49 protein-coding genes and 1 tRNA gene (1 of these 50 running past the window's edge) are annotated in these 57,671 nt (G+C 39.3%); 37 read left to right on the plus strand and 13 right to left on the minus strand.

The window, feature by feature from the left end:
• The 12 genes from C8P64_RS15300 to C8P64_RS15355 all read left to right on the plus strand — a co-directional run.
• The coding region (locus tag C8P64_RS15300; protein ID WP_146167230.1) for an Ig-like domain-containing protein at positions 1-2,952 on the plus strand (2,952 nt) is incomplete at its 5' end.
• A gap of 229 nt (positions 2,953-3,181) precedes the next feature.
• Positions 3,182-4,045: a glycosyltransferase family 2 protein gene (locus C8P64_RS15305; RefSeq protein WP_108172977.1), complete on the plus strand. Its 864-nt coding sequence runs from the start codon at positions 3,182-3,184 to the stop codon at positions 4,043-4,045.
• A gap of 50 nt (positions 4,046-4,095) precedes the next feature.
• Entirely contained in the window at positions 4,096-5,457 is a 1,362-nt protein-coding gene (locus tag C8P64_RS15310; protein WP_245889715.1) for an exopolysaccharide biosynthesis polyprenyl glycosylphosphotransferase, read from the plus strand.
• Positions 5,458-5,490: 33 nt separating this feature from the next.
• Positions 5,491-6,261, plus strand: coding sequence for a polysaccharide biosynthesis/export family protein (locus C8P64_RS15315; protein WP_108172978.1), 771 nt, complete (start codon positions 5,491-5,493; stop codon positions 6,259-6,261).
• 4 nt (positions 6,262-6,265) lie between these two features.
• On the plus strand, positions 6,266-8,653 hold the full coding sequence (locus tag C8P64_RS15320) for a GumC family protein (RefSeq protein WP_108172979.1): 2,388 nt from the start codon (positions 6,266-6,268) through the stop codon (positions 8,651-8,653).
• Positions 8,654-9,252: 599 nt separating this feature from the next.
• Positions 9,253-12,252, plus strand: a complete 3,000-nt coding sequence (locus C8P64_RS15325) for a SusC/RagA family TonB-linked outer membrane protein (protein ID WP_108172980.1) — start codon at positions 9,253-9,255, stop codon at positions 12,250-12,252.
• Between the two features lie 9 nt (positions 12,253-12,261).
• The gene (locus C8P64_RS15330) at positions 12,262-13,602 is read left to right on the plus strand and encodes a RagB/SusD family nutrient uptake outer membrane protein (RefSeq protein ID WP_108172981.1); all 1,341 of its coding nucleotides are present in this window, start codon (positions 12,262-12,264) and stop codon (positions 13,600-13,602) included.
• Between the two features lie 142 nt (positions 13,603-13,744).
• On the plus strand, positions 13,745-14,692 hold the full coding sequence (locus tag C8P64_RS15335) for an isoaspartyl peptidase/L-asparaginase family protein (RefSeq protein ID WP_108172982.1): 948 nt from the start codon (positions 13,745-13,747) through the stop codon (positions 14,690-14,692).
• Between the two features lie 32 nt (positions 14,693-14,724).
• Positions 14,725-15,618 (plus strand): cyanophycinase, encoded by an 894-nt coding sequence (locus C8P64_RS15340; protein WP_245889716.1) that lies wholly within the window; start codon positions 14,725-14,727, stop codon positions 15,616-15,618.
• 18 nt (positions 15,619-15,636) lie between these two features.
• Positions 15,637-17,025: a YfcC family protein gene (locus C8P64_RS15345; protein WP_108172983.1), complete on the plus strand. Its 1,389-nt coding sequence runs from the start codon at positions 15,637-15,639 to the stop codon at positions 17,023-17,025.
• A 160-nt stretch (positions 17,026-17,185) separates the two neighbouring features.
• On the plus strand, positions 17,186-18,382 hold the full coding sequence (locus C8P64_RS15350; RefSeq protein ID WP_108172984.1) for a GAF domain-containing sensor histidine kinase: 1,197 nt from the start codon (positions 17,186-17,188) through the stop codon (positions 18,380-18,382).
• Positions 18,383-18,520: 138 nt separating this feature from the next.
• Entirely contained in the window at positions 18,521-20,509 is a 1,989-nt protein-coding gene (locus C8P64_RS15355; RefSeq protein WP_245889717.1) for a protein-disulfide reductase DsbD family protein, read from the plus strand.
• On the opposite strand, the gene C8P64_RS15360 is transcribed toward C8P64_RS15355, so the two are convergent.
• From C8P64_RS15360 to C8P64_RS15370, 3 genes are all read right to left on the minus strand, one after another.
• Positions 20,506-21,015: a hypothetical protein gene (locus tag C8P64_RS15360; protein WP_108172986.1), complete on the minus strand. Its 510-nt coding sequence runs from the start codon at positions 21,013-21,015 to the stop codon at positions 20,506-20,508. The genes C8P64_RS15355 and C8P64_RS15360 overlap by 4 nt on opposite strands.
• 106 nt (positions 21,016-21,121) lie before the next feature.
• Entirely contained in the window at positions 21,122-21,355 is a 234-nt protein-coding gene (locus tag C8P64_RS15365) for a hypothetical protein (protein ID WP_108172987.1), read from the minus strand.
• A gap of 33 nt (positions 21,356-21,388) precedes the next feature.
• Positions 21,389-22,120, minus strand: coding sequence for an SDR family oxidoreductase (locus C8P64_RS15370; RefSeq protein ID WP_108172988.1), 732 nt, complete (start codon positions 22,118-22,120; stop codon positions 21,389-21,391).
• 134 nt (positions 22,121-22,254) lie between these two features.
• On the opposite strand from C8P64_RS15370, the gene C8P64_RS15375 reads away from it, so the two are divergent.
• The 8 genes from C8P64_RS15375 (at position 22,255) to C8P64_RS15410 (ending at position 32,969) form a co-directional block, all read left to right on the plus strand.
• Positions 22,255-23,274: a hypothetical protein gene (locus C8P64_RS15375; protein WP_245889718.1), complete on the plus strand. Its 1,020-nt coding sequence runs from the start codon at positions 22,255-22,257 to the stop codon at positions 23,272-23,274.
• Positions 23,275-23,436: 162 nt separating this feature from the next.
• A complete protein-coding gene (gene topA, locus C8P64_RS15380; RefSeq protein ID WP_108172990.1) occupies positions 23,437-25,962 on the plus strand; it encodes a type I DNA topoisomerase in 2,526 nt (841 codons plus the stop codon).
• Between the two features lie 3 nt (positions 25,963-25,965).
• Positions 25,966-27,126, plus strand: coding sequence for a formimidoylglutamase (locus tag C8P64_RS15385; protein WP_108172991.1), 1,161 nt, complete (start codon positions 25,966-25,968; stop codon positions 27,124-27,126).
• 117 nt (positions 27,127-27,243) lie between these two features.
• Positions 27,244-28,608 (plus strand): T9SS ring complex lipoprotein PorK/GldK, encoded by a 1,365-nt coding sequence (porK, locus tag C8P64_RS15390; protein WP_108172992.1) that lies wholly within the window; start codon positions 27,244-27,246, stop codon positions 28,606-28,608.
• Between the two features lie 60 nt (positions 28,609-28,668).
• Positions 28,669-29,316 carry a type IX secretion system motor protein PorL/GldL gene (gene porL, locus C8P64_RS15395; protein WP_108172993.1) on the plus strand — a complete coding sequence of 216 codons (648 nt, stop codon included), beginning with the start codon at positions 28,669-28,671 and terminating at the stop codon, positions 29,314-29,316.
• A 53-nt stretch (positions 29,317-29,369) separates the two neighbouring features.
• Complete coding sequence (gene porM, locus C8P64_RS15400) at positions 29,370-30,911, plus strand: type IX secretion system motor protein PorM/GldM (protein WP_108172994.1); 1,542 nt, start codon at positions 29,370-29,372, stop codon at positions 30,909-30,911.
• Positions 30,912-30,924: 13 nt separating this feature from the next.
• Positions 30,925-31,818, plus strand: coding sequence for a type IX secretion system ring subunit PorN/GldN (gene porN / locus C8P64_RS15405; protein ID WP_108172995.1), 894 nt, complete (start codon positions 30,925-30,927; stop codon positions 31,816-31,818).
• Positions 31,819-31,910: 92 nt separating this feature from the next.
• Complete coding sequence (locus tag C8P64_RS15410) at positions 31,911-32,969, plus strand: NAD(P)/FAD-dependent oxidoreductase (protein ID WP_108172996.1); 1,059 nt, start codon at positions 31,911-31,913, stop codon at positions 32,967-32,969.
• On the opposite strand, the gene C8P64_RS15415 is transcribed toward C8P64_RS15410, so the two are convergent.
• Positions 32,966-33,352 (minus strand): DUF983 domain-containing protein, encoded by a 387-nt coding sequence (locus C8P64_RS15415; RefSeq protein ID WP_108172997.1) that lies wholly within the window; start codon positions 33,350-33,352, stop codon positions 32,966-32,968. The two genes, C8P64_RS15410 and C8P64_RS15415, sit on opposite strands and share 4 nt — an antisense overlap.
• A 52-nt stretch (positions 33,353-33,404) precedes the next feature.
• Between C8P64_RS15415 and C8P64_RS15420 the strand changes: the two genes are divergently transcribed.
• From C8P64_RS15420 to C8P64_RS15450, 7 genes are all read left to right on the plus strand, one after another.
• Entirely contained in the window at positions 33,405-35,321 is a 1,917-nt protein-coding gene (locus C8P64_RS15420) for an ABC-F family ATP-binding cassette domain-containing protein (protein ID WP_108172998.1), read from the plus strand.
• Positions 35,322-35,376: 55 nt separating this feature from the next.
• Complete coding sequence (locus C8P64_RS15425; protein WP_108172999.1) at positions 35,377-36,519, plus strand: efflux RND transporter periplasmic adaptor subunit; 1,143 nt, start codon at positions 35,377-35,379, stop codon at positions 36,517-36,519.
• Positions 36,516-39,719: an efflux RND transporter permease subunit gene (locus tag C8P64_RS15430; protein WP_108173000.1), complete on the plus strand. Its 3,204-nt coding sequence runs from the start codon at positions 36,516-36,518 to the stop codon at positions 39,717-39,719. The genes C8P64_RS15425 and C8P64_RS15430 overlap by 4 nt, the downstream gene beginning before the upstream one ends.
• Positions 39,703-41,034 carry a TolC family protein gene (locus tag C8P64_RS15435; RefSeq protein WP_108173001.1) on the plus strand — a complete coding sequence of 444 codons (1,332 nt, stop codon included), beginning with the start codon at positions 39,703-39,705 and terminating at the stop codon, positions 41,032-41,034. The genes C8P64_RS15430 and C8P64_RS15435 overlap by 17 nt, the downstream gene beginning before the upstream one ends.
• 3 nt (positions 41,035-41,037) lie before the next feature.
• Entirely contained in the window at positions 41,038-41,220 is a 183-nt protein-coding gene (locus C8P64_RS15440; RefSeq protein ID WP_108173002.1) for a CPXCG motif-containing cysteine-rich protein, read from the plus strand.
• Positions 41,221-41,281: 61 nt separating this feature from the next.
• Complete coding sequence (locus tag C8P64_RS15445) at positions 41,282-41,635, plus strand: SpoIIAA family protein (protein WP_108173003.1); 354 nt, start codon at positions 41,282-41,284, stop codon at positions 41,633-41,635.
• Between the two features lie 61 nt (positions 41,636-41,696).
• Positions 41,697-41,769: transfer RNA gene (locus tag C8P64_RS15450), tRNA-Met, on the plus strand.
• A gap of 365 nt (positions 41,770-42,134) precedes the next feature.
• Here the strand turns inward: C8P64_RS15450 and C8P64_RS15455 are convergent.
• Positions 42,135-42,371, minus strand: coding sequence for a hypothetical protein (locus C8P64_RS15455; protein WP_108173004.1), 237 nt, complete (start codon positions 42,369-42,371; stop codon positions 42,135-42,137).
• Positions 42,372-42,633: 262 nt separating this feature from the next.
• Between C8P64_RS15455 and C8P64_RS15460 the strand changes: the two genes are divergently transcribed.
• Positions 42,634-43,587, plus strand: a complete 954-nt coding sequence (locus tag C8P64_RS15460; protein ID WP_108173005.1) for a calcium/sodium antiporter — start codon at positions 42,634-42,636, stop codon at positions 43,585-43,587.
• Between the two features lie 256 nt (positions 43,588-43,843).
• Here the strand turns inward: C8P64_RS15460 and C8P64_RS15465 are convergent, their stop codons facing one another.
• Together C8P64_RS15465 and C8P64_RS15470 are read right to left on the minus strand one after the other, a co-directional pair.
• The gene (locus C8P64_RS15465; protein ID WP_108173006.1) at positions 43,844-44,035 is read right to left on the minus strand and encodes a helix-turn-helix transcriptional regulator; all 192 of its coding nucleotides are present in this window, start codon (positions 44,033-44,035) and stop codon (positions 43,844-43,846) included.
• Positions 44,032-44,445 carry a hypothetical protein gene (locus tag C8P64_RS15470; protein WP_108173007.1) on the minus strand — a complete coding sequence of 138 codons (414 nt, stop codon included), beginning with the start codon at positions 44,443-44,445 and terminating at the stop codon, positions 44,032-44,034. Before C8P64_RS15470 ends, C8P64_RS15465 begins: the two co-directional genes overlap by 4 nt.
• A gap of 469 nt (positions 44,446-44,914) precedes the next feature.
• Between C8P64_RS15470 and C8P64_RS15475 the strand changes: the two genes are divergently transcribed.
• The 3 genes from C8P64_RS15475 to hemN all read left to right on the plus strand — a co-directional run bounded on the left by C8P64_RS15475 (position 44,915) and on the right by hemN (position 47,459).
• Positions 44,915-45,358 carry an MgtC/SapB family protein gene (locus C8P64_RS15475; protein ID WP_108173008.1) on the plus strand — a complete coding sequence of 148 codons (444 nt, stop codon included), beginning with the start codon at positions 44,915-44,917 and terminating at the stop codon, positions 45,356-45,358.
• A gap of 25 nt (positions 45,359-45,383) precedes the next feature.
• Complete coding sequence (locus tag C8P64_RS15480; RefSeq protein ID WP_108173009.1) at positions 45,384-46,010, plus strand: DUF4403 family protein; 627 nt, start codon at positions 45,384-45,386, stop codon at positions 46,008-46,010.
• A gap of 81 nt (positions 46,011-46,091) precedes the next feature.
• Positions 46,092-47,459, plus strand: coding sequence for an oxygen-independent coproporphyrinogen III oxidase (gene hemN / locus C8P64_RS15485; protein WP_108173010.1), 1,368 nt, complete (start codon positions 46,092-46,094; stop codon positions 47,457-47,459).
• A gap of 41 nt (positions 47,460-47,500) precedes the next feature.
• On the opposite strand, the gene C8P64_RS15490 is transcribed toward hemN, so the two are convergent.
• Positions 47,501-48,160, minus strand: a complete 660-nt coding sequence (locus C8P64_RS15490; RefSeq protein ID WP_170106674.1) for a LuxR C-terminal-related transcriptional regulator — start codon at positions 48,158-48,160, stop codon at positions 47,501-47,503.
• Between the two features lie 383 nt (positions 48,161-48,543).
• Here C8P64_RS15490 and deoC point away from each other — a divergent pair, with 383 nt between their 5' ends.
• Together deoC and deoD are read left to right on the plus strand one after the other, a co-directional pair.
• Positions 48,544-49,191, plus strand: a complete 648-nt coding sequence (gene deoC / locus C8P64_RS15495; protein ID WP_108173012.1) for a deoxyribose-phosphate aldolase — start codon at positions 48,544-48,546, stop codon at positions 49,189-49,191.
• A 9-nt stretch (positions 49,192-49,200) separates the two neighbouring features.
• A complete protein-coding gene (gene deoD / locus C8P64_RS15500; protein ID WP_108173013.1) occupies positions 49,201-49,899 on the plus strand; it encodes a purine-nucleoside phosphorylase in 699 nt (232 codons plus the stop codon).
• A 2-nt stretch (positions 49,900-49,901) separates the two neighbouring features.
• Here deoD and C8P64_RS15505 read toward each other — a convergent pair whose 3' ends face one another.
• Together C8P64_RS15505 and C8P64_RS15510 are read right to left on the minus strand one after the other, a co-directional pair.
• Positions 49,902-50,984: a DUF6544 family protein gene (locus C8P64_RS15505; protein ID WP_108173014.1), complete on the minus strand. Its 1,083-nt coding sequence runs from the start codon at positions 50,982-50,984 to the stop codon at positions 49,902-49,904.
• A 50-nt stretch (positions 50,985-51,034) separates the two neighbouring features.
• Entirely contained in the window at positions 51,035-51,868 is an 834-nt protein-coding gene (locus C8P64_RS15510) for a universal stress protein (RefSeq protein ID WP_108173106.1), read from the minus strand.
• Between the two features lie 149 nt (positions 51,869-52,017).
• On the opposite strand from C8P64_RS15510, the gene C8P64_RS15515 reads away from it, so the two are divergent.
• From C8P64_RS15515 to C8P64_RS15530, 4 genes are all read left to right on the plus strand, one after another.
• Complete coding sequence (locus C8P64_RS15515) at positions 52,018-52,242, plus strand: hypothetical protein (RefSeq protein WP_108173015.1); 225 nt, start codon at positions 52,018-52,020, stop codon at positions 52,240-52,242.
• A gap of 67 nt (positions 52,243-52,309) precedes the next feature.
• Entirely contained in the window at positions 52,310-53,560 is a 1,251-nt protein-coding gene (locus C8P64_RS15520; RefSeq protein ID WP_108173016.1) for a PAS domain-containing sensor histidine kinase, read from the plus strand.
• Between the two features lie 28 nt (positions 53,561-53,588).
• A complete protein-coding gene (locus tag C8P64_RS15525; RefSeq protein WP_108173017.1) occupies positions 53,589-54,632 on the plus strand; it encodes a response regulator in 1,044 nt (347 codons plus the stop codon).
• Positions 54,633-54,722: 90 nt separating this feature from the next.
• The gene (locus C8P64_RS15530) at positions 54,723-55,490 is read left to right on the plus strand and encodes a universal stress protein (RefSeq protein ID WP_108173018.1); all 768 of its coding nucleotides are present in this window, start codon (positions 54,723-54,725) and stop codon (positions 55,488-55,490) included.
• Positions 55,491-55,684: 194 nt separating this feature from the next.
• On the opposite strand, the gene C8P64_RS15535 is transcribed toward C8P64_RS15530, so the two are convergent.
• From C8P64_RS15535 to C8P64_RS15545, 3 genes are all read right to left on the minus strand, one after another.
• Positions 55,685-56,074 carry a group III truncated hemoglobin gene (locus tag C8P64_RS15535; protein ID WP_108173019.1) on the minus strand — a complete coding sequence of 130 codons (390 nt, stop codon included), beginning with the start codon at positions 56,072-56,074 and terminating at the stop codon, positions 55,685-55,687.
• Between the two features lie 6 nt (positions 56,075-56,080).
• Positions 56,081-56,362, minus strand: coding sequence for a hypothetical protein (locus tag C8P64_RS15540; protein WP_108173020.1), 282 nt, complete (start codon positions 56,360-56,362; stop codon positions 56,081-56,083).
• Positions 56,363-56,565: 203 nt separating this feature from the next.
• Positions 56,566-57,671, minus strand: partial view of an acetyl-CoA hydrolase/transferase family protein gene (locus tag C8P64_RS15545; protein WP_108173021.1) — the 3' portion only. The gene runs 172 nt beyond the window's last position; 1,106 of the gene's 1,278 nt are visible here — the last part of the coding sequence; the start codon falls outside the window, past its right edge; the stop codon is at positions 56,566-56,568.

The following is a 57,671-nucleotide window of genomic DNA, read 5'->3' on the forward strand; positions in this document are numbered from 1 at the left end:
TTAACTGCGATAGCTACAGACAATGATGGAGAGAGTACTACTTCCGGAATCATTAATATCACGATAGAAGCTCCGAACCAATTACCAGCGGTAGCGATTACTTCACCACTGAATAACGAGGTCTTTACTTCCCCGGCAAATATAGTTATCACTGCGGAAGCGAGTGACCCTAATGGAAGTGTTAGCAGCGTTGAATTCTTTGAAGGCACTAATTCTTTGGGTATTGATAATGATGGTACCGATGGCTGGAGCGTGACCTGGAACGGGTTGACTACCGGCAGTTATGCGCTGACAGCGGTAGCTACGGATAATGACCTTGAAACAACCACTTCCGAAATCATTAATATCACGGTAGAAGCTCCCAACCAATTACCAGCGGTAGCCATTACTACGCCACTGAATAACGAGGTATTTACTTCCCCGGCAGATATAGTTATCACCGCGGATGTAACAGATACTGATGGTACGGTGACCAGTGTGGAATTTTTTGAAGGCACTAATTCTCTGGGCATAGATACCGATGGTACCGATGGCTGGAGTGTGACCTGGAACGGAGTGACTACGGGCAGTTATACGCTGACAGCGGTAGCTACGGATAATGACCTTGAAACAACCACTTCCGAAATCATTAATATCACGGTAGAAGCTCCGAACCAATTACCTACGGTAGCCATTACTACGCCACTGAATAACGAGGTATTTACCTCCCCGGCAGATATAGCTATCACCGCGGATGCTACAGATCCTGATGGAAATGTTAACAGCGTGGAATTCTTTGAAGGCACTAATTCTTTGGGTATTGATAGCGATGGCACCGATGGCTGGAGCGTGACCTGGAATGGGGTAACTACCGGCAGTTATGCTCTGACAGCGGTAGCTACGGACAATGACCTTGAAACAACCACTTCTGAAAGTATCAATATCACGGTAGAAGCTCCAAACCAATTACCAGCGGTAGCCATTACTTCGCCACTGAATAACGAGGTATTTACTTCCCCTACAGATATAGTTATCACCGCGGATGCTACAGATCCTGATGGTACGGTGACCAGCGTAGAATTCTTTGAAGGCACTAATTCTCTGGGCATAGATACCGATGGCACTGATGGCTGGAATGTGACCTGGAATGGGGTAACTACCGGCAGTTATGCTCTGACAGCGGTAGCTACGGATAATGACCTGGAAACAATCACTTCCGAAATCATTAATATCACGGTAGAAGCTCCCAACCAATTACCTACGGTAGCCATTACTTCGCCACTGAATAGCGAGGTCTTCACGTCCCCGGCAGATATTACGATCACTGCGGATGCCACAGATCCTGATGGTACGGTGACCAGCGTGGAATTCTTTGAAGGCACTAATTCTTTGGGCATTGATACCGATGGTACCGATGGCTGGAGTGTGACCTGGAACGGAGTGACCACGGGCAGTTATGCCCTGACAGCGGTAGCTAGAGATAATGAAGCTGGAACTGGTACTTCAAATATTATTACTATAAATGTACAGCAGCCACTTCCTTCTATCACTAATTTCATTCCGTCATCAGGTCCTGTGGGAAGTATTGTTCTTTTGAATGGTTTCAATCTTAGCGGAGTCTCTGAGGTTTCTTTTGGACCTTCCATTGCTGAAATAATATCAGTTTCGAATACTCAATTGGAGGTAAGAGTGCCTCCGCAAAATGGTAAACTTCCTAAATCGGTCAAAATTTCTGTAACCTCCCCGGCAGGTCAATTTACTTCGACAAACAAATTTACTGTTACAGCCGGAAGTGTTCCTGTAAATAATAGTCCGGTAGTAAGTTTTATTACTCCAGCAGAAAATACCGGATTCGACGCTCCTGCAACAATAGATATGTTGGTGAATGCTTCAGATTCAGATGGTTTTGTAACTAAAGTTGAATTTTTTAATGGTAATTCTAAATTGGGAGAAGATGTATCGAGTCCATATGAATTCAGTTGGACAAATGTTCCTTCCGGAAGTTATTCACTACGGGCAATAGCTACAGATGATAAAGGTTCAACTGGAAATTCTGGACCTGTTAATATTCAGGTCTCAGAACCTGGAGGCAATCAATCTCCTGTGGTTTCAATTACATCGCCTTCTAATAATGCCAGTTTTACCGCTTTAGCAAATATTAATATTACCGCTAATGCCTCAGATCCTGATGGTAGTATTACCCAGGTAGAATTTTTTAACGGTTCAAGCAGTTTAGGGATAGATTCAACCAGCCCATATTCTGTCTCTTGGAATAATGTTACAGCTGGTACCTATTTATTAACGGCCATTGCGACAGATAATCTTGGACTGGTTACAACCTCAAATGTTGTTACGGTGAATGTCTCGCCTACCCAAAACCTAAACGCTCCCTCTAGCTTATCAGCTCAATGGATGACTAACAGTGAGGTTTACCTGATCTGGAAAGATAATGATCTTACAGAAGATGGATTTATCCTGGAAAGATCAACAAAACCAGACTTTTCTGGCCGAATTGATTTTATAAGCCTTCCAGCCAATACAAATTCTTATACAGATAGAAATCTTAATAGTAAAAAAGGAGGAGGGATTCTATATTATCGTATCAAGGCAGTAAAAGGTAATATATCCTCAGGTTATTCCAATACCGTCCAGGCAGCACCTTTATCTGGGGCAATTGTCGCTTCATCAAAAGAAATGCAGGGATCAGCAATTAATGAGGAGTTTATAGCATATCCCAATCCAACTTCCGGTGATGTTACCGTAAAGTTCACTCTTAATAATAATAGAGATTATACGCTCAATTTATTAAACTCAATGGGTGCTTACCTAATGCTTGTAGGAGAAGGTAAGGCTATTGGAGGTTTGGAATATACTTATGAATTGTCTGTAAATCAATATCCGGACGGTCTGTATTTTATAATTCTAAAAACAAAAGATAGTTCTCAAAGTTTTAGTTTAATCATTAAAAGATAAGATTGAAAGGTATCTAAACCTTTATGGTTGAATTCCTTCACACCTCAAATCAAATTTCTGATTTCCTTGAAAATGCAGCATTTTTTCATTGCTGTTAACTTCAAAATTAATTCCCTACCAGGCCCCTCACAAGAAAGACGGCAGATACCTAGGGTATCTAAACATATTCAACCAATTAATCATGGCTTGGATACTTGGATTTATAAATTTTTAAAAAAGGGAAAAAATCATGAAAGTTTCAATTATTACAGTAGTATTTAATAACGCCGAAACGATTACGGAATGTATCAGATCTGTTTTAGATCAAATATATAAAAATATCGAATTAATTATCATTGATGGAGGAAGTACGGATGGTACTCAACTCAAAATTGAATCCTTTAAGGAAGAAATAGCATATTATATTTCTGAAAAAGATTCAGGGATATTTGATGCTTATAATAAAGGAATAAAGAAAGCAACCGGTGATGTTATCGGTATTCTTAATTCCGATGACTTTCTATATGAGCAAGAAACGATAAGTAAGATCGTAAAGGCTTTTGAAGATTCAAAAGCAGACCTGGTGTATGGCAATGGAATGTTTGTTAGTCAGAATGATACCAGTAAAATAAAAAGGATCTATTCCTCGAAAACCTTTAAAAGGAATTACCTCAATTTCGGATGGATACCCTTGCATCCTACAATATATGTTAAAAAAGAAGTATATGATAAATATGGTCTTTACAGCTTAAATTATTCAATTGCCAGTGATTATGATATCTCCCTGCGATGGTTCCAGAATGAAAAGATCAGCAAATATTTTTTAAAAGACTGGATCGTAAAAATGAGGCTTGGAGGCAAGAGTACTTGTATTAAACTTCAACGAAGAAAATCAACTGAAGATATGAAAGTCATCCGGGAGCATAAATTGATGGGCCCGTTGACCCTGGTTTTTAAAATCGGGCGAAAAATCCCCCAATATATTTATCCTCAGTTGATTCGTCCACATATTAATTCCAGTAAAAATTTAAAAAAGGTTAGAAAAACTGAACCCTACCGAAGCCTTTCATTTCTTAGAAATCTGTTTACATCTAAAGAATCTGTAAGTAATTAGATGTATAGTTAACCATAGTTCAAATTTCAAAAGTTTTTAAAAGCGGGAAAATGTCAGTGTCAAAAGGTATTAAGGGGGCAGATCTTATCATTCCTATTTCATTCGGGATACATTTATTGATCCTGAATGTGACCTTGTATTTTCTAACTCCAGAAACTTATTTAAATATATTTTCTATTTTCTTTTATAACGTGTCATGGTTAATAATAGCTACAATTTTAAGTTTTTATTCGCTGGAAAGGAAGGAGCGGTTTATTACGCGCTTCCATAAATTCGTAATGCACTATTTTATATTCATCCTGGCATATTTTGCCGCATTCTCATTCACAAAGACAGATTTCAATATAACTCAGCAAATTTTAGTTCTAAGCGTGATTTTTTTCTTGCTTGCGGCTTACCGCTGGATATTTTTTTCCATTAGAAAATGGTATCGTATCAAAGGAGGGAACTATGTTAATGTAGTTATTGTTGGTTACGGTAATAATATTATTAAGATAAGGAAGATATTTAATCGTCCCGATTATGGATACCGTTATCTGGGGTATTTTAATGAAGAATGTGTAGCTGAAAAAGACTATCTCGGTAAGCTGGATGAATGTTATAATTATATACTGGACAACAGAGTTGATGAGATTTATTGCATGGTCTCTGAACTATCAAGGGAAGAACTGAAACAGCTTATACTCTTCGCAGATAATAATTTTAAAAGATTAAAATTAGTACCGGATAATAAAGGAATTTTTACCCGGGCCATGAATGCGGAATTGTTTGAAACCATTCCGATCCTCAATTTAAGAAATTCCCCTTTGGAACTTAATTATGCTAAACACGGTAAAAGGGCATTCGATATTTTATTTTCCTTATTTGTTATCGTTTTTATCCTATCATGGTTAACACCAATCCTTTATTTGATCATGAGAATCGAATCTAAAGGTCCGGTTTTCTTTAAGCAATTAAGGCATGGATATAATAAGCAGTCTTTCTGGTGTTATAAATACAGGTCCATGTATGTAAACAAGGAGGCCAATAGTAAAATGTGCGTTAAAAATGATTGTAGAGTAACCAGGATTGGCAAATTCTTGCGCAAAACAAGTCTGGACGAACTGCCACAGTTCATCAATGTGTTTAAAGGTGAAATGAGTGTTGTAGGTCCCAGACCTCATATGGAAGCCCATACTTTAGAATATTCCAGGTCTGTAAATCAATACCTGGTAAGGCATTATGCAAAACCAGGAATTACAGGTTTGGCTCAAATCAAAGGTTATAGAGGAGAAGTCGTAAAAAAGTCGGATATTATAAATCGAACCAGACTGGATATTTTTTATCTGGAGAAGTGGTGCCCCATTTTAGACTTTAAAATAATTTATTACACCATATACAACTGTCTTAAAGGAGAAGAAAAGGCTTTTTAAGGTAAATATTATAAATAATTAAAGAATAAAATTATGGCAACCTCCCGATTTCTAAGTATTCTAGTATTAGCTTCTTTATGCACTGTCTTATTTTCTTCCTGCGTCTCAAGGGAAGAAATAGTTTATTTTCAGAATCAAGAGAATTCTATAAACTATGAGATAGATAATAACCTAAGAATAAGACCTAATGATCAGCTAACAATCAGGGTCTCTACTCCAGAGGCAGAGGCTTCTCTTCCCTTTAATCTCACTAAGGCCGGTATCTCCCAGGAAAATAATTCTGGTAATGTAGAATTGGAGACCTATATGGTAGATGCAGATGGGACTATTGAATTTCCCGTTTTGGGAACTGTAGAGGTTGAGGGGCTTACTACATTTGAATTGGCTCGGAAAATTAAGAAGGAAATTTCTATTTATGTGAAGGATGCTATTGTAAATGTTCGAGTTCTTAATTTTAAGATCAGCGTTCTGGGAGAGGTTAAAAATCCAGGAACATTTACAATCCAGGATGATAATATTAGTTTGACCCAAGCCCTGGGCCTCGCCGGTGATCTAACGATTTTTGGGAAAAGAGAAAATGTGATGATCATAAGGGAAGTAGATGGGGTTAAAACCAAAACATACCTTGATATTACGGATTTTAATTCTGTAAACTCTCCTTATTTTAATCTTAGGCAAAATGATGTTGTTTACGTAGAGCCTAAAGGAACCAAGAGGCAATCTGCAAGTGTCTTGAATAATGCCGGTAGTTATATCGCCATTATGTCTTTCCTTATCTCTACCATCATTTTGGTAACCCCTTGAAAAAATGACTCATTCTAATAATTCATATAAACCCCAGGGGAGTAAATTTCACATTAGAAAGGAGCTTCAGAAGTACCTGAAATACTGGTATTGGTTCGTGCTTGGGATTGGTGCAGCAATAATAGGGGGTGTTTTTTATTTACGCTATACCACTCCTATTTATAGTGCAGCGGCAAGTATTATAATTAATCAGGAAACCAGTAATAATGGTGGCTCTGAAATGCCAGACCTTGGTTTTGCAACAGGATTAAAAACGAATAATCTGGAGAAAGAATTAGCAATTCTAAGATCCAGACGCATTATGCACGATGTTGTTAAAGCATTGAATCTAAACCTTACATTCTTTGTAGATGGTCAGGTGAGGGATGTAGAATTATATAAAAATGTTCCTTTCAGTTTAAAGGTTTTGAAGTTGAAGGAAGAAAATGATGAAGGAATTGGTGGAGAAAGCTTTAAAATTTCTCTGGACAAAAATAATAAGCTTAAGATTACTAATCTGAAAACTTTCGAAACCATCTCGGCCAAACCCGGCACATCCATCGACCTGGGATTCGGTAATGTGGTAATTCAACCGAAAGAAGGAGTTGAAAGCTTTTCAAATATCACCATGAGAATATCTGAGGTAGATGAAGTCGCAGCGAAATATCGCGGGGGGCTTAAACTTATTCAGGAAAGAGAAAATTCTAATGTGATTCAGTTGGTGTTGGAAGATCCGGTAGTTGAAAAAGCCAAGGATGTTATAGATCAGTTGATTTTCGAGTTTAATCGTGATGCCATTGAGGATAAGAATTTAATAGCGGGTAATACAGCAAATTTTATTAATGAACGTCTGGATATTATAAATGATGAACTGGAATATGTGGAGTCTGGGAAAGAAGAGTTTAAGGAGAGTAATCGATTAACAGATATAAAAGCCGAATCTCAGTTGTTTGTTCAAACTGCAAGTGATTATAATAAGCAAAGACAGGAAATTGGAACTCAAATCGAACTGGTTAATGCTATGTTGGATTACTTATCAGATAGCGAAAGAGCCGAACTCCTGCCAGCAAATCTAGGAATCGAAGAAGGAGCAATTAATCAAAAAATAGCGGAATATAACGACCTGGTTTTGGAGCGAAACAGGATCATGAAGAGTTCAACAGAGTTGAATCCCATGGTAATTCGTATCAATAATAATATAGATCAGATTAAAGCTAATATTTTTCAAAGTTTGCAGAGGTTAAGCAAAAATCTCCAGATTTCTCAAAATGAAGTTTCCAGGCAAATGAGAAGTATTGGTTCAAAAATTCTGGCAGTACCTTCCCAGGAAAGGGAGTATAGAGGTATTGAAAGGCAGCAAAGCATCAAGGAAGCACTTTATCTTTACTTGCTGCAAAAAAGAGAGGAGAACTCTCTTGCTTTGGCAGTTACTGCCCCAAAAGCTAAAATAGTAGATAGTGCATATAGTTCGGGTTATATAGTATCTCCCAAATCCAAAAGTGTATTGCTGGGTACAGTCGTTCTCGGGTTTTTTATCCCCTTTTCAATAATATATATTAGAAACCTAATGGACAACAAGATCCGGAAGCGTGGAGATCTTGAAGAGATAACCAGAGAGATTTCAATAGTAGGTGAATTACCCAGAGTTAAAGATAAAAGTGAACTGGTAATAACCGAGAATGATAGGTCTATGTTAGCTGAAGCATTCAGGTTTCTTATTACAAACCTGCAATTTCTTTTATTGAAATCACGGAATACTCAAAAAAGCGCTAAAATTTTGGTCACTTCTACTATTAAAGGTGAAGGAAAGACTTTTACCGCTCTGAACTTGGCTATTACTCTTGCAAATACAGAAAAGAAAGTATTACTGGTTGGAGCAGATCTTCGTAATCCGAAATTGCATCAATATCTTAGTAAGGCAACAAAAAATATCGGATTAAGCGATTACCTGGCTAATAAAGACCTTAACCTGGAAAGTCTAATAGGAAAATCAAAGTTTCATAAAAACTTGAGTATTCTTCCTTCAGGAAGTATTCCTCCTAATCCCTCAGAATTATTAAGGCAGCCCAAGCTTGATGGCATGTTCAAAAAACTGGAAGAAAATTATGATTATATAGTAATAGATTCTGCGCCTTCCATGCTTGTAACCGATACTTTCCTGATTAATAAATATGCCGATCTAACATTGTACATTATAAAAGCTGGATATACAGATAAAGACTTGATAGCATATCCTGTTGAAGCAAAAAGAGGTGGTTCCATACCTAAAATTAATTTCATTCTGAACAATGTTCAACAGGTAGACTTAGGCTTTGGTAATAAGTATGGCTATGGCTATGGGATAGGAAAGAAATCTGTTTTTAACTGGAGAAATCATGCTGCCCTTCAAAGAATATTGAAAATTCTCTCCTGATCGTATTATAACAAGATCCAAAGAATTATGTTATAGCCAGGTTTTTAGATATGGAAATTGAAATTTGAAAAAAGTTTTCAGTAGAACCATAAAAAAAGCATCCTTACCGGATGCTTTTTTTATGGTCTAAATTCCCATTCCCGGGGAGTATCTTGATTTAGTGTTGGTTAAATTTTTAATTTTTTTTCGTTCTTTAAGAATTTTTTATACTTTTAACTAAGTTTTTATTCAAAGCCTAATTTGAAAAACAATCCAAAAATATCGCAATTTTACTGTAAGCCACTAACCTTGATGGGGCTTCAGCCGATATTTGATTGCTAGACTATCCCATTTTTCTTTTCCGAATCTTTTACCGTGAATGATCTTTTCACGGGTATTTCAATAATTATCTATTCTTTAATTGCATAACTATGTTTTCAATACGGTTATATAATTTAAATATTTCCTGCAAGTCCCTTACGCTACAAGGACTTCAGCCCATCTTCGATTGCTAGAGAGCATCTTTTAATGATTTTCTATCAGCAGTATGTCATGGAATTTAATTTCCCTGGATACCTGAGAGTATTGACTATTTCAAGTATTAATCAATAATTATTAAAATGAATTTCTCTAAACAATTATTAGTATATCTAATCATGTTTATGTGCGGCGCATCCGGATTCGCACAAAGAACAATTACCGGTACAGTTACCGCTGAAGATACCGGGGATCCTTTACTAGGTGCCAATATTCTGGTTCCTGATTCAAGCATCGGGGTTGTTTCCGATTTTGACGGTAATTTCTCTATCGAGGTACCTGAGGGAACTCAGGCGCTGGAGGTTTCTTTTGTGGGTTACCAATCTAAAATGGTGCCTTTAACCGATTCTAACTCCTATAATATAAGTCTGGCTGCAGACCAGACCCTGGATGAAATCGTGATCGTAGGTTACGGTACCCAGGAGCAAAAAGATATTAGTAGTAGTATCCAGACCATAAATACTGAAGAGATCGGGAAGAACCCGGCCGCGAGTTTTGAATCTGCTTTGCAAGGGCAGACGCCAGGGGTGAATATTTCTACTTCTTCGGCTACACCGGGAGCAGCGATAAATGTAAATATCAGGGGTGTCTCTTCTATTTCGGCAAGTAGCCAGCCTCTATTTATTGTAGATGGTGTGCCTCTGGTTTCCAGGAATAATTCAGCATTGAACAGTAATATTCAGCCAACGAATCCATTGGCTGATATTAACCCGAACGATATTAAATCTATCACAATTCTAAAAGATGCTGCAGCGGCTTCAATCTATGGTTCGCGAGGTGCAAATGGGGTAGTGCTTATTACCACAAAAAGAGGAAAGACCGGTAAAACCCTGGTAAACGTGGGTTACTATACTGGCTTCTCTGAAATTACCAATACTCCGGATCTTGTAGGTCCTAATCGATTCAAAGAATTCTTCAATACCGCTGCCGAATTTGACGGTTTGGGAGAGGATTATTTCGACTGGATCGATACCTCTAATGGAGTTAGCACTAATATTTATGATGAGATCTTCAGAACAGGGATCACTCAGAACCTTGATATAAGTGCCCGAGGGGGTTCAGAAAAAACAAGATTCTATTTAAGTGGGAATTACTTCAAGCAGGAGGGTATTCAAATAGGTCAGGAATTCGACAGGTTGAGTACCCGTTTGAATCTTGATCATAGTATCAATGATAAAGTAAAGATAGGAACCACAATTTTTGTCAACCGCAGTAACCATGACCGTACGATTAACGAAAATGACGAATACGGGGTGATCATCAACGCACAGGGCTGGGATCCAACGGCGCCTATTAGAGATGAAAACGGTGAATTTACCAATCCTTTTAGTTACAACACCTGGTGGCCATTAGAAAACCCGGTACTGATCGCTGAAGAATATATCAACGATTCTCAAAGTACCCGTTTCCAGGCTTCCGCTTTTGCTGAATGGGATATCATTCCAGATTTGACTTTTAGATCTGCATTCTCTTCTGAATATTCAAATTTCGTAGAAGAGTCTTTTGTTCCGGCAGGAACTAATAAATCAGACGATGGGGAGGCAATTTTCGCCACTTACGAAGAAACCACCTGGCAGCTGGAGAACACGCTGAATTATAACAAGACTTTTGGGGATAAACATGACCTTGACCTCCTTGCAGGTTGGACCTTGCAGGAAACCAAGGCTCAATTTTCAGACCAGGCGGGAGTAGGGTTTGCTACCAATAATACTACCAGTATTTCTGCTGCTAGCACAATCATAAACAGTACTACTGGTAAAAATCAATTTGGTTTGCAGTCATTTTTTGGACGTGCCAACTATTCTTTTGATAATAGATATGTGTTTGCCTTCACTTTAAGAGCCGATGGTTCTTCTCGTTTTGGTGAAGACAATCAGTACGGGTATTTCCCTTCCGGGTCTGTTGCCTGGAGACTGAACGAAGAAGACTTTTTCGATGTTGAATCTGTTTCTAACCTTAAATTAAGAGGTAGCTATGGTCTAACCGGAAACCAGGAAATTTCTTCCAATTGGGTAGGAACTTATTCTCTGAATGCCAATTATAACGGTAGACCTGGAATTGCCCCGAACCGGCTTGAAAACTCAGATCTTGGCTGGGAAAAGACCAAGCAGCTTAACATTGGTTTAGATCTGGGATTATTTGACCAGAGAATTAATGTGACGGCAGATTATTTCAAAAAGCAAACCGAAGATCTTTTGCTTAGCGCTGGTGTTTCCGGGCTAACAGGTTTCAGTTCTGTTTTTCAGAATATCGGGGAGATCGAGAACAGTGGTTTCGAATTCAGTCTGAATGCAGATGTCATCCAGGGCGATGGCTTTAACTGGACGACCGGAGTGAACTTTTCATTCCTGAATAATGAGATCATTAAGCTGCAAAACGATGGCGAGATCATAGGTAGAAATCACATCCTGAAAGAAGGCGAGGCGGTAAGCACGCTTTACTTGATAAAATATGAAGGGGTAGATCCTCAAACCGGTGATGCCATGTTCGAAGACGTAAATAATGATGGGGTAATAGATTTCGATGATCGCCAGATCGTAGGCAGTGCTCTCCCAGATTATTTTGGTGGATGGCAGAACAACTTCTCTTACAAAGGTTTCAGCTTAACTGCGAATATTCAGTTTTCCGGCGGGAATAAGATCTTTAACCAGAGTAGACACGCTTACGAAAACTTTGGATTTACCCGAAGCGGCATTCCTTACGGAAATATCAGTGAGAGAGTGTATGATAATTACTGGAGAGAACCGGGACAGCAAACCGATGTGCCGAGACCTTCTACCGAAGCCGGGCAATTACAAAGATTCAGTACTCAATTCCTTGAGGATGGTGATTTTATAAGGCTTAAAACGCTTAGACTGGATTATAACCTTCCTTCAGATATTGTAGATTCTATAGGTCTGTCAGGCTTGAATTTATATGTACAGGGGCAGAACCTTGTTACTATAACAGATTATTTAGGATTCGATCCAGAGGTTTCCACGAATACTTCAAATCAAACCGACCTTAACATCCTTCAGGGGGAAGATTTCGGAACCCTTGGGCAGGCGCGTACGATCACCATTGGATTAAATGCTTCATTTTAAAAAACGATCATGAAAAGAATAAATAAATTTTTAATCATAACATTACTTCTCGGTTCACTAACCGGTTGTAGCGATATTTTAGAGGTAGAACTGGATGATGAAATTCGTTCTACAGAAGCGATCACAGACGGAATCTCCCTGAGATCTGCCGTTACCGGACTTTATAGTCTTGCCCAAAGCGGGACATATTATGGAGGAGAATTTGTAATGGCTCAGGCCTTAACCGGTGGAATTGCAGATGCAACGGGTTTCCGTGAGAGATTTACGCAACTGGACAATGCCATTATTCCTGCTTCCAGTATTTATGTGGAAAGCAGCTGGGTAGATGCATACGCCCTGGTAAATTCCAGCAACCTAATCCTTGAAAAAGTAGACGAACTTCAGTTGGACGATCCCGAGTCTGAGGGAGCAGCTCATTTTTTCAGAGCACTTGGTCTATTTGATGCTCTAAGGCAATTCGGGCAGTTTACTGATATGAATTCAGAATTTGGAGTTCCTGTTTTTACTCAGTATGTAGATAAAGAGACTGCCAGAACAATTGGCAGATCTACTGTATCAGCTTCGTATGATCAGATCATTTCAGATCTGGAGGCTGCGGTTTCTTTAATGGAATATGACAGTGAAAAATTCCTTGTTTCAAAAGGAACTGCGGAAGCTCTTCTGGCAAGGGTTCATCTATACGCAGGGAATTATGAGGAAGCCGAGCAATATGCTAGCCTGGCTATAGAAAACCCTGATTATGAACTGAATGATAACTACAATGATATCTACGAAAGTGAAGGTTCTGCTGAAGCTATCTTCGAACTTGAATTCACCGAAACTGATGGGAATTCTCTAACTGAATATTTCTCTGTTTCGCCACCTGAAGTTTCCGCTAATTATGAAGATTTCTATGCCGTTATGAGTGATGACGACGATCCAAGAGGTGACCTTTATTATGATGACGGGCGTGTGGTCTTTGTAGATAAATACGGGATTAATGACGCTACGGTAGATGGGAATGCGATCATTATGAAACTTTCTGAAGTTTATTTGATAAGAGCTGAAGCAAGGGCCAGAATGGGAGAATTTGAACTTGCCCTGGAAGACCTAAATACGGTTAGAACAAGATCGCTGCCTTCTATGGCAATTGCCTTGGAGGAAGCTTCAGATTTTGATTCTTTCACAGATATACTGTTAGAAGAAAGAGCAAGAGAGCTTGCTTTTGAAGGACATCGTTGGTTCGATATCGTTAGACTTGAAAGAGCGGAATCTATCCTGGGAATAGAATCTTTCAGAACCGTATATCCTATCCCGCAGCGTGAAATAGCAATTTCCGGAGGTGTTCTGGTTCAGAATCCAGGATATTAGAAAATAAGTGTTTGGTTTTGTGGTCTTAGCTGGGAGTAAGTGTTTGAATTAATGCCATACTTCCAGCCTGGGACTGCATACTTAAAAACAGGCTAGATTTGCAGCTCAAATTTGCTACAGATATATTCAATCGATAAAGTAAATGACAAAAAAATATAAATATTCCCTCTGTATCCATGGAGGAGCAGGGGTTATAGAAAAGGAGAACCTGTCTTCAAGCGATAAGGATCTCATTCTAAAAGATCTTAATGCCAGCCTTGAAGCCGGAGAAAAGATCCTGGCAGCAGGCGGTTCAGCTATAGACGCTGTTTGTGCAGCGGTTGTTGTCCTGGAGAACAGCAGGCATTTTAACGCCGGGAAGGGTGCGGTTTATTCAAGGAACGGGAAGCATCTGCTTGAAGCTTCAATTATGGATGGATCTAACCTAAAAGCCGGGGCACTGGCAAATTGCAGCAGGGTGAAAAATCCGGTTAATTTCGCTAGAACCTTGATGGAGAGAGACGATATAATCATGATCTCGGGAGATGATGCAGATAAGCTTGCCGCAGAACATGGGCACGACCTTGTGGACAACTCCTGGTTCGATACGCCTTTTAGAGAGGAACAGTGGAAACAGGCTAAAGCCATGAACACAGATGAGACTTTCTTGGATCATTCTAATTTCAAGAAAGGTACCGTTGGAGCTGTAGCAATGGATTCTCAGGGAAATCTGGCTGCGGCCACTTCTACCGGGGGAATGACCAATAAGATGGAAGGACGAATAGGGGATTCTGCCATTATTGGCAGCGGAACTTATGCTCAGAATAAAACCTGTGCCGTGTCCTGTACGGGAATTGGAGAATTTTTCATGAGGGCTACCGTAGCTTCTTATGTGTCCAATTTAATGGAGTTTGCCGGTATGTCCCTTGAGGAAGCTGCTGAAAAGGCTATCCACGAACATCATGGTAATCTTGGTGGTGATGGAGGCCTGGTAGCCGTAGATTCTGAAGGAAACACTATTATGTCTTATAATTCTGCCGGAATGTACCGAGGATATGTCAACTCAAGTGAAAAAAAATTATATGTATGGGATGAAGAGGAAAAAGTTTAATTTTCCTCTTCTTTCTTTTGAAAACAAAGATTATGAAATTAGGTAAAATCGCCGGGCTGTTTCTAATGAGCTTGTTCTGGATCTCCTGTAATTCTGGAGATAGTTCTGGAAATACATCGGGTGAAAATCAGAAAGTTTCCCAGGTAAGAAATCAGGCAAAAGGGAAGTTATTCATTATAGGAGGAGGTAAACGTCCCCCGGAACTGGTAAAGGAGCTTATCAAGGTAAGTGATCTCGAAAATGATACATATGCGGTGATCCTTCCTATGGCTAGTAGTGAGCCAGATTCAGCTATTTTTTACGCGGCAAAACAATTTACCGAATTGGGGATTAAGCCTGAAAAGATAAAAGGATTTAACTTTCAAAAGAACAGGCAGAACGTAGAGCATTTGGATTCGCTGGCTAATGCAGGTCTTATCTATATTTCTGGAGGTGACCAGAACAGGTTCATGGATATCGTACTTGATTCCCCGGTATCTGATGCTATAAAAAGAGCCTATCAAAATGGCGCCACTATAGCAGGAACAAGTGCGGGAGCTGCGGTGATGAGTAAAAAGATGATCACAGGGGATGAATTTAAACATCCAGAATATACCGGAGATTTCAGAACTATCGAGGCAGAAAATATCGAATTAAAAGAAGGTCTGGGGCTTTTAGAAAATGCCATCATCGATCAGCATTTTATTCAGCGAATGAGAATGAACCGGTTAATTAGTACGGCTATAGAAAACCCGGAAGAAATTTCCATAGGGATCGATGAATCTACAGCCATTCTTGTTCAGCAGGATAGTGCAAGTGTACTTGGTGCATCACAGGTTATTGTGATTAGAAACAATAAGAAAAGCAAAATTTCAAAAAAGGGTTTACTCGGAGCCAGAGATCTTCAGCTTAGTGTTGTTTTACCGGGAGAAAAATTTGCCCTTTAATTAAAAGCGAAATCAATAATGAGTTTGCCAAGAAAGTTTCCCGATACCATTGCCATTATTCTGGGTATTTCCATTGTGTTCATTCTGCTCACCTGGATTATCCCAGCTGGTCAGTTCGATCGGGAAACTATCGATGGTACCGACATGATCGTTGCGGGATCTTATGAAAGGGTAGAGGCAAATCCGCAGGGTGTAGGCGCTTTTTTAACCGCTCCCATTAAGGGCTTTATTTCGGCAGCATTTGTAATTGGGTTTGTGTTTCTTGTAGGAGGAGCTTTTTCGGTATTAAATGCGACCGGAGCAATAAATGCCGGACTATTCAGCATTATAAAATTCGCTGAGAGAAATCCAAAATATAAACGCCTTATAGTTCCTTTTCTAACCGCCTTATTTTCCCTGGCGGGAGCCACATTTGGGATGAGCGAGGAAATACTGGTATTTGTTCTCATTACCATTCCGCTGGCGAATGCGCTGGGATATGATGCCATAATTGGTGCAGCTATTCCTGTGATTGGTACAGGAGTAGGTTTTGCTGGAGCAATCACGAACCCGTTTACCATCGGGATCGCGCAAAGTATAGCGCAGGTGCCTGTTTTTGGAGGTATAGAATATAGGCTCGTGGTTTGGATAATTCTTACTCTTATAGCTGGAATTGCCTTATTTCGTTATGCTTTAAAAATCGAAAAAGATCCCGGGAAAAGTATTTTATCGGGTCTAAATATCAAAAGCGGGGAAGAACTAGCTGTTGGCGATATGCCTGAACTTAATTTAAGGAGAAAAATGATCCTTCTGACCCTGCTTTTTGCCCTGGTGTTGCTTATCTACGGGGTGAATGAGTTTGGCTGGTACATCAATGAGATCGCGGCACTTTTCATAGGTCTGGGAATGCTTTCCGCCGTTATTTACCGAATGTCTGCAACTAAAGCCATTGAAGCCTTTGTAGAAGGAGCACAGGGAATGATGAAGGCTGCCCTGGTGATAGGTTTAGCCAAAGGTTTACTGATCATTGCCGAAGAAGGACTCATCATAGATACAATCTTGAATTCGGTTGCTCAATTGGCCGGGGATACTCCTAAATATATTTCCGCAGAGTTGATGTTTCTTTTCCAATGCTGTCTTAATTTCTTTATTCCTTCAGGTTCGGGTCAGGCTGCTTTAACCATGCCTATAATGGCTCCGTTAAGTGATGTGCTGGGCATAGGTAGAGAAATTGCTGTGCTCGCCTTTCAAATGGGCGATGGGCTTACTAACATGATCGTCCCTACCAGTGGTGTAACTATGGGAGTACTTTCGATCGCAAACATTCCTTACGATAAGTGGTTGAAATGGGCCTTTCCCAAAGTACTTATCCTTATTCTAGTTTCCATGCTGTTATTGCTTCCGCCTCTTTATTTATTTGAATGGTAATTTTCAAACTAATTGAGGTTATATAATGCTTAAGGAGTATAACGCCATTAGTATTATTGCTCAATTCATCACGGCCAGAGATTTACAGACCTAATCATATATGTTACTCATCAATATTGGTGGTTTAAATTAATATATTTGCGAACCCCAAAACCTACCTATGTTAAATGAGATTATTGAAAATGACGAGGCTGAATATCAGAGGATAAAAAGCCTGAGTAAATTTGACCTTGATTACAACGAATTGCAGGAAGAGTTCAAGTCTCTTGTGCAATTGTCTGCTATGATCGCCGGTACCGAAATGTCTGTGATCAATCTAATAGATAATTATTATCAATGGACCGTCACCGCTTTCTCTTCCAAACTATTGCAAATGCCGCGAGAGGAATCTATTTGTGACAGGACCATACGTACGCATGAGCCTCTTGAGATAAGTGATCTTGAAAAAGATGAACGTTTTAAGGACAGAGGTTTTTCAAAAGGCGATTCCGGTTTTAATTATTACCTGGGAATTCCTCTAACGCTGGAATCTGGAGATAATATTGGTGCCTTGTGTGTACTAGATAAGAATTCTAAAGAGATCAGTGACCGGGATAAGTCTATGTTAAGGCTTGTTGCTTCTGAGATCGTGAATAAACTGGAGCATAAAAGGAAGATGGATGAAACCATATTTTCTTTAAATAAGGCCATAAAGACCAGGAACCAGGTGGCGCATGACGTTAGAGGGCCTATTACTGGCATTACAGGTCTTGCTGAGGTTGCGGCATCTGAAGATTCCAGCAAAGAGGAAATGGTTCAGTATTTTAGGCTGATAAAAGATTCCGGAAATAGCGTTCTCGAACTAACCAACGATATTCTTAAAAGCGGACTGTCTAATGATCCATTTCAGGAGAAAAATATCAATCTGAAGCAATTAAAAGAGAAATTACTGAAATTATATAGGCTACCGTCAAAATCCAAGAACATTGATTTCCAGATCAAAATAAATCCGGAAAAGTCTAATATCATCTTTTCTAGAAGGAAACTTCTTTCTGTTTTTGGAAATCTTATCTCCAATGCTATAAAGTTCACTCCTGCTAACGGTAAGATCACGGTAGATCTTGATGTACTCCATCTGGATAAGGGGAAATACCTGAAGTTTAAGATCACAGATAATGGCGTTGGAATTTCTAAAGAGGCTTTGGCTGAATTCAAACAAGATAAATTGAATTCCACCAGGGGCACTTCTGGGGAGGAAGGTTTTGGCTTAGGGTTAAAGTTAGTCCGGGATATGGTAACTGAATTTCGTGGTGAAATGGATATATCTTCCAAAGAAAATGCAGGTACAGAAATTGAGGTAAAACTTCTTTTGAATTAAAGGAAGCGGGAGAATTTTCACCAGGAAGCATTTCTCTTTAATTTCCTTAAATTTGAACGATTTTCAGAATAGAATTATCATCAGGATTTCAATAATATGTTAGACAATTTCCTTAAAAAATGCCTTTTAATTCTGGTAATGTTAACCGGATTTTTTGCCCAGGCTCAAATTCATAATCCGGTTGAGTGGGATACTGAAGTGAAAAAGATCGCTGAAGATGAATACCAGCTGGTGATCAATGCCAGTATTGAAGATAAATGGCACTTATACTCTCAGGAATTGCCCGAAGGAGGTGCCTTGCCCACGGTATTTATTTATGAAAATGCCGGTGAAAAGTACGAGCTTGTTGGAAATACCGAAGAGAGCGATGCGATTACTGAATTTGATAAGGTCTTCGAAATGGATCTTAGCTATTTCGCTTATAATGCCACCTTCACCCAGAATATTAAGCTGCTGGATACTTCACTGGCAAGGATAAATGCTAAAGTTGAATATCAGGCCTGCGATGATAAAGCCTGTATTTTTGATTCTAAAGATCTTGATTTCATCCTTAAGGAAAATGCGATTGCTTCTGATGTTCCAGATACCGCTATAGAAGAGGCTGGTGAGCAAGAGGAAACCATTGTTCTTAATAATCCTAAGGAAAAAAGGTCTTTCTGGGGAATCTTCATTGTTGCTTTTCTTTCAGGTTTTGCGGCATTGTTAACCCCCTGTGTTTTTCCAATGATCCCAATGACGGTTAGCTTTTTTACCAAGCAAAGTAAATCTAGAGCTGCCGGGATAAGGAACGCGATATTTTATGGGATCTCGATTATTGTGATCTATGTTCTTCTAGGATCACTGGTAACTCTTATTTTCGGGGCAGATTCTTTAAACGCCTTATCAACGAACGTCTGGTTTAACCTGGCTTTCTTTATTCTGCTGGTAGTATTTGCCTTCTCCTTTATGGGAGCTTTTGAGATCGTTTTACCAAGCAGTTGGGGAACTAAGATCGATTCAAAGGCCGATAAAGGCGGGTTAATTGGTATCTTTTTTATGGCGCTTGCCCTGGCCATTGTCTCTTTTTCCTGTACCGGTCCTATTGTAGGTACTTTATTAGTCGAAGCGGCCTCTAAAGGAGGTATCGCTCCTATTGTTGGTATGTTAGGATTTTCCCTGGCCATCGCCCTTCCTTTTGGATTGTTTGCGGCGTTCCCGGGTTGGTTAAATACCTTGCCAAAATCTGGTGGCTGGCTTAATACGGTTAAGGTGACCTTAGGTTTCCTTGAGCTTGCCCTGGCTTTCAAATTCCTTTCTAATGCAGACCTGGTATTGCAATTACACATCCTGGAACGTGAAATTTTCCTTGCGATCTGGATCGCTATCTTCGGAATGCTGGCGCTTTATTTATTCGGAAAGATCAGGTTGCCGCATGATTCTAAAGAAGAACATATTTCGGTAGGCCGTTTAATTACCGGTCTGGTTGCTTTGATATTTACTATTTACTTGATCCCTGGCCTTTGGGGAGCACCTTTGAAACTGATCAGTGGATTTCCGCCGCCATTACAATACAGCGAATCACCTGATGGGATCGGCACCTCTAATGCGGGCCTAACATCGAATAAACAAGGATTGCCGGAAGGTGCCGAATATGGACCGCATGATATCGTGTCTTTTCACGATTATGAGGACGGTCTTGCATATGCCAGAGAAAATGACCTCCCGGTGCTGATCGACTTTACTGGGCATGCCTGCGTGAATTGCCGAAAGATGGAGGAAAGGGTATGGAGTGAGCCTCAGGTATTGGATATCCTGAAAAATGATGTCGTTCTGGTTTCACTATATGTGGATGATAAAAGAAAATTACCTGAATCTGAACAGTATGTTTCAGAAACTACCGGTAAGGAAATTAAAAGTATTGGGAATAAATGGAGCGATTTCCAGATTAGCCGATATAAAGCAAACGCCCAGCCTTATTATGTATTAATAGATCATCAGGAAGAACCGCTTATTTCGCCTTCAGCATATGAACCCGATGCCGATGAATACTATAACTGGCTTAAAAAAGGAGTTTCAAATTTCAATAAAAATGATTCTTCCGCGGTTGAAAGCTTAAGTGCAGATTCAGATAGTATTTTCAGTAATTAGTTATCCTGCTTTTTTCTGTAAACTCCCTTAAAAGCATCGCTTAAAAAATTCTCCTGCGCATCCAGGATCTGCCAGTGCTGGGTTATACTGCCATCTTGATTTTTGGTCCAGGTGATCTGATTGTAATATTCTCCTTTTTTGCCTTTCTGGACTTCACTTTTCAGGATCATTTTGTTGTTTTCAGCTTTGCCTTTCAATTTTAAAATATTCCCGAAGTTGCTTATCCATAGCTGATTCCAGGTTTTATCTGATGGATCGTAATAATTATAACTTTTACCGCTGCTGCCGTTTTCTGCTTTCCAGTTTTCGTTCAGGATGCAATTATCTTCCAGCTTTATTACAAGGTTCTCTCCAACCTTATCACCATTTTCGTTGAAAACCTCCCAGTCACCAATCCAGAAGTCGAATTGAGAGTGTTGTTCTGTACAGCAAGCACATTCAGTTTCCTGGGCGAAGGTTGTTATGGGTAAAAAAAATAACAGGCCGTAAAGTATAATATGCTTCATCTTGAAAGTTTTCCTGTCAAGATAAAGAATTAAACTCTTTGGCCTGCTAAATAGATCTGAATGGCCAAATCTAAGGATTAGCCCGTTACTATTTTAGCTTGAATTGCTATACAACAATTCTATGTTTGTTCGCTTTTTTAGCTTTGCTGATTCGTTTTATGGATTTCATCTTCTCCTCACGTTTTTGCAAGAGGGTATAAGCCATATAGCCGCCGGCGAGCAGAGAAGCTGCTCCAATCCCGACTTTTCCGCCTTTCAAAGCTGCTTTTTTCCCGGCTTTAAATAGAAATCCCCGGGCTACAAATTTTCCTGCTAATTTTAATACGTGTCCTAAATTCATAATTCTCTTTTCTAATTTTTTCTATCTGCCAATTCAGGATTTTCCTGTTGGCTTCACTAATAATTCATTTACGTTCACAGAGGCTGGTTGGGAGAGGGCATAGAAGACGGCATCTGCAATATTCTCCGGTTTCAGTTTTGGTTCGTCTCCACCATAATCCTTATCGTTTAATAATTCTTCATCTGTAATATCATTTCGAAGCTTGGTTTCAACTGTACCAGGTTCAATGGCAGTAACCCTGATATTGTACTCTGGTGAAAGTTCCATGCGCATGGCCTTGGATAATTCTATGATCGCAGCTTTTGATGCTCCATATACCGCTCCACCGGCAAAGATCTCTTTCCCGTCTACCGATGCGATATTTACAATATTTCCGCCATTCTGGTTTTCCATATAGGGAAGCGCGGAATAAATACAGCGCAACACTCCCTTTACGTTCACTTCAATGGTATTTAGCCATTCGTCGAGATGTCTATTCTTAAGATAGGTAAGGGGCATAATTCCTGCTGAATTCACCAGCACATCAATAACCTCATATTCGTCAACTACCTCATTAAAAGCCTTGCTTACGCTTTCGGTACTGGAAACATCCAGTTCCACTACCATGCTTTCTCCTGGAAGGTCTTTCTGGATCTTCTGCAGTTTGTTGACGCTTCTGCTGGCGAGAACTACTGTATAATTCTCCTCGGATAGTTTTTTGGCGATCGCTTCACCAATTCCGCTACTTGCTCCTGTGATAACAGCTACTTTGTTATTATTGCTCATATTGATCGCTTTTGAGTTAATATGAACAATACGCGAGGATTTTTGCGTTAAGATAATTTCAAATAACAGATATTTAACGCTCCTAGACCATATTGAAAATATCTGCGTTATATATTCGCTAAAAATTTAAGGTTTTGAAAAGATCAGAATTAATTCTCCCTGTCCTTATCATGATGTTAATGATCACTTCGTGCAGTAACGATGATGATGGTAACGCAAGGGTTAAAACTTCAGAAATTGCACATTTATATGCGACATCCCATAATGGAGATGTGAACCGTTATGATATAAATACTGGGGTTGTCACTAAATATGCCAATTCTTCTTCAGATTCTGAAGGTATCTTTTATTCTTCCAGTGAAGATGCGTTTACCATAGTTTCAAGGTCATCCAACCGCCTCGAAGCTTATGAGGGTATAAGTGCTCTGGGTGATGGCGGTACAAAAAATCCTGAAACCTATATTTTTGGTGGAGAGGATCTGGAAAACCCGGTAGACCTTGCGGTAAGTGGCGATTTCTATGTGGTTTCAGATAATACAGATTTGGATGGAGATGAAACTACTCCAGAGGGCCGATTATACATATATATTAAGACGGCGAATAATTTTATCCTGAGAAACGTTGTTCAGACCAAATTCAAGGTTTGGGGCATCGAGTTTGTTGGAAACGATCTTTTTTTAGCGGTAGACGAAACTAATAAACTGGCTGTATATCGTAATTTTTTAAATTCCAATATGATGAATCGTATCGTGACCGCAGATAAAATTGTGGCAATACAGGGGCTTGTGCGTTCTCATGGTCTGGACTATGATAATGGTACGATGGTGCTATCAGATATTGGAGAGCCAGAATCAAGTTCAGATGGAGGTTTACATATTATTCAGGATTTTGATGAAAAATTTTCCGGTACCACAAATGGTGGTTTTATCGTAAGCGATGACCAGTTGAGGATCGCCGGTGGCAACACCTTATTAGGGAATCCTGTGAACGTTGTTTATGATTCAAATTATAACGTGATCTTCGTGGCAGAAGCCCTTAATAATAATGGTAGAATACTTGCCTTCAACGATGCAACCTCTGTTTCGGGTAATATTGCACCAGACTTAAAATATGCTTTACAGGGTGCATCTTCTATATTTTTTTATACCGAATAAGCTATAATAGACAATAAAGATCTCACTTTCCTGAATTTATTTTTGACTCCCTGAAGAGCATCAATTTCAGGGTTTTCAAGGCTTTGTTCTTTGGTTTTAAAGCAAGTTTAACGGGCAGAAGAAAAATTTGATATACTTTTGCAGTTACAAACCGACAAATTTATGGCTAAGAATTTAGTGATTGTTGAGTCTCCTGCGAAGGCTAAAACTATAGAAAAGTTTCTGGGAAAGGACTATAAGGTCGCTTCCAGTTTTGGGCATATCGCAGATTTGCCTACCAAGGAAATTGGCGTAGACACCGAAGGAGATTTCACGCCTAAATATATTGTATCTAAAGATAAGAAGGATGTTGTTCGAAAGCTGAAGGGTCTTGCTAAGGATGCAGAGATGGTATGGCTGGCGAGTGATGAAGACCGGGAGGGAGAAGCTATCGCCTGGCATTTGGCCGAGGAGCTGAAGCTTGAGAAAGATAAGACCAAACGTATCGTTTTTCATGAGATTACGAAATCTGCCATTCTTCGTGCGATAGACAATCCAAGATCTATAGATTATAACCTGGTAAATGCTCAGCAGGCCAGGAGAGTTTTAGACAGGTTGGTTGGTTATGAGCTTTCACCGGTTCTTTGGAGAAAGGTAAAAGGAGGGCTTTCTGCAGGACGTGTTCAGTCTGTTGCAGTTAGACTTATCGTGGAGAGGGAGCGTGAGATCCAGGATTTTAATCCACAGGCTTCTTATAGAATAGATGCTGAATTTTCTACAGAAGATGGAAAATCTTTCAAAGCCAAGATCCCGAAGAATTTCGATACAAAAGAGGAGGCTGAAAAGTTCCTTAAAGAAAATATAGGTGCGAATTTTAAAGTAGCCGATCTTACGACAAAACCGGCAAAAAAGAATCCGGCACCACCGTTTACAACTTCAACCTTGCAGCAGGAAGCTGCCAGGAAACTCTATTTTTCTGTAAGTAAGACCATGACCATGGCACAACGTTTATACGAAGCCGGTCATATTACTTATATGAGAACAGATAGTGTAAACCTTTCTGAAGATGCCAGAAAAGGAGCTAAAGAGGAAATTCTAAAAGCCTACGGCGATAAATATTCCAAAACACGTCAGTTTAAGGGAAAGACCAAAGGAGCACAGGAAGCTCACGAGGCGATTCGTCCCACCAATTTTGCCAAGCATAGTATTTCTGCAGATAGAGATCAGCAAAGATTATATGAGCTTATCTGGAAAAGAGCTATCGCATCTCAAATGAGCGATGCCCAATTGGAAAGAACCAATGTGAAGATCGAGGCAGATAAACATGATAATCATTTTACTGCAAATGGAGAGGTGCTGAAATTTGATGGTTTCCTAAAGGTTTATTTAGAAGGAAGCGATGATGAAGATGAAGAGCAAAGCGGAATGCTGCCTGCTTTAAAAGTGAGTCAGCCGCTTAATAACGAATATATTACGGCTACCGAAAGATTTACCAGGCCACCATATAGATATACAGAAGCATCTTTGGTTAAGAAACTTGAAGAGCTGGGGATTGGCAGACCTTCTACTTATGCTCCAACCATTTCAACAATTCAAAGTAGAAATTATATAGAAAAGGGCTCTGTTGATGGAACTGAGAGGGATTATGTTCAGTTTGAACTTAAAAATGACAAGCTTTCTGAGAAAACATTAACCGAAACCGTTGGTAGTGACAAAGGTAAGATGGTGCCTACTGCTACCGGGATGGTAGTAAACGACTTTCTTGTAAATCACTTTTCTAATATCCTTGATTACAATTTCACTGCGAAAGTTGAGGAGAGCTTTGATAATATCGCTGAAGGTAATGAAGAGTGGACGGTCATGATGAAGGATTTCTATAAGGATTTCCATCCGCATGTGCAGGATGTTGCTAAGAATGCCGACAGGGAAGTAGGTGAAAGAATACTAGGTGAAGACCCTGAGACAGGGAAACCAGTGAGTGTAAGATTAGGGAAATTTGGGCCTATGGTGCAAATTGGTAGTGTAGAAGATGACGAGAAACCAAAGTTCGCCAGTCTTAGTCCAGACCAGAGTATGGAAACTCTTACCTACGAAGAGGCTATGGATCTGTTCCAGTTACCTAAGAAATTAGGGGAATATAAAGGCGAAAATGTTGAGGTGAATAACGGTAGATACGGCCCATATGTAAGATTCGGTAAAACATTCGTTTCCCTTGAAAAAGGTGAAGACCCTCTAAATGTGGACTTCGATCGTGCCATGGAACTTATCAAGGAAAAAGAAAAGGCAGATGCGCCTATCTATGAGTACAAGGATATGCCTGTGCAAAAGGGTGTTGGAAGATTTGGACCATATTTAAAGTGGAACAATATGTTCATTAACGTGAACAAGAAATATGATTTCGATAACCTTTCAGATAACGATATTGAAGAGCTTATAGAGGATAAGTTGCGCAAAGAGCGTGAAAAGCTCATTCATCACTGGGAGGAAGAAGGTATAAGAGTGGAGAAGGCCAGGTGGGGCAGGTTCAATGTGATCAAGGGTAAAACCAAGGTAGAATTACCAAAAACAACGAAAGCTGAAGAGCTAACGCTGGATGAGGTAAAGGAGATCATCGAGAAGAACACCAAGAAGAAGAAAAAACCTGCTGCTAAAAAGAAAACTGCTGCGAAGAAAACAACCACGAAGAAAAAAACTACCAAAAAGAAATAAAGTATGGAGTTCGATTTTCTTAGTCCGGTAAATGACGAGCTGCTGGACGAGATCAAGAGTTTAAATCCTCAAACCATTGGTGCCAATATTCGACTTCATACAGATAGATCAGGAATACCTGAGCTGGAAGGCGTAAATGTTGCCATTTTTGGAGTTCGCGAGAACAGAAGAGCGGAAAGGCCTGAAAACAAGCCAGATTTCTCTAACTTAAGAAAACAGTTCTACGGATTGTTCCCTGGTAACTGGAAATTGAAATTAGCAGACCTAGGCGATATAGAACCCGGGGCAACAGTAGAAGATACTTATTTTGCTGTGCAGAACCTGGTTGAAAGCCTTATAAAACAGGATATAATACCAATCATCCTTGGTGGTGGCCAGGATCTTATCTATGCTCAATACAGAGCTTATGATAATTTAGATCAAATGGTTAACCTGGTAAATATTGATAAAAGATTTGACTTGGGTGACGCTGAAAAGATGATTTCGAATCAATCTTATGTAGGAAAAATCGTAGTTGATCAACCTTATAATTTATTTAATTATTCGGCGGTTGGATATCAGACCTATTTCAATTCTCAGGATGAAATTGAATTGATGGAAAGATTGTTCTTTGAAGCGTACCGATTAGGAGAAGTAACTTCAGATATCGCCCTGATGGAGCCTATTTTTAGGAGTGCGAATATCGTAGGTATGGACCTTGGTGCGATAGATTCTGCAGCCATGAATTCAGCATATTTTAATTCTCCTAATGGCTTTAATGGCAGGGAGATATGTGCGCTTTCAAGGTATGCTGGGATAAGTGATAAGGTATCTTCTTTTGGGGTTTATGAATACCAGGGTAATTTAGGAGACCTGGCGAATATGCTGGTTGCCCAGATTATATGGTATTTTATCGAAGGTGTGAATTATCGCACGAATGAAAATACTATTTCCGCGAAAAAGGAGTTTACTAAATACCAGGTTCCCATCGATGATGAGATCCTTGTTTTTTTCAAAAGCCCTGTTAGCGGACGGTGGTGGATAGAAATTCCATTTTTATCGAATGTGAATACTAAATTAAAAAGGCATACGTTATTACCTTGCAGCGAAGAAGATTATCTTGAGGCTTGCAATCAGGTGATTCCGGAACGCTGGTATAAAGCAAAAAGAAAAAACGAAGTCTAAAAAAATATATCCAGACATTATTCTGATTTACTGTATTTTTATCTGAAATATTGTTTTTTAAAAAATAATTAGATAGGTTTACTGCCGTAAATCAAAATGTCTTAACCTAAGATAATTATGAAGAAGTATATTTCGCTCATTGCTGTTCTGGCCTTGCTTTCTAGCTGTGGTGGAGGTGATCGTGGACAGCTTGTAGGTGCGGAGGGGAAGAAGTGGAATCCGGAGAAGCCTTATGGTATGACATTGATTCCTGGAGGCGCATTCATTATGGGTAAATCTGATGATGATATTGCCGGTCAAAAGAATGCACCCCCTAAAACAGTTACTGTTCGTTCGTTCTATATGGACGAAACAGAAATCACAAATTCAGAGTACAGGCAGTTTGTTGAAGATGTAAGAGACTCGATAGTTCGGGTTAATCTGGCTATTATGGCTGAGCTTCAGGGTGCTGTACCCGGAGATGATGGGATTGGAGAATTTGCTTTCGCAGATGCCGACCCTGAAAATCTTACTCCATATCAGGAATACATGCTGAACACTTACGGTCAGGGTGGTCCAACTGATGATTACGAAAATAGAAAGCTAAATACCGACGTTGATATTATTTGGGATACTGAAGATTATCCTGATGTTTATTATGCAGAGGTGATGGACTCTATGTACATCCCTATGGATGAGGTTTACAATGGTCAGCGTACGATCGATGTTAAAAAGCTGAAGTTTAAATATACCTACATGGATATTCAGGCGGCGGCAAGACAAAAAGGAGATCGTAGTAATTTCATTAAAAAAGAAGAAGTAGCGATCTATCCGGACACTACCGTTTGGATCAAAGATTTCAACTATTCATACAACGAGCCTATGCATAATGATTATTTCTGGCATAGTGCATTCGATGATTATCCTGTAGTGGGAGTTTCCTGGAAACAGGCAAGAGCTTTTACTCAGTGGAGAACAAAATATCATAACGATTTCCGTCGTCAAAAAGGAGATGAGAACGTTCCAACCTACAGACTACCTACCGAAGGTGAGTGGGAATATGCTGCCAGAGGTGGCCTGGAAGGAGCTTCATATCCTTGGGGTGGACCTTATACCCTTAACGACCGTGGATGTTTCATGGCTAACTTTAAGCCATTACGTGGTGACTATGCGGCAGATCAGGCGCTTTACACCGTAGAAGCGAAATCTTACGATCCTAATGATTACGGATTATACAATATGGCAGGTAACGTAGCAGAATGGGTAGATTCTTCATATGATCCGGGATCTTATGAGTATATGTCTACAATGAACCCTACCGTTAATAACCCAGAAGATCGTAGAAAAGTGGTTCGTGGAGGATCATGGAAAGACGTTGCTTACTTCCTGCAGGTAAGTTCAAGGGATTATGAGTATATGGACTCAGCTAGAAGTTATATTGGATTCAGAACCGTTCAGGATTATCTTGGAACCGATGTTACTTTAAATCAAAAAAATCCATAATAAACACTGGAACTTAAACCTATCAATAAAATCAACTAAGAAAATCTAAACATTAGAGTTATGGCAAATTCAAGATCAACAAAAAAAGTGACCAATATGGTGTATGGTCTGGGAGCATCTGTAGTTATTCTAGGTGCCCTGTTTAAAATCATGCACTGGCCAGGTGGTAACCCAATGCTTATCGCGGGACTTATCGTAGAAGCTTTGGTATTCGCATATTCAGCATTCGAACCGGTAGATGACGAATTAGACTGGTCATTGGTTTATCCTGAATTAGCAGGAGGAACTGGAAGAAATAGAACTGCAGTAATTGCTGAAGAAAAAGAAGCTGAAGGAATGCTTTCTAAGAAACTTGACGCTATGCTTAAAGAAGCTAAGCTAGATGCAAATCTTATGGCATCTTTAGGAGAGAGCATTAAGAATTTTGAAGGAGCTGCTAAAGGTATTGCCCCTACCGTAGACTCTATGGCTTCTCAAAAGAAATACAGTGAAGAGCTAAGCGTTGCCGCTGCACAAATGGAAACTTTAAATAATATTTATAAAGCTCAGGTGGAATCTGCTGCTAAGCAAGCTGAGGTTAATCAGGAAGTTGCTGAGAACGCAGGAAGGCTGAAAGCCCAAATGGATTCCCTTGCAGATAATATGGAGTCATTAAATAATGTTTATGGTGGAATGTTAACCGCGATGAACGGAAAAGTTAGAGTCTAATTGATAATTTTTCAATTAAGCTGTTATATTAATTTAAAAACAACTAATTAGACATGGCATCCGGAAAACAATCGCCAAGGCAGAAGATGATTAACCTAATGTACCTGGTTTTCATCGCCATGATGGCACTAAATATGTCCAAAGAGGTTCTTACCGCTTTCGGACTAATGAATGAAAAACTAGATAAGACCGCTGAGAACTATACCGAAAGGAATTCAGCTCTAATGGCCGGTCTTGCTACTAAGGTTGAGGAACAACCTGCAAAATATACCAGTATTAAAAAAGATGCTGATAGAATTCATGAATTGTCCTCAAACTTCACACAATATATCGAAGGCATTAAAGAAGAATTAAAAGCTTCTGTAAATGACCCTAAGGATTATGAGACAATGGATCAGTCTACTGTAATGGATGAAATGTTCTTCCAGAGTGGTAGGATCTCTCCAAAAGGAGAAGAGTTCCTTGCTCAGATCGAAACTTACAGAAGTGGAGTTTCTGAGATCCTGAATAATGGATACAATACGATTGCTCAAAAAGTAAATGTTCAAAAAGAATTTGCTACAGATCCTGAAAATGTTGAAGGAGCAAAAGTACCATGGTTAAAATACCGTTTTGAAGGATTTCCACTGGTTGCTTCTATAACTCAGCTTACTCAAATGCAGGCTGATGTAAAGAGTACCGAAAGTGAGATTCTTTCTTCTATGCTTTCTGGTCAATTACAAAGTGATGTTTCTCTTAAGAACTACGAAGCTATCGTTATCCCAAGTAAACCTGCTTTCTTTAGTGGTGAGAATTTCACTGGTAAAGTAGTTCTTGGTCGTTTCGACAATACTTTACAGTTTGAGAACGTTGTTATAAATGGTAAGAAAGTAGATAATACTGAAGCCGGACAGGTAGTTCTTGATTTCCCAGCTGGAAATGTAGGAGAGCAAAAAATTACTGGTGAACTTCAGTATATGGAAAATGACTCTTTGAAAAGTATTAAGATATCAGATTCTTACAACGTAATACCGCTTCCTAATTCCGCAGTTATTTCTGCAGATAAGATGAACGTGGTGTACCGTGGAGTTCAAAACCCAATGACTATTTCTATTCCAGGTGTAAGTAGCGTTAGCGCTAATGCTCCGGGTCTAAGACAGTCTGGTGGTGCAGGAAGTTACCTTATGGATGTGACTACTTTACAGGCCAGAGAAGTAACCATTAGTGTTAGTGGTACGCTTCCAGGTGGTAAAACGGTTTCAGATAAGAAAACTTTTAGAGTTAAGGATATTCCAAGACCGGTAGGTACTATTCGTGGTGAAGATGGTTCTGTTTCTATGCAAAGAAACAGCCTGGAGATCGCTACAATTGGTGCTAGTTTACCAGATTTCGATTTCGATCTTAACCTGAATGTAACCGGATTTAAATTTAAAGTACCTGGACAGCCAACCATTATTGTAAATGGTAGCAGGTTAGACGATAGAGCTAAAGCAGCATTAAGACGTGCTGGTAGAGGTGAGTCGGTTCAGATCTATGATATTTCAGCCTCACTTGCAGGTAACTCTAGCTATAAGCTAAAGAAAGTTGCTCCTGTAGTGATTGAGCTTACGAACTAAAATTTATTAAAAAATGAGCTTGAAAGAATTTTTTGTATATGGATTTGTGATGATGATGGGTGCGTCTTCTTTCGGTCAGGCAAATATCCTGAACGCCAACAAACCTGAGGATATCGGGAAGAAGTCGGAAGCTCAGGCAATGGTAGATGAAGAGGATAAACCATTGGAATATGGTTACGTTGGGGATCGTGATATCCTTTGGTCTAAAGGGACCTGGGAGATCATCGACCTTGATGAAAGAGTGAATTTTCCGCTTTATTATCCTATAGATACCAACAATATTGGGTCTAACAGAAGATCTCTTTATGATGTTCTGGTAAAGGCTATCAAGGAAGGAAAGATCCAAAATATCTATGCAGATTCTTATTTCCAGGAAAAAAGAACCTTAAAGGATATTAGAGCTACCCTTTCTAAAATTGATACTACAGATCTTGGTATCGAGCAGTACAATGCCGGGGAGCAGGTAGACGAGCAATTTATAGATCGTCGTGACCTTGGTTCTGCAGATATCGCTGAATATCATATTCGCGGGATGTGGTATTTTGATAAGCGCTTAGCTGAATTGAAATATCGTTTACTTGGGATCGCTCCGGTAGCACCAGACGTTAACTTTATCGATTCTGGACAAACTGACCTTGTGGAATTATTCTGGGTATGGTATCCAGATGCAAGACAGGTTCTTCATGAAGCGAAGGTTTTTACCGGTAATAATACTTCCCAGGTGGTGTCTTTTGATCATCTATTGAATTCAAGAAGATTTGATGGAGTGATCTATAAAGAAGATAACGTCCAGGGAGATCGTGAGATCGACGAGTATATTGCTGATAATGCATTTATGCAGCTACTCGAATCTCAGCGTATCAAAGAACAAATAAGAAACTTTGAACAGGACATGTGGAGTTACTAACTCCGTTTTAATACAAAACTAAAGCGCCTTTTATAGGCGCTTTTTTTATGCTCAATTTTGATATTGGCCAATTACCTTAATATCTTTAGCCCATGTTCGATTATATAATTGTTGGTCTTGGTTTAAGTGGTCTCGCGGTTGCTGAAGAATTGGAAAAAAGAGGTAAGAAATTTATCGTTTTTGAAGATAATTCTCAAAGCTCCTCCTATGTTGCCGGAGGTATTTTTAATCCTGTAATTCTTAAACGTTTTACCCCGGCATGGAACGCGGCAGAACAAATGAAAACTGCCCTTCCTTTTTATGAGGAATTAGAACAGAAACTTCATATTAAGTTCATCCATAACTGGAATATTTATCGTCGCTTCCATTCTGCCGAAGAACAGAATGACTGGTTTCTGGCTTTAGATAAACCCAGGCTTGCTCCTTTCCTGGACCCCGAATTAAAGCGAAACGATAATCCAAATATCATCGCAGATTATTCTTTCGGGAAGGTTTTGCAAACGGGAAATATCGATACCGGCAATCTTCTGGATAGTTACAGACAATATCTAAAAGATTCCGATAGGCTTAAAGTCGAACGTTTTGATTACTCAAAATTGGACAAGCAGGATGACTATTTTAATTATGATGGAGTAAAGACTAAAAAGATCATTTTCTGTGAAGGTTTTGGATTGAAGAAAAATCCATATTTCAACTATTTGCCTTTAAGAGGAAATAAAGGGGAGTATATCACCATTTATTCTGAAGATTTGAAGCTGGACTTCGCTGTAAAATCATCTGTTTTTCTGATGCCTATGGGTAATAACTTGTATAAAGCTGGAGCTACTTATGATCATGAAGATAAAACTCCTGAAACAACTTCAAAAGCGAGGGAGAAATTAGTGAAAGACCTGAAGGCTTTGATCAGGTGTGATTTTGATGTGGTAGATCAGGAAGCAGGTATTCGTCCTGCTGTGGCAGACAGGAAGCCGTTGGTTGGTCCGCATCCTGAAATTGATAATATTTATTGTTGTAATGGTTTTGGGAGCAGGGGCGTTCTTATAGCTCCAAATATGTCTAAAGCGCTACTGGATTATATTGAGGGATCTGCAGAACTGGATCCGGAAATAGATCTGAATCGATTCACCAAGAAACATTACGTCTCCAATTAATTGCTGCCCGCTGTTTTCTTATAGCTTAAGAAAAGATTGATCCAGATATTCCTGGATAGACGCATTATAATTGGCATAAAAATGACCAGGGTACCCACGATAGCGAAAAATGAAGCGAGTAAAGTGGCGTTCAGGAAAACATAGGCAATGATAAAAGCGGCCACAGAAAATGCGATACCTACCGCGTAACTTACATACATGGCTCCGTAAAAGAACGACGGTTCAATCTTATATTTGGTATTACAATTAGAACATCTCTCATGCATTTTAAAAACCTTATTAAGCTTATAAGGGTTTTTTTCAATGTACATGCTCTCTTCCTGGCATACCGGACATGTACCTGTAAGTATGCTATAAATCTTTGTTCCCTTTAGTAAGCTCATCTTATTTTTTTTGCATCACAAATTTAAGCATCTTTGCAAAAAATACGCTTTAATGCTTAATATTCATAATCTTTCAGTTTCTTTTCAGGGGGAATATCTTTTTAAAGAGGTTAGTTTCCGGCTTGGTGCCGGGGACAGGGTCGGTCTTATCGGAAAAAATGGTGCAGGGAAATCTACTTTATTAAAGATCATTTCTGGAGACCAGGAGTATGATACCGGGCAGATCGCAAAAGACAAGGAGTTAAGAATCGGCTTTTTAAAGCAGGATCTTGATTTCGAACAGGGTAGAACCGTTATTGATGAAGCTCATCAGGCATTTGAGGAGATCAAAATGCTCGAGGGTAAAATGGAGAAGATCAATGAGCAACTGGCTACCCGTACAGATTATGAAAGTGATTCCTATTCTCAATTGATCGAGGATCTTAGTGAGATCACGCATCAATATGAGATCATCGGGGGTTATAACTATGAAGGTGAGACCGAAAAGGTTCTTCAGGGTCTTGGTTTCGAAAGGGAAGATTTTGACAGGCTTACTGAAACATTTTCCGGAGGTTGGAGAATGAGGATAGAACTTGCGAAACTTCTTCTTCAGAATAATGATATTCTTCTACTGGATGAGCCTACCAACCACCTTGATATAGAAAGTATCATCTGGTTGGAAAGCTTTTTAAATAATTACCAGGGATGTGTGATGCTGGTTTCTCACGATAAAATGTTCCTTAATAACGTTACCAATAGAAGTATTGAGATCTCTCTGGGAAGTATCTACGATTATAGAAAACCATATTCTGAATTTATTGAATTCAGAAAGGAACTAAGAGAGCAGCAACTTGCCGCACAGAAGAACCAGCAAAAGGAAATAGAGAATACAGAAAAACTTATTGATAAGTTCCGGGCCAAGGCAAGTAAGGCTTCCATGGCGCAATCCCTTATCAAGAAACTTGACAAAATAGATCGCATCGAAGTAGATGAAGACGATAATGCGGTGATGTCGGTTAATTTCCCTGTTTCGGTAAACCCAGGAAAAGTTGTCATTGAAGCCGAGCATCTGGAAAAATCCTATGGAGATAAGAAGGTATTGAAAGACGTAAATCTTTTGATAGAGCGCCAGAGTAAGATCGCTTTTGTGGGACAGAACGGTCAGGGGAAAACGACCCTGGCAAAGATCATAATTGGAGAAATTAAACACGAGGGGAAACTTAAGCTTGGTCATAATGTGCAGATAGGTTATTTCGCGCAGAATCAGGCCGAATATCTTGACGGAGAGAAAACCGTACTGCAAACCATGGAAGATGCTTCTAATGAGAAGAACAGGACCAAGGTTAGAGATATGCTAGGTGCTTTTTTATTCCGTGGAGATGAAGTGGAAAAGAAAGTGAAGGTGCTTTCTGGTGGGGAGCGTAACAGGCTTGCCCTATGTAAAATGCTACTGGAGCCTTTCAATGTGATGGTAATGGATGAGCCTACCAACCACCTAGATATTAAATCCAAGAATGTTCTGAAAGAAGCTCTGAAGAATTTTGAAGGAACCTTGATCATCGTTTCGCACGATAGAGATTTTCTTCAGAATCTTACCAGTAGAGTTTATGAATTCAGAAATCATAAGATAAGGGAATATCTTGGAGATATAGATTATTACCTGGACCAGAGAAAGCTTCTGGATATGCGCGCTGTAGAAAAAAGTGAGAAAGTAAAGACTTCCAAGAAGAAAGAAGACAGCGGCGAGAAAAGGTCATTTACAGATCAAAAGGAGCTTAAAAGGATAAAGAACAGGCTTAGCAAAACAGAAGCTAAGATCACCAAGCTCGAAAAGGAACTCAAATCCAAGGATAAGCAGCTGGCAGATAATTATGAAGAAACGGTGACCAAACCCGACTTTTTGAATAATTACAACCATTCAAAAAAGAAACTTGAGAAGTTAATGGCTGAATGGGAGGAACTTCAACTCGATCTTGAACAGATCAGCTAATAAAAAAATACATTTTAATTAAACCATAGGGACTCATCTAAGTCCTAGTACTGTTATGGATAAACGCAAGATCATTCTTTCGGCACTAGGTGTAGTGCTCGTTGTTGCTGCAATTTTTGGAGCAAAATTAATTATAGACAGTAATGTCAAGGAAAAACCACCGGTTAATAAGACGATAAAAAGTGTCTTTATAGATACAGTAAAAAATACCACGGTCCCAATCGTGGTTCCGGCAAATGGTAATATTACTGCGCTGCACAGGCTGGAACTGTTCTCTGAGGTACAGGGAATTTTCAGGTATAGTAGTAAAGATTTCAGACCTGGGCAGACATTCAAAAAAGGGCAGGTGCTGTTAACTATAGATTCCGAAGAATATGCAGCCAGTGTTCAGTCGGCCAAAAGTGAGCTGTATAATAACGTTACTTCTATAATGCCAGATCTTCGTTTGGATTATCCTGAAGCATTCAGAAAGTGGGAAAAATACCTGGAAAGTTTTGATATTAACAAGCCGGTTCCCCCTTTACCTGAAACTAAAACCCAGCAGGAGCAATATTTCATAACCGGTCGAGGCATCGTTTCAGCTTATTACAACGTAAAAAATCTTGAAGAAAGACTTTCGAAATATACCATTATCGCTCCTTATGATGGGATTCTAACCGAAGCGCTGGTAAACAGGGGGACACTAATTCGTCCCGGGCAGAAACTGGGCGAATACATAGATCCAAGTGTTTATGAACTCGAAGTTTCCATAGCTAAGAAATTCAGCGATGTTCTGGAGATCGGTAAATCTGTAAAGCTTAAAAATCTTGAAGGAACCAAAACCTATGAGGGCACGGTGAGTCGTATTAACGGTAAGGTAAACCAGGAAACTCAAAGTATTCGTGTATTCATAAAGATCGAAAATCCAGATCTAAGTGAAGGAATGTACCTCGAAGCCCAGGTCGACGCCAAGGAAGAAAATAATGCGATAGAGATACCAAGAGAACTTCTTGTTGAAAGAACCAAGGTCTTTGTGGTTAAAGACAGTACTCTGAACCTGGTTAAGATCAACCCGGTTTATTTTACGAATAACACGGTGGTGATCAAAGGACTTGATGACGGGACAAAGATCTTATCTGCGAACGTTCCGGGAGCTTACTCAGGAATGTTAGTGAAGATCGAAGGACAGAAGGACCTGCTTAAAAAAGAACAGTCTTGAGAAAGTTAATCAATTATTTTATAAAATTCGGGGTTGCGGTAAATGTGGTGATCATGGCCTTTGTGATCTTTGGGATCATAGGGATCATGAACATGAAATCCTCATTTTTCCCGCTTCAGGATTCCAGGATCATCAATATAAGCATTGCCTATCCAGGTTCTGCTCCAGAGGAGATCGAAGAAGGTATCATCCTTAAGATAGAAGATAACCTGAAAGGACTTGAAGGTATAGACCGGGTAACCTCGGTGGCACGTGAAAGTGGAGGTTCTATCACCGTAGAGATCGAAAGAGGTGAGAATATAGATGCCATGCTTACCGAAGTGAAGAATGCGGTAGATCGCGTTCCGACTTTCCCCGGAGGTATGGAGCCACTAGTGGTTTCTAAGCAGGAATTCATCAGGGAGACCATCAATTTTGCGGTAAGTGGAGACGATGTTCCCTTAGCAACGCTAAAGCAAATAAGTCAGCAAATAGAAAATGATCTGCGACTGCTGGATGGAGTCTCGCAAATAAGCATTTCGGGATTTCCGCAGGAGGAGATAGAGATCGCGGTAAGCGAAAATGACCTATTGGCCTATAATCTCACTTTTGAAGAAGTGGCCCAGGCAGTTAGAAATTCCAATATACTTTCTACCGGAGGTACTATTAAAACAGATGCTGAAGATTACCTGATTCGTGCCAATAACAGGGCTTATTATGCCGATGCGTTAAACGATATTGTTCTGAAATCAACTTCTACCGGTGAGATCGTCCGGTTGGGTGAGATCGCCACGGTAAGAGATCAGTTCTCTGAAACTCCTAACGCTTTATATTTTAACGGAAATGTAGCCGTAAATGTGGGAGTTAGTAATACCAGTAGCGAAGATCTTCTGGCTACTGCAGAGAAGATCAATGAATACGTAGAAACTTTTAACCAGAAAAACAGCAATGTACAGCTGAATGTGGTAAATGACCAGTCTATCACTTTGAATCAACGTACACAATTGCTGGTAGAGAATGGTATCATGGGAATGCTGCTGGTACTTTTCTTTTTGTCACTTTTTCTGAATATAAGACTTGCTTTCTGGGTAGCATTCGGGCTTCCAATCGCTTTTCTTGGAATGTTCATTTTTGCCGGGTCTTTAGGGGTGACTATAAACGTTCTTTCCCTTTTCGGGATGATTATCGTGATTGGGATCCTGGTAGATGATGGAATTGTGATCTCAGAAAATATTTATCAGCATTCAGAAATGGGTAAAAGTCCTATCCGCGCTGCTATGGACGGAACCATGGAAGTGGTGCCGCCAATTCTTTCCGCGATCATTACTACGGTGCTGGCATTTTCAACCTTCCTGTTTTTGGATAGTCGTATTGGAGAGTTCTTTGGAGAGGTTTCCACTGTTGTGATCCTCACCCTGGTGATCTCTTTGATTGAAGCCTTAATTATTCTTCCGGCGCATATTGCCCACTCAAAAGCCTTGAAAAAACCGGAGCTAAACGGTCGTCCTAAAAAGGGGATAACGAAGTTCTTTGAGAAAATGAAGGTCATCAATAAATACGGGGATCGTATGATGGCTTATATGAGGGATAAGATCTATAGTCCCGCATTAAAATTTGTACTGACCCAGCAGGTACTGGCACTTTGTATCCTTATTGTGGTACTCGTTTTAACGGTAGGAGCGATAGGAGGGAACTGGATAAGGGTTACTTTATTTCCGAGTATTGCCAGTGACCGGGTTAGTATAGATCTTTTGATGCCTGAAGGGGTTAATCCTGCCAGGACAGACTCGATTATTTCCATGGTCGAAGCTGCAGCCTGGAGAGTGAACGAAGAATACACTGAAAAGCAGACCGGCAATAAGCAGGTAGTTGAAAATATCATAAAACGGGTTGGTCCTGGTAATAATAAGGCCTCTTTACAGGTAAATCTTCTGCCTGGTGAGGAGCGTGACTTTGGATCTCCAGAGATCACAAATGCCATAAGAGACGAGGTTGGTCCCGTGTTCGGGGTAGAGAATTTAACCTTCGGTTCTGGAGGGAACTTTGGAGGTTCTCCTGTTTCAGTTTCATTACTGGGTAATAACCTAAGTGAGCTGGAAGCTGCTAAAGAAGAATTAAAACAGAACCTTGAAAATAATTCTCTTCTAAAGGATGTGACCGATAATGATCCGCAGGGTATCAAGGAGATCAATGTTCAGCTAAAAGATAATGCCTATGCACTTGGTTTGGACCTGGGAGAAGTAATGCGCCAGATCAGGAATGGATTCTTTGGTGCACAGGCGCAGAGATTCCAGAGGGGACAGGATGAAATAAGGGTCTGGGTTAGGTATGACCTTGAGAACAGGTCATCTATTAACGATCTTGATGAAATGAGACTGGTGACTCCTTCTGGTGAAAGAGTGCCGTTCGATGAGATCGCGAACTACGATATCGTGAGAGGTACAGAGTCTATCAGTCACCTCGACGGAATGCGTGAGATCAGGGTATCAGCAGATATGGAAGATCCAAACGGTAGTTCTACAGAGATCCTGGAAGATATCAGGGCCAATGTGCTTCCGCCAATCCTGGAGAAATATCCAAGTATCACCGTTTCTTATGAAGGTCAGAACCGGGAGGCATCTAAGCTATCCAGTTCTGCAGCAGCAGTGATACCGGTAATTTTATTCCTCATCTATGCGACCATCGCCTTTACTTTTAGAAGTTACAGTCAGCCGTTGCTGTTAATGATCATGATCCCGTTCAGTATAATAGGTGTTGCCTGGGGTCACTGGTTGCATGATTTTCCTATCAACGTGCTTTCAGCATTGGGTATCATCGCCCTGGTGGGGATCATGGTAAATGACGGACTGGTATTAATAGGTAAATACAATGGTTTCCTCCGGGAAGGCATGGACTTTAAAAAAGCTTTATTTGAAGCCGGAAGATCAAGGTTTAGAGCGATATTTTTAACCTCCTTAACCACTATAGCCGGTCTTGCACCACTTCTGCTGGAAAAAAGCAGGCAGGCCCAGTTTCTTAAGCCTATGGCCATTTCGATATCCTACGGTATTGCGGTAGCAACAATTTTAACCTTGTTATTACTTCCTTTATTGATCTCCATAAGCAACAGCATTAAAGTAGGAGGAAGATGGCTTAGAACAGGTGAAAAGCCATCTAAAGAGGATATGGAAAGAGCAATTAAAGAGAAAAAAGAAGAAGCAGCGCATGAAAGTACTACATAGATCACTCCTTACTCTTTTATTTTTTTCGACCTGTTCTATCTGGTCACAGGAGCAGATCCTTACCAAGGAAGAGGTTATAAGCAGGGCCCTGGAAGAGAATTTTGGAATTAAACTGGCGAAGAACCAGGTAGAGATCGCAGATAATAACCAGAGTATCTTTAATTCTGGATACCTTCCTTCACTTACCGGGCTTGCCGGTGCTAATTATGATCTTAATGACCGGATCACCGAACCTGAAAATGGGGAAATCGTAGACCAGCGCGGTATTGAAAGTAACAGGTATAACGCCTCTATAAATCTTGGTTACACCCTTTTTGATGGGTTGGGTCGTTTTTACAATTATAAAAGCCTGAAGGAACAATATGACCTGTCGCAATTAGATGCCAGGGAAACCGTAGAGAATAGTATCCTCCAGATAATGAGCGTTTACTATGAAATAGCGCGATTATCTGAAAATATCGATGTACTTGAGGAAACCCTCGAAATATCCAAGAACAGGGTCACCAGGGCGCAATACCAGTTCGAATATGGCCAGGCTAATAACCTGGTTGTATTAAATGCGAGGGTAGATGTTAATAATGACAGTATTGCCTTGATAGAAACCGAGCAGCAGTTAAGAAATACCAAGAGAGACCTGAATGTGCTTATAAACCGTGAAATTAGCGATAACCGCTTTCAGGTAGATACCACGGTAAATTTTGTTTCAGAGCTTGAGTTGGAAAGTTTTGTGGATGAAGCTGAAATGAACAACGTATCCCTGCTTCAAATAGAACAGAGCCTGGAAATTAGCGATTACGATATCAAGATCAGTAAAAGCGGGTACCTGCCAAGTGTGGATCTTACAGGTTCTTATGGCTGGAACAGGAACAGGAGTGCGGCTACAGCATTCTTTCCGGGTTCTACGACTACGACCGATGGTTTTGCAGCAGGAGTGAGTCTCAGGTGGGATATTTTTGATACCGGTAGGACAAAGGTGCTGGTTGATAATTCCAAGATCAGGTATCAGAGTCAGGAAATAAGAAAGCAACAACTACAAAGCGAGATTAGGAGGGATATTGCCAATGCTTTGGGTAATTATCGCAATAAGCTTTATATTTTGAGGGTGCAACAACAAAATGTAGATACCAACCTCGATAACTTTAACCGGTCTCAGGAGCAATATAAACTGGGTAGGATCACCTCGATCGAATTCAGGCAGGCACAAATCAATCTGCTGGATGCAAGAACCAGTCTTAACCTGGCCAAGTATGACGCTAAACTTGCCGAATTGCAGGTGCTTCAATTAACCGGGCAGTTATTGAATGTAGAATTATAAGCCATGTTCGAACATTTTTTTCAATGTCCTTATTGTTGGGAAGAGATCTCGGTTCTTTTAGATCCTTCAGTTTCCCAGCAAACCTATATCGAAGATTGCGAGGTCTGCTGTCGTCCCATCGAATTCAGGGTGGCCTTTGAAGAAGGGGAACTCGTTGAATTTCAAGCTTCCGATATAGAACAGTAAAACTTTTCCTAGGGTAAATTTCAGAAATAAGTACTACTTTTAGTAGAAAGCTGATCCTAGTATGATAACGAGTTTTGAACTGGCAGGAAATATTGTGGGTGTTATGGTAGACAAGGATGTCACCAAAGAGTACCTGGAAGAACTTCATTCGCGTATAGAAGAAAAGCTAAAGGAGCATGACCAGATCAATCTCTTTTGTGAGATCATGCCCGGCAACGAGGTGCCTTTAAAAATGCTTTTAAAGAATCTCCAATTCAAATTTGAACATTCTAAGCAAATAAATAAGATGGCGATGGTAACAGATCTAGCCTGGATAAGGGGGATTATGGACCTGGATAAAAATTTTGTGAGTACTGAAATTGAATGTTTTCATCTGAAAGACAGGCTGGAAGCAATTCATTGGATTTCACTTTGAAATTTTTATCAAAAAAGTTTGGTGAAATCCTAAAAATGATACTATATTTGCCGTCCAATATCGCGGGATAGAGCAGTAGGTAGCTCGTCGGGCTCATAACCCGAAGGTCACTGGTTCGAGTCCAGTTCCCGCTACTAAAGCGAAAACCACCTTCTAAAGAGGTGGTTTTTTTATGGAAAAAAATCACTGGTTCCCCCTATGCTTCGGGGCAGTTCCCGCTACTAAAACGAAAACCACCTTCTAAAGAGGTGGTTTTTTTTATGGAGGAAAATCACTGGTTCCCCCGATGCTTCGGGGCAGTTCCCGCTACTAAAACGAAAACCAACTTTTAAAGAGATGGTTTTTTATTTATATGTCTACTGAAGGCAACTATTTCTATAGGGTTCGGCCATATCAGATTCTGAAATTTTCCTAAGAAATACGATCTTAATAAGAATAAAAAAACCGTGGCATAGGCCACGGTTGGTTATTTAGTATCGGGAATTATTATTCCTGAAGATTATTCTTTACCAGATTCTGGCATATCGGCTGGTGTCATTTCTGTAGTATCAACTTCACTAGTGGTATCAATTACTTCCTCCATTTCTACTTCTTCAGCAGGAATTATTTCTTCGGTAGCATTGATAGCTGAAGCTTCTTCTAAAGTTTCCTCTGTTGTTTTCTCAGTAGTTTCTTTACAAGAGCTAAAAGTTAAAACCATCGCAAACGCGGCAACAGACATTAAAGATTTTTTCATTTTATAATGAAATATTAATTGTTAAACGGGTCAAATGTAAATCAAAATTAAATCACTTTTACATTTGCTTAAAAATATTTTTAAGCACTGAAATTTAGGTCATTAAGTATGGTTTTAGCCATTGTAATTATTTTCTGAAGCCATTATTATTACCGTTTTTTTAACGAAATTCTTATATACATTCGCTCTGTATTTCATTCAGGGATATGAAGTCTCACTCGACCAGATTCCATTGAAGTACTTGCTTAATAATTTATAAAAGATGCTTATTCAAGTTTTACTCCTAATTGGAGGGTTTGTATTATTGATCAAAGGTGCAGATTGGCTTATAAATGGAGCTTCCAGTCTGGCCAGGGCCAAAAATGTCCCTGATCTTATTATTGGTTTAACCATTGTGGCTTTTGGTACTTCGGCCCCAGAGCTTATTGTGAATACCGTTGCTTCTTTCGAAGAAAGAGAAGAACTGGTCTTCGGTAATGTTATTGGGAGCAATAACTTCAACCTATTCCTTATTCTTGGCGTCACGGGTTTAATTTCTCCATTGGTAGTACAGAGAAATACCGTTAGAAAAGAGATCCCGATTTCTCTGGTGGCTACGCTTATCTTATTTTTCCTTGCCAATAATTTTATTTCCAGTGAATCTGTTCTAACCAGGTTTGACGGGGTAATTCTCTTCACGCTTTTCCTGGCGTTTCTTGTCTATATTAAGAAACAGCTTAGCAATAAACCGGAGGAAAGTACAGCTGAACCTCAGGAAATTTCAAATTTGAAGATAGCTGGCCTGGTAAGCCTTGGACTTATCGGTTTAATCCTGGGAGGTAAACTGGTAGTAGATAGCGCTTCGAATATCGCGGGTTATTTTGGGGTAAGTGAAAAAATCATTGGCCTGACTATCGTTGCGGCGGGGACTTCTCTACCAGAATTGGCTACTTCGGTGATGGCGGGAATCAAAAAGAATGCTGACATCGCGGTAGGAAATATCATAGGCTCTAATATTTTCAATATTTTACTTATCCTGGGTTCAAGTGCATTGGTAAGACCTTTGATGTACGACCCTGTTTTTAATACCGATATATACCTGTTATTAGGTGGAACTATATTCATTATGATATTCATGTATACAGGACAAAAGATGAAATTGGATAGGTGGGAAGCTTTTGTTCTTTTGACGTGCTACCTAATTTATACCGCCTGGCTTATCTCAAAAGAGATGTAGCAGAAAACCAAAATTTGGCCAGATAAATTCTCTGAAATTTGGCCTGAAGTATGCTGAAAATTGTCCTGAAAATTCGATTTTAAAATACTGAAATATAGTAAGATAAAGGTCGTTTTTGTTTTAATGGATAATGCTAATAATTTATCTATTAGAGTTAATCCAATAGGGGTTATAGGGATATATTTGTTTCAGAATTTAGTTAAAGAATTAAGGGGTTCGATATTGTAGGGAGTCGACCCCTTTTTTCATTTTGTACTTATTCATCTTCAAATATTTCCTCAATAGTTTTTCCGAAGAGTTTCGAGATCTTGAAAGCCAAAGGTAAACTGGGATCAAATTTTCCTTTTTCAATAGCGTTTACAGTCTGCCTGGAAACGGCAAGTTTATCTGCTAATTGAGCCTGGGTTAATTCGTGCTGGGCACGTAATACTTTAATCTTATTTTTCATCTGTATCTCAAATTTCCAATGATGGTCCCGGCTAAATAGGTAAGGCCTATAAGGATGACTAAATGCGATATCTCGGCATCATATGTAATTAAATTGGTAGTATCCAGAAGAGAATAGCTTAATCCAAAAATTACCGCAACCCCAAGGATCAGGCTCATGGCTTCCAAATGAATTTTACGTTGCAATTCATCCAGTGTGTTCAAATGTCTTTTATTCGCTAAGATCACTCCGATCCCGAAGGCCAGGTTGATAAGGATACCTATCAAGGTAATTGTTGAATTTTCCTGCCAGATGAATTTCGGTCCAAAGCTTGCGATCGCCATGGTAACTACCCATGCCCCGGTCCATAAAGCCAGTTTCATGGTGTTTTTCTGGCAATTTCTTTCCCAGTTCTCCTCTTGTGTTTTCATAATTTAAGATTTAATGTAAAGTTTGTTTTATAAATCTATATAAATTATTTGATAAAAGAAATGTTTGCTTTACAAAAAGTAAATAAAACTTTACTTTTTAAGATCCGTAAAAATTTTATTCCGTGTTTAATTATTTTGAGATTAATGCACTTAATTCTTTTAATTGGTGTTATAATCGTAAAAAAACTAGAAATTTTAAATTGAAAAATACCCTTTTATGGGTATTTTTTTGTGTTCTATCTATTCTTAAATTAGTCCTGTGTTAATTTCTAAAGACGGAGCTAAATAAGTTATTTCAATGTAGGGTAGAAATAATTTATTCTCAACCTATAATTTCGTTTTGGATTAACCTTCAAAACCTTTCAGTTCGCTGAAAGGTTTTTGTTTTTAATAAGTTCCTTCTCTTTGGTTATCAGAAAATTACATTGAAATGGATTGTTTTTACTAGCTTTAATAAAATGATTCAATAATGGAAATTGATATTTCTGAATTCCTTTTAAAAAATAGCGCGGCAGCTTTCGCCGGCTTGCTTATGGGGCTGGAAAGACAGTTCAAAGGGAAACCCGCAGGCCTTAAAACCAATATGCTGGTGGCACTTGGCGCCAGCGGATTCATAATAATATCCTTGCTTTTTAGTGAAGCTGCAGGAACCGATATGACCAGGATCGTAGGGCAGGTAGTCGTAGGAGTTGGTTTTCTTGGTGCAGGAGTAATTTTGCATGGAGAAGAGGGTAAAAAAGTAGAAGGTCTTGCTACAGCTGCAACTATCTGGTGCAGTGCCGCTGCAGGTTGCTTTGCGGGATTTGGATTATTTCTTCCGTTACTAATTTTTACTGTTTTTGTAGTGGTAATTAATTTAGTGTTTGGATATTTGAACATAAAGCTGAAAAATCATACCGAAAAGGATGATTAGCCACAAAAATCTAAAATGCTGATTTATGTATATGAAGGATGAGTTAAATAGTCAGAATATTAATATCACCGTGCCGGTTATCATAGGATATGCGGTGCTGGATAAATATCTAAGGCAAAAGTTAGTTGGAGAGATCATTAGCAAGGAAAGTAATGATGGTAAAAAGTCTAACTATGCCCAGGTTCTGGATGTTAGCATAGGCAAAAGTGATTCTGAAGCTTTTGATCTGTGTATCGAGATCAACCTCCAGACCCTTACCAGCTTTTTTAAGAACAAACAGGTAAAGATCTATTTTCATGCTGCTCTGGAACTCGACCGGGAAAATCAACATATCTCCCTGAAGCATTACGAAATAGATGGTAAGACCAATAATTGGTTAGTAGACCAGGTACTGGAAGCGGTTGTAAACAAGTGGATGTATGATAAATTGAAGAAGAAAATGAATTTCAACTTATTACCGCATATAGAAGAGAAGATAGGATCTCTAAATGAGAAATTGGAAAACAAGCTGGAAGCAAAAGAAGGAGTTCACCTAATAGGGTCTTTGGATAAATTCGAGATATCTAATCTTAAAGCAGGAGAAAATGAACTTTGGATTTCTGTAACGGTTACCGGAACAGGAATGGTAGAGCTGGAAAAACTGGAGCTCTAATCCTGGAATCTAATCTTAAGCTGATAATTATCATTATTCTTTAAAAAGGCCAGGGCTATTTTTGATCTCAAAATCAAGAATATGTTACCTTCAAAATTGATCGGGAAATATAACATTCCCGGACCTCGTTACACCAGTTATCCAACCGTACCTTATTGGGACGATAAGCAGTTTTCCTTAAAGGGATGGAAATCTTCTATTGTGAGAAGTTTTAATGAGAGCAATACTTCTGAAGGTATTAGTTTGTATATACATCTTCCCTTTTGTGAAAGCCTGTGTACCTTTTGTGGTTGTAATAAAAGGATCACCAAAAATCATGGAGTAGAAATTCCCTATATACGCTCTGTTATCAGGGAATGGGAAATGTATTGTGATCTTTTGGAAAAAAGACCTCTTATAAAGGAATTACACCTGGGTGGAGGTACTCCCACCTTTTTTTCCGCGGAAAACCTTAGTTTGCTTATCAATGGAATATTTAGCCTGGCTCGTAAATCTGAGGATGCCGAATTGAGCTTTGAAGGACATCCCAATAATACAACTTTAGAGCATCTGGAAACCCTGGCAAGTCTTGGCTTTAGCAGGGTAAGTTATGGTGTGCAGGATTATAATACAAAAGTACAGCAGGCCATCCATAGAATTCAACCTTTTGATAATGTAAAATCGGCTACTGAAAATGCACGGAAGGCAGGTTTTTCTTCGGTAGGCCATGATATCATTTTCGGACTTCCTTTTCAAACAAAAGAAGATATTATTCATACTATAAATAGGACCAAGGAATTAATGCCAGATCGTATTGCCTTTTATAGTTATGCCCATGTTCCGTGGATCAAAGGAAATGGTCAGAGAGGTTTTAAGGATGAGGATCTTCCTGGGGCAGAGGAAAAAAGAGAGCAATACGAAACCGGAAAGCAGATGTTGCTGGAGGCAGGATATGTAGAAATAGGGATGGACCATTTCGCCTTAAGATCTGATAGTCTCTTCAGGTCTGTAGAGAATAAAACCATACACCGCAATTTTATGGGGTATACCAGCTCTAAAACCCAGGCGATGATTGGCCTTGGAGTTTCAGCTATTAGTGACAGCTGGTATGGATTTGCTCAAAACGTGAAGGGAGTAGAAGAATATGAAAAACTAGTTAATGACGGAATCTTCCCTGTATTCCGCGGACATCTTTTAACAGAGGAAGATCTTATCATTAGAAAACATATTCTTAACCTCATGTGTAAATTTAAAACCTCATGGTATACCCGTCATGAATTTTTTACCGGGTTGCCAGATGTTTTGATCAGTTTAAGGGAAATGCAAAATGATGGCCTCATCGAAATAGACAGTAATTACCTGGTGGTAACCGAAAAGGGGAGGCCGTTCGTGAGGAATATCTGTATGGCTTTTGATCTTAGGCTGCAGAGGAATAAACCTGAAACCAAATTATTTTCAATGACGGTTTAATATTCAACTTGTTTTGGTTATTAAATCAGGAAACTTTTGAGTCACTTCATATCAAAAGCATTCACATATTTACTTACGTCTGCAATAGACTTAATATTGAGTTTCTTTTTGATATTTTTCCAGTGTGTCCTCAGGGTTTCTATGGAAATGAACAACTTATCGGCGACTTCCTGCTGCCTGAAACCCCTTGAAAAGATTACCATGATCTCCTTTTCTCTTTTGGTAAGTTTAGAATATTTAGAAATATTAGACTTTATAAAATCGTTTTCTTCGATGACATGACCAATAGATAAAAGCGTACTTGTAATATCCTGCGAGGGCCTTTTTATCTTAATTATGGAATTGCCTTCTTCATCTACTCCTTCAAAAAGTATTTTGATTCTGGTGTTGTTCTTGGAATAGTCCCTATTGCCGTTTAACCACTGCCTGGCCTCATTTTCAGTTGCGAAATGCAGGGGATGAATAACAGAATTATCTTCTTCAAAATAATTCATAACGCTTAAGTGTACGAGAACGTCTTTTCCTACGACAAAAGCCACTTTTTCATTTCCAAAATTTACACAGGGGATATTCACATTTTCTTCGATCCACAAATGTGTCTCTAAATTTATTGGTAACTGAAAATTCTGCTGTAGCCAAAGTGTTTTGGAAGGACGATATTTCTCATATAGTCCAATGAATTCTACAAACTCCTCCTTCAATTTGGAGTAGCATTTTGGAGACTTTTTCCAAAATTGGACAAAGCAATCATTTTCTTTTTCAAAATTTATTTGAAGAAATTTACTTTCGTAAAGAATCATTGCGTTTCCATATTTAACCGTATTTCCGGAAGGTAAAGCTTAAATAATAAATAGTATTGAAAAATACAAATGTTTTAGCAAATGGGAATAATACTGAACAAAATTTTCGAGTTACAATGTTTTAATAATGTTCAGGAAAGTTCAGTGATGGGATTTTGAAGAGCCAAATTTCAGGTTGAGTGATAATAGTCATATTTAAGAGCATATAGAGGCTATAATTTTGAACAGGTTCCCGGTCATCCTTTTTAAAGCCTTAATTTTAAAGACCGGAAAAACAATTTTTTATGAAAGATTTGAAGAATTATATAGATCATACCTTACTGGCTGCAACTGCTACAGAGTCTCAGATCAGGAATTTATGCGAGGAGGCAAAAGAGCATGGATTTTATGCCGTTTGCGTCAACAGCAGTTATGTTGCCCTGGCCAAAAACTTTCTGAAAGATTCGGAAGTAAAACTTGCAGCGACCATAGGTTTTCCGCTAGGCGCAGCTTCAGCCTCTTCAAAAATTCAGGAAGCGAAAAAGGCCGTTCTAGATGGAGCAGGAGAGATCGATATGGTTATAAATATTGGCTTTTTTAAAGATAGAAAGTATGATGAGGTTAAGTCTGAAATCCAGGAAATAAAAAAAACCATAGGGAATAACCTTCTTAAGGTCATCATCGAAACCTGTTATTTGACCGATGATGAAATAGAAAAAGTCAGCGAATTGGTGATGCAGGCAGGAGCAGATTACGTGAAAACCTCTACAGGTTTTGGAACTCGCGGGGCCAGCCTTAAAGACGTTCAGATCATGAAGAAGGTTGTGGGAGATAAGATAAAGATCAAAGCATCTGGAGGCATAAGAGACGCTGAAACCGCCCGGCAATATATAGAACTTGGCGTTTCCAGGATTGGAACTTCATCGGGTATTAAAATCATTTCTAATAAATAAATCCAGGTTATGAGTATTCATATTGAAGCAAAAAAAGGAGAAATAGCAGAAACAGTTTTACTCCCCGGAGATCCTTTGCGAGCAAAATGGATCGCAGAAACCTTTCTTGAAGATAGTGTTTGCTATAATGATATCAGGGGAATGCTCGGTTATACGGGGACTTATAAAGGCAGGAGGGTTTCTGTCCAGGGCACCGGAATGGGAATTCCCTCGGCCATGATCTATTGTCATGAACTCATAAAGGAATATGGGGTGAAGACCCTGATTAGGGTTGGAAGTGCCGGAGCATTTCAACCAGACCTTAAATTAATGGATATCGTTATCGCGATGTCTGCTTCCACAAATTCATCGGCGAACCGGGATATTTTTAATGGAGCCGACTATGCACCTACGGCAAATTTTGATCTTTTGATGAAAGCTGTAGAGTATGCCCAGGAAAATCAAATTGATTTTACGGCAGGGAATGTTCTTTCATCTGATATTTTCTACGACGATGATCCCGATTATTATAAGAAATGGGCAAAATATGGTGTTCTTTGTGCTGAAATGGAAACTGCCGGGATTTATACCCTTGCGGCCAAATTCGGGGTGAAGGCTTTATCTATACTCACAATTTCAGATTCACTGGTGAACGGTGAAGAAGTTTCTTCAGAAATAAGAGAGAAAAAGTTAAGCGAAATGGTAAAGATCGCACTCAACACCTTTTAAGATTAACCGTGTAGATTGTATTTTACTTTCTGTAGCTCAAATTTTCCATACACGAAATCATCCTCGGGATAATGCCATATGGCTTCCCCGTAACTAGCTAAATTGTATCCATCAAAGTTTGCGTAACCGCCGACCGGTGTAGAGAACATGAACTGCTTGTTCACATCTACCGAATACCGGTCGTTAGAGAAAAAGTTGATGAGCTGTCCCTTTTCGTTGAACTCCAGCAGGGCAGAAACCATCTTTCCGTTATTTGAGAATTTCACTCTTACGGTATTGTCGCCGATTTCTTCCCAGCTGAATTTTTTGTCTATAAGTGCGCCAGGTGCAAAAATGCAAATATCATTTAGCCAGGTAACCATTTCAGAGATCAGCAATTCCATGGATTGAATGTCTACTACTTTAAAAATAGAAAACGGTTTTATAACCATACTGGCGATGGTGCCGGTATACTTATGGTAGCCTTTTGTTGGTATTCCCCTGAATATGGCTTTCATGAAAAAATACCTTGCCGGTGATTTAATGGTATTCAACTGTTCAGACCTAAACCTGAACCATTTCTTATTCTTTTCCCTCATTTCCCCGGAAAATTTCAATTGGAAATTTTCAATTTTTGACTTTCCGAGAAAACCTGACGAACGAATGTATTTTTGCACGAGAACGGGAAGAGCCTGCAGGTCTTTTTCTTCAATGGTCTGGCTCACTCCGGTATTGGCTAAAATAGCTTTTACCTTGTCTTCCTTGTACTTGTTTTCAAATTTCCATCCGGCCATAGAGAGTATCGCCACAACCAGAATTATCAAATTGAAAATAGATCCAAACTTAGCCTCCTCCCAGTTGAGAATAATAAGCACTTGAGAAGTTATGATCACAGGGATGGAAATAAGTATCCAGGCTGGTTTTCTTAACAGGAATAGAACAATAGTGACGAGCAGTAGAATAGATACCAGTAACCACAAAATACCCTGGGTTGTTGAGATCATTCTTGATCCCGGAGTGACTTCTATCCATTGGTTTGCCTTTGCGAATCCAATTAAGTGAATTAGCAAATGCAGAAAAAGTATCACTATAAACAGGATTCTCATAGCAATTGGAATTAAAAGTCAACAGATGCTTTTTCTGTAAAGACCTGAAGTTAGATCTTAAAGGTCACCACCGGTATATCAGCATGGTTGGCAACATCCTCTCCAATACTGCCGTAGAAGAAATGACCCAGGCCTTTTCTACCATGCGTTGGAATGCCTATAGCATCTATATCATGTTCATTACAGTAATTATAGATTCCTTTCTCTGCGGTATAATCATCATAAAAAATGACATCATCCTGGAATTTCTTATTGTCCATTCCAACATCTACAAGAAAATTATAGGCCTTTAATTCCATTTCTTTAGTGCTCATAAATTTCTCGGGAATATTGATGAAAAGTATCTTGGGTGTTACATTGAATACCTTGAAAAAGTTTCTGGCTCTCATGAAAGAAGTTAACGTGTCCAGAGCAAAATCTGTAACAAATACCGCTTTCTCTATTTTAAAATCGGTAATCTTTTGTTTGATCACAAGTACCGGAATATTAGATGTTCTAACCACCTTTTCGGTATTAGAACCAACAAAGACTTCCTTGACTCCGGCACTTCCATGAGATCCCATTACAATTAGATCTGCCTCGTATTCCTGAGCAACTTCATTGATCTCGTTAAATACTTTATGAGATTTCACCGCCTGGCTAACATCGATACCTTTTAGATAATCTTTATCCAGAAATTTATCAAACCGCTGTTTGGTAAGCTTCATAAAATAGATGGCGTTAAAAACTTCCTGTTGCTCATCTTTAGTAAGATAAGATTCATTTAGCCCCATCATATGGACTACAATAATTTCAGCATCCTGTTTTTTAGCGATGCTGGCAGCTACTTCGAGGGCATATTCAGAATGTTCTGAAAAATCTACGGGTACAAGGATAGTTTTCATGATCAAGGTTTTATCTTCTAAATTCAAATCTATGATTCGTAATGCTTAAAAAACATGACATAAATCATTAATTTAAAGATAAGTAGCGTGGTTTTTAGCGAATCCTTAAGAGGGTTTTGAATTTCTTATAGCTAAATTGTAAAGAAAAAATGAAGCTTACAGGAATTGGATATCTTATCATTACAACCGCTGTTCTGGTTTTATTATCTGTGCTTGCTTCCCTTAATTTTCCATTCGGGCTGGTGTTCTATGTTATGTGTTTTGGGCAGCTTCTACTTTTATTTACGGTATATAAAGTACTTACAGACGATTACCATACAGATAAGACTTTTGAAGACGGGTATGAAGATCATTCTCCGGGGACGGGAGAGTAAATCTGTCTTAAATCATGTTTTTTCTAAAAAAGATTTTACCTTTAGTTGCTATTAAACAAAACTTAATTTGCGAGATTCTTTTTTAGATAATACAGATGCTTTCAACCTTTTATTTCAATCGGCATCAGAAGGTATCATTGTGGTGAATTCAGATCAGATCGTGGTTGCTGCAAATACAGCCGCAGAACAGATGTTTGGGTACAGCACGGGCGAACTCAACAATCAGCATCTCGATCTTCTTATTCCAAAGAAATATCACCATAACCATCATAAGCATTTTAATAAGTTCCTGGACCATAGTGAAAAGCGGCAAATGGGACATGGTCGTGACCTGCACGGGGTTAAAAAGGACGGTTCCTTATTTCCTGTAGAAGCCGGGCTAAACCCTTTCAAGATGAATGGGAAAGAATACGTGATGTCTTTGATAATAGATATCACCGTTAGAAAAGCTACTCAGAAGCAGATCGAAGAACTTAATAACCGCCTGGAAGACAAGATCAAAATAAGGACGCAGGAGTTGAGGGAAAGCATAGATAATTTGCAGAAATTGAACCTTGACCTTGAAGATGAGATCCAGAAAAGAAAGAAGGCTGAAAAAAAGATCAAGGATGCACTGCAGAAGGAGAAGGAATTAAGTGAATTGAAGACTAAATTTCTATCCCTGGTATCCCATGAGTTTAAAACTCCCTTGAGTGGGATCCTTACCTCGGCAACTTTAGCTGAAAAATATACCAAAGCAGAGCAGCAGGAGAAAAGAGAAAAACATTTACTTACCATTCGCAACAAAGTTCATTACCTCAATAATATTCTTAATGACTTTTTATCTATCGAACGCCTGGATAGCGGTAGGGGACAATATAAATTTGCTCCTTTCAGACTAAGGAGACTTATTAACGAAGTGATCTATAATGCGAATATTACCCTTAAGGACGGGCAGGAGATCGCCTATCCAAAAGATATAGAAGATATCGAGCTTTATATGGATGAAAAGATCCTTGAGCTTATTTTGTCGAATCTGCTGGGGAATGCGATAAAATATTCTCCGGAAAACACCCTGATTAATTTTTGGGTCGAATTTGAAGGAGAATTCATTGTTTTTGAAGTTGAAGATCAGGGAAGGGGAATCCCTGAAAAAGATCAGAAGCATATTTTTGAAAGATATTTCAGGGCAGAAAATGCCTTACTGGACCAGGGAACCGGGATTGGTTTGAATATTGCCAAAACTCATTTAGAGAATCTCGGAGGGACCATTAAATTTGAAAGTAAAGAGAACGAAGGGACCACTTTTACTATTAAGGTTCCTGTGAATAAATCATAAAATCGGGAGACTAATTTTAGATAGCCTTATGAAGAAATTATTGCTAATCGAGGATGACGTAACGGTAAGAGAGAATACCGCAGAATTGCTGGAACTTTCAGATTACGACGTGATCACGGCCTCTAACGGAAGACAAGGAATTGAAAAAGCAAAACAGGAAGTGCCAGACATCATTGTTTGCGACATCATGATGCCAGAGTTGGATGGCTACAGCGTTTTGGAAGCATTAGGAAAAAACCCGGAAACCCTGAATATTCCGTTTATTTTTCTTTCGGCAAAGACCGAGCATAAGGATATTCGTAAAGGGATGGACCTGGGAGCAGACGATTATCTCACCAAACCTTTTGAAGAAGAAGAGTTATTAAGTGCCATAGAAAGCAGGCTGGCCAAAGTTGCCATTCTTAATTCCCATAGAAAAGAGCAAAGTACCCCTAAGCAGGAAGAAAAACTCAAGGACCTGGAAGATCTTCGTGAGATCTTTAGCCAGCAGGAGCTGCAGTATTTTAAAAAGGGGGAGGCCATCTATGAAAAGGATAAACATGCCAATTATTTCTACCTGATAAAAAGAGGAGTGGTGAAGGCACATAGAATGGATAACCAGGGAAAGGAACTAATTACCGAGCTGTATAAAGAAGATGATTTCTTCGGAAATCACGCAAATGATCCGCAGTCATCTTATGAAGATTATGCCACCGCTATGGAAGATACCCAGCTGTATGCGATGTCCCGGGAAGAATTTCAAAAAATACTTTCAGAAAATTCCAGGATCGCCATGCAACTGGTAGAGGTTCTCAATAAGAACCTTTCTGAACTTAAGGAGCATTTAATGGAAATGGCCTACGGTTCAGTAAAAAAGAAAACCGCTAATACCATTTTGCTTTTTGCTGAAAGGATCAAAAAGCATCCTTTAAAAAGCATCAGGATTTCCAGGGCAGACCTTGCCGGGGTTGCGGGTATGGCGCCAGAGAGTCTTATAAGAACTCTTTCAGAATTCAAAAAAGAAGGGCTCATCGAGATAGAGGGGCGCAATATTAAGTTGCTGGATTCAGAGGCGCTGAAGAAGATCAATTAGCGCGCGTTTTTCCTTAATTTGTAAGAACTGATTTTCATCATTTTTTCGGTTGGATACTTGGCCTAATTTCGTGGTATTAAGAGATTATCCATGAACGTTTTAATTCTAACCGATTTTTCAGAAACTTCCGGGAACGCAGGTAGGTATGCTGTAGATTTTCTTCAGAAAACTGCGGCAAACTTTTATCTATTGAATATTCATAATTTCAATTTCAATAGAGCAGCCAGCGATCATCTGGAGACCGAGCTGGTTGGTACTCTTAGTCAGTTACAGAGCGGTATAAAAACACTGAAAAAATACACCGGGAACAAAGAGCATAAATTCCATACGATACTTTCATCAGAGAATTTGATCGGGGCGGTCAGAAAAGCGCTCATCGATAAGAAAATAGACCTGATCTTTATTGGGGCGGTGAGCCAGGATGAGCACGTTCACCCAATTTTGGGAGATCATGCCTACGATATTGTAAGAAAGATAAAATGTAATATCATCGCGGTTCCTACCGGATGCACTTACCAGAACTTAAAAAAAGCTGTTTTTCCTGTAGATCATGCGATCCTATCTGGCGAAGAAAAGGACCGGATACTCGATAATCTCGATTATTTGAAAACTTCAGAATTTACTTTGCTCGAGATCAAGGATGGTGATATTGAATATCCTGAGCCAGTAAACGATAAGGTCCCTTTTAAAACTCCTGTTCCATTTACCAGGGAGTTGTTCAGGGATATTCAGAAGCAGTTTGATATTATCTTCATAATTGGCAAGAACCTCACTATTTGCGACAGGTTACTTCATACCGAATATGGCTTTTCAGCTCATATGAACGTGGAGATACCCATCTTTGTCTACCACGGATAGTTTCCATTTATTGAACTTGTTTTAGTAATTTAATTTACCGAAAAGCAATCTTCATCCTGAACTTGGTTCAGGATCTTTTTTTTGAATAATACGAGTAAAAATAGGAATGATGCTGAGTTAGCTTCGTGAGGAGTAAAATCCTGAAAGAATGGAGGTCTGAATAAATAAACCTGGTTTTGCGAAAAAACCGGAATTTAGAATTTCACCTGCCGGCTCTGGTAGATCCTTAAAAATAGGTGGGTGGACATTTTTCGGGCATTGTTCTTTAGTCGCTGGGCCATTTCGCCTTCAAAAAGTTCATCGATGGTTTGGAACCAGAGGTTCATCCAGATACCAAAATGATATTCGGAAATAGTGTGATCATGTTCCTGATCCACTTTCACATGAGCCATGGCGGGATTACCTTTGAAACTGCCGGTAAAAAAAAGGTTACTTTCCCAAAAATCGGTGAGCTTTTCTAAATGCGTATCCCAATCCTGGATACTATTATTGAAAAAGTAACCTATCTCTTCATTTTTTCTAACCTTGCTGTAAAAGCTTACCACCAGGTGATTTATGTCGTTGCGGTTTTCAAGATCTCTCATTTTTAATTAGAGGATATTGATAAGAATAAAAGTTATGCTTACAAGCAAACTTATGATAAGGGAATTGAATACGAATTTTGATTTTAGTTGAGCCAGAACAGAGGCATTGAACCACATACACACTACCACGACCAAACCAAGCTGGATCATTTCAGCAATTTCATGTCCGTTCATAAGGATCAACATTGCAGCGATGGCTCCAAGACAGCTGGAAACTAAAATTCCTGTAGATGCTCCGGCGTAATAATCACGACTAAATTCTGATAGTTGTTTTTGATAAATGTTCATTTTTTCTGATTTTTTAATTTCAGATCAAATGTACAATCAGGTCTCTTTTTGAAATATGACCGTAGTCAATAAACGACAAATAGCTGAAATTCAGGAGAAGTCTTTTTGACCGAAACAAAAAAAGCGTGGCAGTCTCATGATTTTAGTTACCATCGAGAGATCGCCACGCTTCTTCTTAGTGCGCTTGTAAAAAGGTTGGATCTTTAAGCGTTCAGTCTTTCAAAAGCCTGCCTGGAGAGTTCCTCTCTGTGATCTGGATGAGAGATCGAAATAAGAGCCTCTGCGCGCTGTTTAAGATTCTTTCCGAATAGATTTACCACTCCATACTCAGTAGCGATATAATGCACATGGGCACGTGTAGTGGTCACACCAGCACCTTCTTTTAAATAAGGAACGATCTTGGAAACTCCGTTCTTGGTTACAGAAGGCATGGCGATGATCGCTTTTCCACCTTCAGAAAGTGAAGCACCTCGTATGAAATCCATCTGTCCACCTACACCCGAATACTGGATCTTACCAATCGTATCTGCACAAACCTGCCCCGTGAGATCTATCTCAATGGCAGAATTTATCGCGGTAACTTTCGGGTTTTTCCTGATTATGGAAGTGTCGTTGGTATAAGCTGCTTCTTTAAAGTGAACCAAAGGATTATCGTCTACAAAATCATATAGTTTTGGAGAGCCTACCGCAAAGCAGGTTACCAGTTTTCCGGTCTTTATTTCTTTCTCCTCACCGGTAATGATTCCTTTTTCTATAAGAGGTAAAATTCCGTCAGAGAACATTTCGGTATGAATACCAAGTCTTTTGTGATTGGTTAGATTATTAAGAACCACGTTCGGTATTCCACCGATTCCCATTTGCAAAGTAGCGCCATCTTCTACTAATTCAGCGACATGTTTTCCTATTTGTTTTTCGATCTCGGTAGGTTCACTTAATAGATGCGCATGTATAGGCTGGTCTACTTCTATTGCGGCATCTATCTTGTCTATATGAATTACACCGTCGCCATGAGTTCTCGGAACATTCGGGTTGATCTGGGCGATCACTTTTTTCGCATTTTGGATAGCAGGAAGAGTGATGTCTACAGATACCCCCAGCGAGCAATAACCATGCTTATCTGGTGGGGAAACCTGAATGAAGGCAAAATCAAGTGGCAGGATATTTCTTCTAAAAAGCACATGGATCTCGCTTAAGAAAATAGGAATGTAAGCCCCAAAATTTGAATTCACCGCAGACCTTACGTTAGTCCCAACAAAACAACTATTGGTCATAAACGAATCCTGGTAAGGTGGTTGGGTATATAGTGCTT

Source organism: Christiangramia gaetbulicola, assembly GCF_003054225.1.
In the GTDB taxonomy this organism is placed as follows: domain Bacteria; phylum Bacteroidota; class Bacteroidia; order Flavobacteriales; family Flavobacteriaceae; genus Christiangramia; species Christiangramia gaetbulicola.

Coding starts and splice junctions, on each gene's coding strand:
- C8P64_RS15305 (WP_108172977.1), top strand. CDS start 3,182: ATGAAAGTTTCAATTATTACAGTAGTATTTAATAACGCCGAAACGATT.
- C8P64_RS15310 (WP_245889715.1), top strand. CDS start 4,096: ATGTCAGTGTCAAAAGGTATTAAGGGGGCAGATCTTATCATTCCTATT.
- C8P64_RS15315 (WP_108172978.1), top strand. CDS start 5,491: ATGGCAACCTCCCGATTTCTAAGTATTCTAGTATTAGCTTCTTTATGC.
- C8P64_RS15320 (WP_108172979.1), top strand. CDS start 6,266: ATGACTCATTCTAATAATTCATATAAACCCCAGGGGAGTAAATTTCAC.
- C8P64_RS15325 (WP_108172980.1), top strand. CDS start 9,253: ATGAATTTCTCTAAACAATTATTAGTATATCTAATCATGTTTATGTGC.
- C8P64_RS15330 (WP_108172981.1), top strand. CDS start 12,262: ATGAAAAGAATAAATAAATTTTTAATCATAACATTACTTCTCGGTTCA.
- C8P64_RS15335 (WP_108172982.1), top strand. CDS start 13,745: ATGACAAAAAAATATAAATATTCCCTCTGTATCCATGGAGGAGCAGGG.
- C8P64_RS15340 (WP_245889716.1), top strand. CDS start 14,725: ATGAAATTAGGTAAAATCGCCGGGCTGTTTCTAATGAGCTTGTTCTGG.
- C8P64_RS15345 (WP_108172983.1), top strand. CDS start 15,637: ATGAGTTTGCCAAGAAAGTTTCCCGATACCATTGCCATTATTCTGGGT.
- C8P64_RS15350 (WP_108172984.1), top strand. CDS start 17,186: ATGTTAAATGAGATTATTGAAAATGACGAGGCTGAATATCAGAGGATA.
- C8P64_RS15355 (WP_245889717.1), top strand. CDS start 18,521: ATGTTAACCGGATTTTTTGCCCAGGCTCAAATTCATAATCCGGTTGAG.
- C8P64_RS15360 (WP_108172986.1), bottom strand. CDS start 21,015: ATGAAGCATATTATACTTTACGGCCTGTTATTTTTTTTACCCATAACA.
- C8P64_RS15365 (WP_108172987.1), bottom strand. CDS start 21,355: ATGAATTTAGGACACGTATTAAAATTAGCAGGAAAATTTGTAGCCCGG.
- C8P64_RS15370 (WP_108172988.1), bottom strand. CDS start 22,120: ATGAGCAATAATAACAAAGTAGCTGTTATCACAGGAGCAAGTAGCGGA.
- topA (WP_108172990.1), top strand. CDS start 23,437: ATGGCTAAGAATTTAGTGATTGTTGAGTCTCCTGCGAAGGCTAAAACT.
- C8P64_RS15385 (WP_108172991.1), top strand. CDS start 25,966: ATGGAGTTCGATTTTCTTAGTCCGGTAAATGACGAGCTGCTGGACGAG.
- porK (WP_108172992.1), top strand. CDS start 27,244: ATGAAGAAGTATATTTCGCTCATTGCTGTTCTGGCCTTGCTTTCTAGC.
- porL (WP_108172993.1), top strand. CDS start 28,669: ATGGCAAATTCAAGATCAACAAAAAAAGTGACCAATATGGTGTATGGT.
- porM (WP_108172994.1), top strand. CDS start 29,370: ATGGCATCCGGAAAACAATCGCCAAGGCAGAAGATGATTAACCTAATG.
- porN (WP_108172995.1), top strand. CDS start 30,925: ATGAGCTTGAAAGAATTTTTTGTATATGGATTTGTGATGATGATGGGT.
- C8P64_RS15410 (WP_108172996.1), top strand. CDS start 31,911: ATGTTCGATTATATAATTGTTGGTCTTGGTTTAAGTGGTCTCGCGGTT.
- C8P64_RS15415 (WP_108172997.1), bottom strand. CDS start 33,352: ATGAGCTTACTAAAGGGAACAAAGATTTATAGCATACTTACAGGTACA.
- C8P64_RS15420 (WP_108172998.1), top strand. CDS start 33,405: ATGCTTAATATTCATAATCTTTCAGTTTCTTTTCAGGGGGAATATCTT.
- C8P64_RS15425 (WP_108172999.1), top strand. CDS start 35,377: ATGGATAAACGCAAGATCATTCTTTCGGCACTAGGTGTAGTGCTCGTT.
- C8P64_RS15435 (WP_108173001.1), top strand. CDS start 39,703: ATGAAAGTACTACATAGATCACTCCTTACTCTTTTATTTTTTTCGACC.
- C8P64_RS15440 (WP_108173002.1), top strand. CDS start 41,038: ATGTTCGAACATTTTTTTCAATGTCCTTATTGTTGGGAAGAGATCTCG.
- C8P64_RS15445 (WP_108173003.1), top strand. CDS start 41,282: ATGATAACGAGTTTTGAACTGGCAGGAAATATTGTGGGTGTTATGGTA.
- C8P64_RS15455 (WP_108173004.1), bottom strand. CDS start 42,371: ATGAAAAAATCTTTAATGTCTGTTGCCGCGTTTGCGATGGTTTTAACT.
- C8P64_RS15460 (WP_108173005.1), top strand. CDS start 42,634: ATGCTTATTCAAGTTTTACTCCTAATTGGAGGGTTTGTATTATTGATC.
- C8P64_RS15465 (WP_108173006.1), bottom strand. CDS start 44,035: ATGAAAAATAAGATTAAAGTATTACGTGCCCAGCACGAATTAACCCAG.
- C8P64_RS15470 (WP_108173007.1), bottom strand. CDS start 44,445: ATGAAAACACAAGAGGAGAACTGGGAAAGAAATTGCCAGAAAAACACC.
- C8P64_RS15475 (WP_108173008.1), top strand. CDS start 44,915: ATGGAAATTGATATTTCTGAATTCCTTTTAAAAAATAGCGCGGCAGCT.
- C8P64_RS15480 (WP_108173009.1), top strand. CDS start 45,384: ATGTATATGAAGGATGAGTTAAATAGTCAGAATATTAATATCACCGTG.
- hemN (WP_108173010.1), top strand. CDS start 46,092: ATGTTACCTTCAAAATTGATCGGGAAATATAACATTCCCGGACCTCGT.
- deoC (WP_108173012.1), top strand. CDS start 48,544: ATGAAAGATTTGAAGAATTATATAGATCATACCTTACTGGCTGCAACT.
- deoD (WP_108173013.1), top strand. CDS start 49,201: ATGAGTATTCATATTGAAGCAAAAAAAGGAGAAATAGCAGAAACAGTT.
- C8P64_RS15505 (WP_108173014.1), bottom strand. CDS start 50,984: ATGAGAATCCTGTTTATAGTGATACTTTTTCTGCATTTGCTAATTCAC.
- C8P64_RS15510 (WP_108173106.1), bottom strand. CDS start 51,868: ATGAAAACTATCCTTGTACCCGTAGATTTTTCAGAACATTCTGAATAT.
- C8P64_RS15515 (WP_108173015.1), top strand. CDS start 52,018: ATGAAGCTTACAGGAATTGGATATCTTATCATTACAACCGCTGTTCTG.
- C8P64_RS15525 (WP_108173017.1), top strand. CDS start 53,589: ATGAAGAAATTATTGCTAATCGAGGATGACGTAACGGTAAGAGAGAAT.
- C8P64_RS15530 (WP_108173018.1), top strand. CDS start 54,723: ATGAACGTTTTAATTCTAACCGATTTTTCAGAAACTTCCGGGAACGCA.
- C8P64_RS15535 (WP_108173019.1), bottom strand. CDS start 56,074: ATGAGAGATCTTGAAAACCGCAACGACATAAATCACCTGGTGGTAAGC.
- C8P64_RS15540 (WP_108173020.1), bottom strand. CDS start 56,362: ATGAACATTTATCAAAAACAACTATCAGAATTTAGTCGTGATTATTAC.